The following is a 50,782-nucleotide window of genomic DNA, read 5'->3' as shown; positions in this document are numbered from 1 at the left end:
AAGCTCACCCCTATCGAGTTTGAGACAATCAACCGGACCGCACACGCGGCCTGAATCGCTCAACCCCACTAGTCAACTGAAGTCGGGGCAGTCCCACCCTCCTACGGCTAAGCATCCGAGGCGAACGATAGACGAAAGTCCATCGGCCCAACCGAAAAGGGCTGACATCGAACTGATGACAACGCTGGTCCTCACCTGCTGGTATGTCTCGCTCAGCCGGTTCGTCTTCGGCGCTACGTGGGATCGACCGGCGAATCATCGTCGAGACCAAGTTCGCCGACGCCCTTAAGCCGGGGTTTCACGGCACCCGCCGTCTCGACCGCAGCCACGTCTTTCAGCTCTACGCTTACGTCCAGTCCCAGAGCGTCTACGACGAACTGGGCCGGACAGCGGAAGGTGTCCTGCTCTACCCGACCGTTGGTCACCACTTCGACGAATCGGCCGTCATCCAGGGACACCGCTTCCGCTTCGTCACCGTCGATCTGGCTGCGCCGGCGGCCGAGATCAGAGCCCGGCTCCTGAACGCTGTCGATTCCTGGGCACCGACGGACGCGACACATGCAACCGAGTGATGGCGCGCCGAGGACCTATAGCGCGTCGACGATTCCCTTGACCTTCTGCCCGTCGCTCGGTGACAGCCCCTCATTGATCTGAACGAAGATCAAGGCTGGCTCCGATCCGTAGCGGTGAGGGCCGGCCAGGAAAGCGGCATCCTCGTAGCCCTGCACGGTCTTTTGGTACAGGTCGACATCATCGAAGGCCATGACCGCACCGCCTTCACCGGGAACAGATGGAAGATCGAAGTCGTAGACCTCCGTCGCCGCCAGAGCCAGTCCATTTCCTTCACCACGAACACAATTCACGCCGATCCCGGCTTCTTCGATCTGCGCACACACGCTTTCGGCTGTGCTGGCTGCTACTGCCGGAACCGGCTGCGCGGCCTCGGACGAGGTAGTAGTTGCTGTCACCGTAGACGCGACGTCGTCTTCGGAGGAGTCGGATGAACAACCCGTCACGGCGAGAAGTACACCGACTGCGGCAACAGTTGCTGCGGCTTTCAAACGGTTCACATCTATCCATTCTGTTCGATCAGGCGTTATTTCGTGCAGAGATGAATCTTGCAGCTCGGTAGGGCGAGTAAGAAGCCCAAACCAGTCTCCAGCGCGTCATGCGGGGCTGCGTACCCCAAACCACCGGCAGTCGGTCAGTTGAACGGCGCTGCTGAGATCTCACGACGAAGACTGTCACATTACGGTTCTGAGGCGGTGAAGTGGGCACCGTGACGTACATCTGTAGTGCTGCCCCGATCGCTACTGCTGCAACGTGACCAACCCAGCAAAGTGCAAGTTTCGCTGGAAGTTAATTCATTCGAATGACGCGGCGGTATGCGCTCCAAGTCTCGATCCACTGACTGCCCCATAGGCCCGGTGCCGCGTTGTGGTGCGTCGCAGTCCTGTGGCTCTTGCCGTCGATCAACACCGGCGACGGTCAACTGATCAGCAGGGCACTAGGCGGGCCCCAATGGCGACATCATCGAACGGTGTCAAGACTTCTCGACGGACTCCTCGAGAAGTCGATCCGGAGCTGTCGGCCCAAGCCGGTACCGTCGCACAGATGGCAAGACAGGCCACCGCGGTGAGCGGGTATCGCTACGAGTGGGGGCTGTTCGCCGACTGGTGCTCCGCCGCGAACGTCGAGCCACTACCCGCGACGCCGATCACGTTGGCGGAGTTTCTTAATGAGAACCCCGCCGGCGATGCAGGGCAGTTACGCCGGGTCTCTGCTATCAACCACGTCCACCTCGATGCCGGCCTCCCCGCGCCAGGGCGCGCGACTTCGCTCCGGCTGGCACTGGACTCTGCTCGCAGCGCGAGAACGATCCGACGTGCCGTGCAATATCAGGCGATCGCGGCCGGACTGCCGACCGTTGGATCGACTGCCGCGTTGTTTGGCCGCCGTGACGCCGTACTTCTCCTCTTGGCCGGAGTGGGTTTGTCGCACAGGGCAATTGCATCACTTGACCGCAGCGAGATCACCATCGATGGTGAGAGTGTCTGGATCGGTGGACACCACCGTGTTCGCATCGATTCCTACGACGTCACCGACTTCAGGCCGGTCGAAGTGTGGGAGCGGTGGCGCACGGTCCTGCAGTTCTCCGACCGCTACCCATCGACAACCCTGCTCATAGAGCATCTGCAGGACAACACGTTTCCCGAGATGTCTGAGTGGCCGACCCGATCGGGCGCGATCGCGGTCCCGATCGATCGATGGGGACACATGCCCCTGCCCGTCGCCGCGATGACTGCCGCCGAGGTCGGATCGGTCATTGCCATGCACCGCACCGGGAACGCACCGCTACACACCTCGCGCCGCCATCGCGTCGTCAGCTCGCAGCATCGCGGGGACACCGAACAGCTCCAGGTCGTCGGTCCTACCGATTTGGAGCGCTCCGTGAAACTCGATTCCGGGTACTACCGCGCAGGCGTCGATGCACGACGCCGCGCACATACCGCTTTGGCCGGCGTTCCCGACTTGGTCGACGACGTCGAGGACCGTATCGAAGTGCTCCTGCAGCGCACACTCGACCTACTCGGTAACGAAACACTCTGACACACCTGGGTGTCCGCGCAGGGATGAAGGCAAGCAACAACGCTACGTATCGTCAAGAAAAGTTGTCGACCACCTGATCCCGAGAAACGAACGAGAACGACATTCGCGTCTGGCCGAGATACGTGACCGGCATAGTGTCTTAGAACGGGTCAGGTGGACCGGTGTTCATCACCGCCATGATGTAGTCGCGGTCGGGTGGATCGGCAGGGTGTTCGTCGGCGACGGCAAACAACGACCGGTCAGGTTCGGGCGGAGTGCGTGCCTCGTCGCGGGCTGCAAGCCATTCCCGCCAGACGATGCGTTCGGCGCGGTGGCGCACGATGCGCGCACGGACGGCCGACGTGAGACCGTGACGATGACCGATGTCGTCGAGTTCGACCGGCCCGACACCGATGTGGGCGCTCTCGACCGTGAGCAGACCGGCAACGCGCAGATCTAACAGAGCCTCATACCCACTGGTACGTCCGACGCCTATAGCTGTGAACAACTCGTCCGGGGTCATAGGTTCTGCTGCGGTGACTACTGCGTCGTAGAGGACACGGTGACGCCAGCCGATGACACTCCACGCCGGGTGTACCGACTCCACCTCTGCTGGCGCTATGGAGGTGTCGATTAACGCCGCTCGTCCCGCGTGTGTGGGCACCAACGCGTACCGATCAGGGTTCTGGCCCACCCCTCGCTCGATGAGCAACAGCGGTGAGCCCTCCATGTCCCGCAATCGCTCCAGAACTGACCACACCGTTGATTCAGGAAGCATGCCGGCGGCGATGGATAGTGACCTACCACCGACACCCACAGTGGGAACACCTTCCACTATCTGGCCCGACACTGCTGCAGCCCACGACAGTGCTTGAACGACTGCATGGGTAGTCCAGCGATCTCGCCGATGAAGGAACTCAGAAGCGACCCAGGTTTGAGCGTGGGTAAGCCACGAGTGGAGGACCGGATCGTAGGTACCCCCTGTGTGCTTTTGCTTGTGCCCGATATCCCGGACTGGATCGGGGAGTGTCGATGCGGCCCAGTCGAGGGCGCGGGCAGTGTCGCGGCGGATGGCGCGTTCGGGTTCGGCATAGCGGGCATACGCGGCCCGCACACCCGCCCAAGCAGGTTCGGTGACTCGGGTGAGGATGTCGGCAGGGCTGGCACCGGAGAGGACGGCGTGGGTGATGACGGACTGGCGTGCTTCCGAGCGTGAGGGCCAGCGGCGGGTATTGATGCGGCCGCTGCTGGCGAAGTCGAGGACGCAGCGCGGCGGCGGAGTGGAGCGGCAGAAACGCGGATGCAACCGGGCGTCATCGCCGCTGCCGAGGACCCGTTCAGCCGACGTCTCGGCTCGGATGTGGGCGTCAATCGGGCTTATAGCCGCTCGTCCCGTTCCTCCGAGCAAGGCTTCGAGCCGCTGGAGTGTGCCGGCATCGGACCCGACGGTCAGGATGTCGGACGCTGTAGCCGGGTCGAGGTCGACGAGGGTGCGGTAGCCACCTTCTTTGCACTGCGAGCCCGGCACGGTGATGCAGCCGGTGGAGTCGTTGGTCATCGGTGTGATGTCCAGCGTGGGAAGCCGTGCTGCTAGAAGGCGCAACAACGGACGCACCTCGTGGGCGGTGACTGTTTTTCCCGGTGCCAGCGGTACGAGTACGTGTCGGCCGCCGCTGGTCGATTCGTCGACTACTGCGCGGCCACCGCATTCGGTCAACCACGCCTGCAGACGCGCTACGTCGGCGACAACGGCGGCGTGGCCGTGATGTTTGGTGTCGAAGTCCAGGGCAACGATGCCGGCGCGCCCGCGTGAGAACAGCGGCACAGCCGATGGCAATGCCGGCCTTTTGACCGTCAACGGGCCCGCGGACACGTATTTACGCGTCCGCGGGTCGTAGAGCCTCATCGATCGGCGGGCAGCAATGGCCGGTGCGAATCGATGCCACAGCCGGTCCGCCGTCGCATCCGGACGGACGACACGAGCATTCAATCTTGTACCTACTTCAGGGCACGATGTACCCTGAGACCTGTCCAGCAAGACAGTCCCTTTCGTGGGGATGCGCAACACCGAGAATCGAGTTAGTAGCTCGCTTCTCTTACTTCGAAGACCCTCGGCCTGCACGCCGGGGGTTTTTCGTTTGTAAGGCGCTGCGCAGATGCAGTTTTACGAACCCACCGGTAGCCGGCGGGCTGAAGTTTTCTACGCAGTCAGAGGTAGCACCCCCTGGTCACGATGGCGATTGAGCTCGAGGGCAAGATCTTCCCGGTCACTCGCTATTGCCAGCAGATCCGAGACGTACTGGCTGAGGGAGGTCGCACCAGCCGAACTGCGCTGCGCCTCTAAGGACTTGATCAGCTCCGACGGGAGTCTGACGGTCAACGGTTTCCGGTCACCCTTACTGGGCATCGGCATGACGCGCCTCCTTCTGACTGGCTAAGTACGTTCCCAACCTGCGCCCCATCCTGATGCAGAATCACCTTGAGGTGTGGGTGACACGCCGAGGAAATCACCAGGAATTACACCTCTGTCATTCAAACGGTCTTCACGCGTTGACCGGTCCGCACTCGCAGCAGGCGTCACACAATGGCCGTCGACCAGTGTCTGCGGACGTGGGGGACACTATCTGGCATGGAGATCGCCCAAACCATCTCGAAGGCCCTGCCTCACCCGCGTTACCGACTGCCGTTTGCCGGAGACATCGTTGGCCTCGATACGGCCAAGCCTGTTCAAAAAGAGATGGCGATGGCCTCTGAGCTCGGGGGGATCTACGAACGCAAGATTTTCGGCCACAGGCTCGTGGTGGTCTCGGACCCGGAGCTTGTCGCGGAAGTGAACGACGAGAAGTACTGGGCAAAATTTCTTGCCCTGCCACATCGCAAGCTACGCGCCATCGGCGAAGACGGTCTGTTCACCGCGTTCAACTCGGAGCCGAACTGGCATCGCGCGCATGCTGTTTTAGGGCCGGCGTTCAGCAAAGGGGCCATGCGCGGTTACCACGACGCCATACAGGAATCAGTCAACGAACTTCTGACCTCGTGGGATAGCGGATCGGGTCCGGTAGACGCCTACGACGAGTGCTCCAAACTGACCTTCGACGTGATCGGGCGCTGCGCCCTGTCGCATGATTTCGGCTCGTTTCGCCAGCCCGTACCCTTTGCGGACGCGATCGCTCGCGTCCTTCAATTTGTCAACAAGTCATCGAACGACGTGCCGATCATCCGCTCTGTCTTAGGACGAAGGGCGACGAGGCAGCACGATGAGGACCTCCAGTTCATACGTCACACTGTCGACTCCCTGATCGAACAGCGAATGGCCCAGCCTGACTCCAGCAAAACGTCTCCGGATCTGCTCGAACATATGCTCAGCACGCCAGACCCCGATACGGGCGACAGACTGGCCCTGGAGAACATCCGCAATCAGATCATCACTTTTTTGATCGCGGGGAACGAGACAACAGCATCGACCATCGCCTTTGCGTTGCATTTCCTGAGCACGCGGCCCGATGAGATGCAGCGGATACGGGCCGAAGTCGACGCCGTCGTTCCTGATGGCACCGACATCGAGTTCGAGAATGTGGCCAAGCTGCGACGGACACGACATGTGGTCGACGAAACTCTCCGCCTGTGGCCCGCTGCACCCGGTTACTTCCGCAAGGCTCGTGAGCGCGGAGCAACTTCGCTGGGCGGGTACGAGGTGCCCGAGGGTTGGGTTTTTGTTCTCCTTCCACAGCTGCACCGCTCACCGGAGTGGGGGCCAGAGGCAGACAAGTTCGACCCCGACCGGTTCGCCACAGGCCAGGCCAGCGACACCAACCGCCGTATATACAAGCCTTGGGGCACTGGCCTGCGAGCGTGTATCGGCCGCCAATTCGCCTTACACGAGGCGGTGCTTGCGTTGGCGTCCATAGCTCGTCGGTACGAGATTCGGGCAGACCCCGGTTACCAGCTCGATGTGCGCGAAGCAGTGACAATGAGGCCACACGGCGTCAGACTTTCTGTTTCGCGGCGGCTGTGACTGTACCGTCGTCGGTCTAGGTCGATCAGGAAGGGGAACCTGTGGACATCGTGAACAGCTGGCACCTGGTGGAAACCCTGGTGCCAGGACAGATGACAGTCATCAGTACTGGGGGGAAGGTCCGAGATTGGACCAAAATCGATCGCTTGTCACCTGGGCCTGAGTTTGATCTGCATGGTTTTCTGGAACTCACACGCAGTTCTTGCGCCGAGCAAGATGTGATCTTCAAAGGCCGTCGGCGTGAAGCTCGCATTCGCGCAGTACCCGTTCTGGGGCCGTCAGGGGAAACCCACGGCATACAGGTCTGGGTGGGGGACCCGGAGGTCGAACCCGATCCTGTGCGCATCGTTTCCGGAATAGCCTGGCTACTCGAACGCACCGTCATCGAGCAGACAGTCGAGGCTTCCGCGATGTCCGGTGTCTCTGCCGCTGATCACGTACCAGAACGAACCCCGGCGGAGTACAACGCCAAGGCCGTCAAATTCGATGGGTCCGAAGAGTTGTTCGGCCAGGCACTGGTCCCTACACACGGTCAGAAGTGGGAGGGCCCAATGTCCGTTCTCCACGCAGATGGCCGAATCATGCGTTGGCACTGCTGGGGCAGGGGGAGAACTGACCCTCCCAACGTCGGCCTCAGGCTGCTCTGGCACGACGTGACAGACACAACGGAACCCGACAAACCGACATTGGCTGAGCTGGGAATGCCGAGCGGCCTCGAGAGCGGTGGCACACGCATCGCTGTATTCGACGGCCGAACCGGGATTTTGACGATGTGGCTGCCGGAAGCTCCAACCTGGGTGAAATGGCGTGACCTCACAAGCGGCTGCGGCGTGTTGCACGACGACGACAGAGCGACACTGTCAGATGCCCTAGAAAAGTGGACTCACGATACGTCACCTGTGTCAGCTGATGTGCGCGTCCGTGCAATCGACGGCGGCGACGCGACCGGCTGGAAGTGGCAGCAAACCCGACTCGAACTACGGCCCTACCCTGGACAGCTTGGTGACCGGCTGGTCCTTGCGGTGCTCCCCGCGCTACAACCTTCCGAGCAGGTGCTCGAGGTTCCCACTCCCTAACCGATCATGATAGCTTCGCCCTCGGCACCTTCCGCTCTCCCGAAGAGTTGAAGATTTCCTGTCGGCCGCATGGCCCTCAGACGCAGCCTTTGAGCACCACGTGGAACACATTTCACGTGGCTAACAAGCACGCGTCTTGGAGCCAGAATGTCGATCCAGAGTCAGGTCCCCAGTCAGGCCGGTTCGCCCCGTGGCCGCTTCCGCACACGCTCGTATGCCTCGCTGACCCGTTGCTCCGGGTACCCCAACGCTTCCGCTATCTGGCGGGCGGCCGGCGCGCTCAACTTGCTCTGCCCGCGCTCGAGCGCCCCGATGTACTGGCTACTGACGCCGATTTCGCTCGCGAGCATCCCCTGGGTCAGCCCCCTGGATATTCGCAGATCACCGAGGTATTCCTCGTCCTCCGGCACTGAGACGAAATCGCTGATCTCGCTCCCGAATTCCTTAGCGCATCGAGCAAGAGTGTCTATGCGGGGATGGGACTGGCCTCGCTCCCACTGTGAGTACGTCGTCAAAGCCACTCCGAGAACACGCGCAACCTCGGCACCACTCAGCTTGAGTTCAATTCGTCGTGCCCGCAGCTTGTCAGGTGCGAAACCACGCAACCGACGCCTCACCGATGGAACCTCACGAGAGGACACGATGCCACTTGTCCCAATTCGGTAGCACATAAAGCATGTTTTGATGTTAGTGTATAGAAACAGTTGTTTAGACAATGCGATTGAGGTTCGCCCCTGGGCGTCGGCAGAGCAAGATTCGGCTTACAGACGCACACCTCATCAGCCGCAGCGTCTACGCATCACTGATACGCCAAAGAAAGCGAGGAGCCCACTGGCACAGATTAACTCGAATTAGCAGACTCCAGATGCGCCGTGATTGGTCGTCCCGAAACGCATCCGGAGTCCCCTCCACCTACAGAACAAAGCCCCAATATCGGGCCCAACTTGTATCCGCAGGGGCTCTCCCAGCCTATGCGGATCTAGCAGAACCGCAATCGGATCGGAGACACCTATGACATCTGTCGCGCAACCGCGAACGTTACATCCGGGCTCCACCTGCAATCCCGGCACCGCCCTCTGCCCCTCGGTCAACGACCGTGTTGCGGGCCTGGCCGTGTGTTCGCGCCCAGCCATGCCCCACCACAGCCACCACAGGCTGATCTGCGAAGAGACGGGCGCGGTGATTGGTGAATGGACTGACGCCAATGCGACGCTCCTGGAACCACTTCCACGGTCTCCGCTCTTCAGCCACGTGGCCTAGTACCCCCCCAATCTCGACTGACGCCTGAAGAGACGATCAGTCGCGAGGGTCTACGCGGCGAACTCACTGCACTGAGGCTCCCGTGTAGCCCCTCAGTTGGTGGACCGGCGCGAGGGTCGCGTGGTGACGCTTCGACCTCATCGTGTGCCGAACTGCGCGACCCCGCCGGGACATCGAACACATTCCACAACTCCACTGACAGAAAGGAATACGACCGATGCCTTGGATCTTCTCGCAGCTTTGGTTCTGGCTCGGCCTGCTGGGCTGAGCGCTCGTGGATGCCAGCGTGCAACGGACGCACGCTGGCATCCACTCCCAAGGCATCACCCATCGTCCGCGCTGAGGGATCACCCGAAGGCTGACCCTCGTTTTCGGTCGTTCTCCCAGCGCGGACGGTGGTGGTTCCACCATCAACTCCTGCCACACCCGCCCAACACCGCTGCATCGCAGCGACTTACGAAAGGCACCACCACACATGTCTCCCCAGCAAGGAATTGGCGGACGTCACCGCCGTCGCAGAGAACGGGCACTCGTTCTCACTGCCGTTCCCGTCGCCGTCGCACTGGCGTGGGGCACCGCAACTGCACACGCGGCACCGCAGGACTTCGTGACCGCACCCGACACCGCCCAGTCCGGCACCACCGACACCACCCCCGTCGCGCCGCCGCCGGCCCCGACCCAGGAACGCCAGTTCCTGCCCGGCTACCAGGCCTCACCCCAGGTGCAGCAGTCCCAGTGGCGTAGCTACGACGACTACCGGTCCGGCAACCAGCAGTCCTCGTACCAGAACACCTACTACGAGCCCGCTCCCGCGCCGCAGGCCGCGCCGACCGACGCACCCCCTGCCCTGCAAGCGGCCCCGCCGCCCCCGCCGCCGGTTCCGACTGTGCAGCGCAAGGTCATTGCACCGATCGACGCACCCGAGGGCTATGTCCTCGTCGGCGGCGAACTCGTGCCGTACGACCCGAACCTGCTCGATCCGAACCTGGTCAAGCAATTCAACAACACTGGTGCCGCAATCCAGGCCGACGGTGGAAACTGGCTGGTGGACAACGGATTCGCCGATGCCTCTCGTGCCGACCGTATCGCTGCGGGCACCATCACCGGCGTCGTCGCAGGCGGCGCTGTCGGCCTTGCCGCTTCCGTGGCCCCTGCCGCAGTGATCACCGGCACCGCAGCCGCCATCGGCGGCGGACTCGGCGTCGCAGCCACTACCGGCACAGGTGCGATTGTCTGGGGCGGACCGGTCGGATGGGTCTTCATCCCCGGCGCAGCGGCACTCGCCGGAGCAGGAGTCGGCGCTGCCCTCTCGGCTCCGATTGTGCTGGGCCTGACCGGCACAGGTGCGGTCATCGGCGGCATCCTCGGTGCCACCGTGCTCGGCGGCGAGCAGCAGATCATCGAAGAGCCCGCACCGCTTCCGGCACCCGAAAGCGTCCCGGCTGCCCCTGCGGCGCCGCTGACCGTCGATTCCCCCAGCGTGCAGAACGCCATCGACACCACCGTCGACCAGATCCAGGGCAGCCTCGACCTCGCCCCGGCCGATGTCGACCAGGCCGCCACGGCGGTCCAGGGGTGGACCGAACCTGCCTACGAGCAGGTCCAACAGTTCACCTCGACGGTGCTCGAGCAGCCCGCCGTGGCGGACACCGTGGCGGCCGTGAACACCGCCGCCGCGCCCGTTCTCGACCAGGCGAAAGCAGCACTAGCAGGTCTGAACCTCGCGATCTGACCTCCGGGTGCAGCCCGACCGCCCCCGATGGGTCGGGCTGTATCCGAACGTTCGACCCCGTTCCTCACCTCGACCCTCGGAAAGGCCTGTTGTGGCACCTCGAGACCGCACCACCGACGCCGACACCCACGACGGCACCGACGACTGGTTCGCTGACCCGGCCGTCTCCGAGACCGACACCGCCGCAGCGGCTTCCGAGTATCCAACCGAGCGCAGGCTGACAGTCCTGACCGAGCATCAAACCGCTGACGTCGATCCGGACGACGACTGGCTTGTCGAGCACCCTGCCGACGACATCGACGTGGACCACCCTGACCGTGGCCCCGCAGCCCATCCGACGGACGGATACGGCTCCTTCGACGAACGGACCTCTCTACTTCGCGCTGGAGGCCCCTACACCGCGCAAACGCCGCCCCCACGGTCGTGGTGGCGATGCCACCGCTCCACTGTCGCCGTCACGACCGCACTCGCGGTCCTCATCGGGGGAGTAGTGGGAGCCGGGCTGGTGCTCACCGGATTCGGTGACGAACCGCAACCACCGCCTGTACTGCTTCCCGACGAGATCGTCACCACCACAGCAGCTCCGACCTCGACCGCTCCCGCTGCCGCCGGAGCCGCCGCAGCCGATGTCACCTGGTGCCGGGGGCAAGCCGACGGCGAACCGGTCACCGAAGACAGCGACGACCCCGGCGCGGTGGCGATCTGGCGGTTCGAGAAGGCCTTCTACTTCGACCGCGACGGTGCCGCAGCCCGCGCAGCAGGTGCACCGGATGCGGTGATGGCGTCCGCGCAGAGACTCCAGCAGGGGATCGACCAGCTCGAACCCGACATCGAGTTCTGTGTCCTGGCCGACCCGATCGACGCCGGGATCTACGACGTCACCGTCGTCGAACGCGGACCCGGGATCGACGGCCGGATGAGCCGCCAACGGATCACCACCACCAAGGCGCAGGACGGCGCAACGCTCATCTCCGCCATCGTCCCGCGCTGACCCCCTATGACCAGGCACATCCGCTGGATCCCACCGAAGAAGAGAGAAGCCGTGCACACATCCATCGACCAGGTTCGCCGCCTGACCCCGCGCCTGCTCGCCGCCACCGCAGCGATGACGGTCGCGGTCTCCGCCAGCGGCGTCGCGGCCGCGCAGCCCTCCGCCACACCCACACCGTCCGGATCGGCGACCACCAGCCAATCCAGCACCGACGGCAACTGCCCGGTACTGCATCTCGTCGTCGTCCCCGGTACCACCGAGATCGACGAGAACTCCTCACCCGACACCGATTCCGGCTTCTTCTCCCGACTGACCGTTCCCGCGATGCGTGATGCGAACTCCGGCGACGGACCCGCTCTCGAACGCAGCTACGTCCCGTACCCGGCATCGTTCGGCGGCAAGCCAGGAGACCGCTCCGCCGTTCCGTACGCCCAGTCCGTCGACATCGGCGTCGAGAACACCACCAAGATGATCTCCGACATCGCCGCGCGCTGCCCCGGCACCAAGGTCTTCCTCTCCGGCTACTCCCAGGGCGGCGAGGTCGCCTCCCAGGTCACCCGCGAAATTGGGGCAGGAACCGGACCTGTCGATGCCGACCACTTCGCCGGCGCAGCACTGTTCTCCGACCCCACCCGCGCCGAAGGCGAAGACGTCATCGCCAGCGGCGGCTCCACCCCCGCCCCGGCACCGGGCACCAGAGGTGCAGCAGTGGACACCGTCCAACTCGCCCCGGCTGTGGCCGCAGCCGCACCCGCCGGTGGCGGTATCTCACCCACACCGAAGATCGCCGGATTCGGAGCAGTCTCCGACCGGGTCGCCTCGTACTGCACCGCAGGCGATCTCGCGTGCGACACCCCCATCGACGCACCCGCGGCCAAGCTCGTGGCCTCCATCGCCGGCCAGTCGTCGATGGACACCCGGGACCCCGTCCGGATCCTCACCGACGTCTCCACCGCCGTCGGGCGCACCGCACTGATGACCGGTGCGTCGGTGATCAACGACAACATCGACTTCGACTCCACAGCAGGACGATTCGAGGTCAACTCGTCATCGGAGACGGTGCTTTCGAAGATGGCGAAGTACTCCGACCCGTCCGCCACCTCGACCGACGAGATGATCGACGAAGCGGTCGGTGCGGTCACCAAGATCGCCGGCATGGCCATCGGGGCGGCGATCACCGTCGCCGAGGACGTCATCACCCCCGAGACCATCGGTCAGCTCGCCACCGTCGGCCTGACCAACCCACCCGCAGCCCTCGGCATACTCGCCACGAAGGTGCTGTCCTCGGCGGTCAAGCTCGTGCCCCCGGCCACGATCGACTCGGCCGTCGACGTCGCGTTCGAGGAAGTATCGAACACCATCGACGAGAACGCCGGCCTCGCGCAGCTCGTCACCGACACCTCGTACTGGAACACCGCCACCAAACATGGTTCCTACGACAGTGTTCCGGTCGGATCCCAAGGTGAGACCCCCGTCGAGCTGACCGTGCGGTGGATCGTCGCACTCGCCGCTGACCTGACCGGCGATCAGTCTCTCGCCGACAAGGTCGGGGCAGTAATCAAACAGGGCGCGTCGCTGTTCGCCACCACCGACACCGTCCGCAGTGCCGGGAGCATCCTCGCCGCCCACGCCACCGTCGGGTCCACCGGCACCGCCACGACGACCACCACGGCCACCATGACAACCCCCTCTGATTCTGCCGCTGTGCCGACCACCGTCTCACCAACCACCACTCGGTGACCGAGAACGCCGGAGAAGGAGGTGCGCCCGAGATGGCCGCACAACCAGCTGAGCACCATGACTACTACCGAGACGACGACGTGTCGGTCACCCCGGCAGGGCTGCGGATACCGCCACCCGAACGCCGAGCGCCGATTCACGACGCCCCGGTCGCAGTCCACGGTCGCCCGCCCGTGATGTGGCTCCTCGCCGCTCACGGGCGCTCCGGCGCAGGCACACTCGCTCAGATCTGGGCCCCGGCGGGCGACGCTCGCCGGGGCTGGCCCGCCGCCGACCGGCACCGCAACGTCGTGGTCGTCTCGCGCACCGACCGCGACGGTCTCGACGCTGCCCACGATCTGCTCCTGCAATCGGCCGCCGGTCTGACCGGCGGCTGCACCCTCCTCGGATTGGCGCTGGTTCCCGATGCACCCGGTCCGCTCCCGAAGACTCTGCGCAGGCGCGCCGACGTTGTCGCCTCGGCCGCTCCGACGGTATGGCGGATCCCGTACGTCGAAGATCTGCGCACCCACAGCCAGAGCGAGCTCGCGATCTGGACACCCACCGAACCCGACCCACCTCCACCCGGCCGGATGCGGGCACCTGCCCCCTCTACGACGACCCCGCACCCCGACCTCGCCGTGATCGGGAGGGAGATCTTCACCGCCGCCCGCAATGCGTCAGGCCACTGAACCGCACCCTCTCAACCAACACCCAAGGAGAACACCATGATTGCCAGCCTCACCGCATCGACGACCACGTTCCTCGCGCAGAACATCGGCGACGTCAGCCCCCAAGCACCGGACGGCCCCACCGGGGACAAGATCTTGACCCTGCTGTCCTGGCTGATGTGGGGCTGCATCATCGCTGCCGTCGCCGGAATCATGATCTGCGGCGCGATGCTCGCCTACGAGAAGATCTCCGGCGGAGGCCAAGGCGGCAACGCGACCGGCAAACTCGTCGGCGGACTGTTCGGGTCCATCGTCATCGGTGGTGCCGCAGGCCTGGTCAACATGCTCGTCCTATGACCATCGTGAACTGGACTCTGTGGGGTCTGATCATCGCCTCGATTGTCGGAGTCATGGTTGGCGGCGGTGAGCTTGCGTACGCCCAATTCAGGGGCCGCTGGTGTCAGGCCAACCAGCGGGCCATCGGACTGCTGTATGTGTCGATTCTACTCGGATTCGTTGCTGGAGTGGCGAATACAGTGGTCACGGCGGCGATGACATGAACACCGTCGTGCTCGCGCAACCACCGACCTCACCGGTCGAGTGGCCCGACGAGGTGTGGCAGCCGATCATGACGGGCCTGTCGTGGCTGCTCTGGTTCGCCATCGTCACCTGCATCGCAGCACTGTTCGTGTGCGGGGCGGTGTTCGTCAACCAACGTAAATCCACCGGCACGCAGATGGTCGAGGACGCCACTCTGGCCCGGATCCTGATCTGTGCCGCCATCATCGGATCCGCATCCGGAATCGCCCAAGCCGTACTCGCCTGAGAACCCCGACATTCCCTGCGCCCGAACTGCATCGACCCGAAAGGCCCTCCTCTGATGACCGTCTCCCGCACACTCCGGATCGCCGCGACAGCGGCGACCGTCCTCGCACTCGCTGCGTGCGGATCCGGCAACGACGACACACCCGCCGCTGCCCCGGATCCGGCACCGGATCTGCGTTCCGCTCCGGCCGAGCTGACCTGGCGCGAGGTCGCAGGGGTATCGGTGCCGACCTCACGGGTCGACGGGCCCCTCGCTGGAACATCGGTGAACCGCAGCGGATATGCACAGACCCCACAAGGTGCTGTCCTGGCCGCGATCAACGGGCAGACCGCACTTGCCGTCGCCGACGACCGCGCGTGGCCGGAAGTGGTCAACACCGTGACCGCACCCGGGCCCGGTCGCGACGAGTTCGCGGCCGCACGGGCCGCCGTCACCGTCTCCGGATCGGTCCCGGCCGACGCTGCACCGAAGTTCGTCGGGTTCGAGGTCACCGACTACTCCAGTGATCCGCTGTCGGCGGGGGTGTCGGTGGCACAAACCATCGGGACCGGAACCGAGTTGTTTTCCTATCCTGTCGCGCTGCAATGGATCAGCGGCGATTGGCGGATCGTGCTACCCACTTCCGAGGAAAACATCGACGCCGTCGAGATCGACAACCTCGACGGCTACACCACATTGGAGCGCACCCCATGAACCGTCGGCTACGTACCGTCCTGATCACCGTTGCTGCGATCGTCGTCATCGCCATCGTCGGCGCGATCGTGTTCATCATCCCGAACATGAACGACGACGACACCCCGACGACCACCGCTGGCCCACCGCCGACGACAGCAGCACCTACCACCGGTGACTCCGAACTCGACACCGGCGCGGAAGGCTTCGGTGTTCCCGACGCGGACCTGTCCGGGCGCACGGTGATGGTCCCGAACAACCCTGCTGGCCAACCATTGCCGCAGCGTGAGCCGACGGGGCCGCGAGTCGAATGCACGAACGACGGCCGACCGGTGACGTCCCCGGAGTCGATGATGATCCAACGCAACTTCGGTGTCTCGACCCTCTACTCCGAGACGGATGGGCCGTCGTACATCGACGGGCTGGTCCTCGCCGGCTACACCCGCACCCCGCAGGGAGCGGCTTTGGCCGCCGCCAACATCCTGCCTCGCACACTCGCGGGAGGACAGGTTGCTATCGAGGCAGGCGACAAGTTGATCTTGAACGGCAGCGACGTCGTCGGCCAGGACGCACGAGCAGTCGAAGAGAACCGGCCGATCAATACCGGCACTGTGGCACTGCGGGCACCGGTTGCATTCAAAATCCTCTCGTGCACGGATACTTTCACCGTCGTCGAACTCGCCATGATTCGTGACGTCGACGACAACGGCCAGCGCATGCAATCACCGGTCTACGGAGGCCTGCGATTGAACATGGTGTGGGACCAGGGCACATGGAAAGCCCGGGAAGCCACCGGACCCGCCTCATTCGGCCCGTACAACTCGCTCGACGGTTTCACCCGGTGGGCACTGTGACGCGCGCAGCGGCCATCGCCGCCCGCGCGATCCTCATCGCGCTACTGTCGCTGATCGCCGTCGTCGGGGCCAGCGGACTCGCACACGCCCAAGACCCCACCCCAGCACCGAATCTGACCGAGCAGATCAACCCCGACGCCGACGGCAACGATTTCCAGCAACAACGCCGAGAATGCTTGGCCGACGGATCGGATGTGATCGTCGAAGGCGGGCTTGCTGACAAATTCCTGGACACGGTCGGCGGACGCGATGCCGCCGACCAGTTCTTCTGCTTGGACTCAGCGTTCAGTGATCATCCCGGTGACGCGTTCTCTACCGCTGTGGACTCCGCAGTCTCGACATTCTGGGGTGACCCGGTCGGGGACTTCGCCAAATCGGTGATGGAAGGCAACACCCAAGCATTCCGATCGGTGATGACCTTCTGGATGTCCTCCGGCATCCCGGGCCTTGCGGCGGAGAACGCGATGTCGGGTCTGCGGAACCTCATCTCCGGGTTCACCGTCGTCGCCCTGTTCGCCTCCATCATCATCGCGATGATCAAGCTCGCGATCGCCCGCAAACAAGCCGTGATGGAGGGGGCAACCGAGACCGCGACCATGTTGGTCCGCACCGTCGTCACCGTGTCACTGCTGCCGATTCTGGTGTTGATGTTCCACCAAGGCGGAGACATCGCCTCGGCATATGCGCTGGAGAAGTTCGTCGGCGGAGATCTGAACGAGAAGATCACTGCCATCACCGCGTTCGACGACAAGACCGGTCTCGGCCCGATCCTGGCGCTCGCGTGCGCTGGGTTCGCGTTCCTCGGCTCTGTCGCCCAATTGATCGCACTGTTGATCCGTGAAGCGGTGCTGTGCGTCGTCGTCGCCGTCATCCCGCTCGCTGCTGCCGCGTCGGCCACCGGCACCGGACGCAGCTCCTACAAGTCGATGATCGCCTTCACTCTCGGCGCGTTGCTGTTCAAGCCGGTCGCGACGCTGCTGTACCTGTTCGCGTTCTGGGCGTCGTCGGCGTCGAGCTCGGACCAAATCGCGACGGTCATCATCGGGTCCGTCCTCCTGGCGATCATCGGGTTCTCTCTTCCGACCCTGATCAAGATCGTCGCTCCCGCAGCGGACACCATCTCCGCCGGTGGCCGCGAAGTCGGTCAGCTCGGCGCAGCAGGTGGGGCGGTGATGGGTGCCGGCGGCACGGCTGCATCACGTGCCCTCGGCTCGGTCGCGAACTCCGTCGGCGGATCTTCGGGTGGCGGCAAGGGCGGGTCTTCGGGTGCGGCCGGTACCGGCGCACGTTCGTCCCCCGGTTTCCAGGGCCGCTACAACGGTGGATCGAGTCCCTCGCACGCGGGCGCATCGTCTGGGCCGATGGGCGCAGCCCGCAGAGTCGGAACGGCCGCTGCATCGGCCGGCCGCACCGGTACCTCGGCAACCCTGCGCGGAGCGGCAGGGGCACTCAAAGCCGCGGGCACAGTCGGCCGCACCGCGGGCTCGGTCTCGACCACTCTCGGCTCGGCCGCTGAAGGCGCAGTCGGCAACTACCACGGACGGATTCAACGATGAGCGCGCAGCTCGAGGCCCCGTACGAGCCGCCGATCTATTCGGCAGGCAACCGGCCGCAGAGCACGTTCGCGTTCGGGCTGCCGACGAAGGTCATTGCCTACGGTGCAGGGTTTTTCGCGGTCTCGTTCGCGGTTCTGATCTTCGTCCACGTCGTCGTCGGACTGGCTCTGATGGGTGTCGGTGCGCTCGTCCTCACCCCTCTGGTCATCGCCCCGAACGGCCGAACCCTCTACGAGACAGGACAACTGAGAATGCAATGGCTGCGGCGTAAGCACATCGACAAGTCCACGGAGTACCACGCCGGACCGCACTCGAGGATCCCCGGTGGCCGCTACAAACTCCCCGGCCTGCTCGCCCGCACCAAGGTCTACATGGGAATCGATCGACACGGCAACGAGTTCGGGATGATCCACAACCCCGACGATCACCGCTACACCGTCGTATTCGATGCCCTCCCGGGCGGTGACGAAGCGATCGTCCAGCGCGACAAAGACCTCTACACCGCAGACTGGGGCGTCTACCTCGCCGACCTCGGCCTGCCCGGCGACATCGTCGGTGCCGTGGTGGTGGTGGAGAACATCCCGGCTACCGGGCTGCGGCTGGCGCGGCGCGCCGAACACGAACTCGTCCCCACCGCACCGCCGCTGGCTGCGTCGTTCGTCGAGCAGTCCGCCGTCCGGATGCCGTCGGGTCGCCACCGCACCCTGGCACGGCTGTCGATCACCTTCCGCGCCACCACCCGCGAACGCCAGAAGGACCCCGAAGAGATGGCCACCGAACTGGCCCGCCGCCTACCGGATCTGTACGAGTCGCTCTCCGGTGCCGGGATCGATGCACAGCCGATGACCGCCGCCGAGATCACTGCGGCCGTGCACCGCTCCTACAACCCCTCGACCGAGAACGACTTCGAGGAACTCGAGATCTCCGGCGAAGAGCACGGCGTCGACTGGGACGACGCCGGACCCGGTCGGGCGAAGACAGAGTGGGGTCACTATCGCCACGACGGGGGTGTCTCGGTCGTGTGGGAGATGGCCGCGCCTCCCGAGTCGGTGTTCACCGACACCGTCCTCAAACCGCTGCTGCAGCCGCACGACGACCTCCCGCGTAAGCGCCTCACTCTCGTCTACCGCCCCTATACCGCCGGGGATGCCGCGAAGAAGGTCGACAAGCAACACCGAGATGCCCTGCACGCGATCAACTCTCGCGGCAACAAGATCACCTCCGCCGGGTCGGAGAAGCGGCACGAGATCGCCGAGCAGGCCCGCCACGAGATGGTCTCCGGAGCTGGATACGAACGCTATTCGGCACTACTGACGATCACCGTCGGCTCGGTCGACGAGATCGCCAACGCGGCCGCGGTGACCGAATCCCTCGCCGCCCGCTCCCGGCTGCGACTGCGGCGTGCGTTCGCCTTCCAGGACGCCGCGTTCGCCGCCGGCCTCGGCGTCGGTGTGCTGCTACCCGATCAAATCTCCACCTCGATCCTCGTGCGCCGCAGTTAGAGCGCCGCCGACCGCATCCGGCCCACCCCTGCCCGAGAAAAGAGACACCCGATGACGACGACCGACCACCGCTCGCGCAGGGACTACGACCCTCGATACGACGAGTACAGGTCCGATGAGTCCGACCTGTACGAGACGTCAACGCCGCAGCAGTCGGCGTTCGTGCGGTGGATCATCGGCGACACCGACTACGCCGAGCTCGCCGCCCTCATCGCCACCGGCGACGCCGAAGAGCCCCCCACGCTGTCCCGGCGCGGCCTCGGCCTGACCCGGTGGCGCAACGACCACCCGCGGGCCGAACAAGCCGTCCACGAGGCAGCGGGAGACCCCTGGTGGCGCGCAGCACTGTCGTCGAGCACACGCGGCCTCAAAGGTGCCGGTGGTGGCCGGATGTCGACCGTCCCGGCCCCGATCGAGTACGAAGCGACCTCGGTGCAGATGTGCGGGCTCAACCCGTGGGCGATCGGCGCAGCCGCACCCTCGGCGGGCACCATCGTCGGTCAGCACGCCATCACTGGCAACGCCGTCTCCTGCGATCCGTTCGCCTACTTCCGCGACAAGCTCATCGGCAACCCCTCGATGTTCGTCCTCTCCCTGCCCGGCTTGGGGAAGTCGACACTGATCCGCAAGATCCTCCTCGGCGCGTGCGGATGGGGACAGACCCCGATCGTGGCCGGCGACATCAAAGGCGAATACGTCAAACTCACCCGCCTGGTCGGCGGGCAGGTCATCACCCTCGGCCACGGCGGCGGACACCTCAACCCCCTCGCCGCCGGAGCCCTCGGCCAGGCCGTCGTCCGCGCGATCGCCGCCCGCGACGAGGCCACCGACCCCGCCCGGATCGCCGAGCTCGACGAGCTGATCGACGTCGCCACCATCACCATCTCCACCCGCCAGATCAACGCCGTCTGCGCCCTGGTCGAGCTGATCCGCTACGACACCCACTCGGTGAAAGCCTTCGAGAACTCCCTGATCGGGATCGCCCTGCGCGAGCTGTACGCCGACGGCGGATTCTCCTACACCCACCCGCCGCTGCTCAAAGACCTCTACACCCGCATCGACGCCGGATCGGCGGACATGCTCCAAGCGGCCTACAAGACCGACCGCGAGGGCTACCGCGAGGCCATCACCGAGCTGATGCAGGCCCTCGGCGCGCTGACCTCCGGCCCGCTCGGGGACATCTTCGCCGACCACACCACCGAACCGATCGACCTCGACGCACCGATGATCTGCATCGACGTCTCTTCCCTCGACCGCGGTGACACCACCCTCAAAGCGGCCGTGATGCTCTCCTGCTGGGCCGACGCCTACGGCACCGTGGAAGCGGCGCACCTGCTCGCCGACGCAGGCCTGGACCGCCAACGCCTGTTCCTGATGGCCCTGGACGAGCTGTGGCAGGTCATCGGAGCCGGACCGGGCATGGTCGCCCGCGTCAACGAAATCACCCGCCTCAACCGCACCGACGCCACGGGCTTGCTGATGATCACCCACACCGGCCGCGACCTCGAAACCCTGCCCACCGAAGCCGATATCAAGACCGCCAAGGGCTTCATCGACCGCGCCGGCATGGTCGTGTGCGGGGGACTGCCGATCGGTGAGGTCGAACGCCTCTCCGGGGAGCTGAAGTTCACCGCCGCCGAAGCGGGCATGGTCACCTCCTGGTCCCGCGGGGCAGCGCTACGCGGGTCCGAACGGCGCACCGTCCGCAACCCGATCGGGCGCGGGAAGTTCCTGATCAAGGTCGCCAAGGACAACACCCCCGGCATCCCCATCCAGACGGTGCTCACCGACGTCGAATACGACACCGGGGTCCACGACACCAACGCCCGCTTCGCCGAGTACTTCGCCGGCCAGCACCACGCCGCCGATACCGACGACGCCCACTACGCGCACGACACGACACTGGTCGGAGCGCAGTGATGACCGCCGAGTACCCCCGCGCCGAATACCCGGCGCAGACCCGCGCGTGGGCGCTCGATCAATACGAAAAATCTCGACACAACTACGCCTCCCGCGCCGAATGCGTTGCCGCCTTAGCGCTCTCGATCGGGGCGCATGAGAACACCGTGGCCCGGTGGATCAAGGACAAGTACGGGCCCTCGCGTCGCCCCGCAGCGGACGAAGTGGCCGCGCGACTTCGTGCCGCCGAGGAGGAGATCACCCGACTGCGTTCGGAGAACCGTTCCCTCACGGAGCGTTTGGCCGCCCACGCCCCGCGATCGATCGGCGCGGAGTCGATTTCGGCGGCCGCGTTGTGAAGAAAGGCGGCGCGATCGCCCTGGCCGTGGTGCTCGCGCTGGCCCTGTTCGTGGTCCTGTTCGTCACCACCGGTGTCCGTGAAGAAGTCACCGACTGTGTCCCCGGTCGTGGCATCTCCTCCGCCGCGGGCGGTGTTCCGGCCGGGTCGTTCGCCAAACCGGTCAAGACCACCGAATCGACCGTGTCGAGCCCGTTCGGGACGAGGTGGGGCACCAACCATAACGGCATCGACCTGGCCGGTCCCGTCGGGACACCGATCTACGCCTACGCCGACGGCATCGTCTCGAAAGCCGGACCCGCCGACGGGTTCGGCATGTGGATCGTCCTCGACCACAACATCGACGGCGCGGTCGTCTCCACCGTCTACGGCCACATGTACCCCGACGGTGTCCTGGTCACGCCAGGCGAACGTGTCACCGCCGGTCAGCACATCGCCGACATCGGCAACAACGGACAGTCGACCGGCGCGCACCTGCACTTCGAGTACCACCCCGGCGGCTGGGCACCCGGCAACGCGATCGACCCCCAACCCTTCTACGACGCCGCCGCCGACCCCGGCACCGGACAGACAGGCCAGACTCCACAATCTCCGTCGACGACCGCACCCGCGCCCTCGACAGGAGGCGGCACCGCCGAGATGGCGGCGCTGCCCGCCGGCATCGGGTCCGAAGATCACTTCCAGGTCGACACCGTCCGCGTCGCCCGCGCCGTCCACGCGAAGTTCCCGCAGATCACCACGATCGGTGGGTGGCGTGCCGACGGTGGGGGATTCGACGACCACCCCTCCGGACGCGCGGCCGACATCATGATCGACAACTGGTCCTCCGAGGAAGGCAAAGCACTCGGCGACCAGGTCAAGGACTACCTGTGGGCAAACCGCGACTACCTCCAGATCGAATACATGATCTGGCGACAGGAATACATCCCCTCCCAAGGTGAACCGAACACCATGGAGGACAGAGGATCTCCGACCCAGAACCACTTCGACCATGTCCACGTCACCACCGTCGGCCACGGCGCACCGGCACCCGGCCAGCTCTACGGGCCCGTCCCCGGAGGCGGCGGATCCGCACCGAAAGCAACCGGCACCTGCATCACCGCACCCGGTGCCGGACTCGGCGACCACGGAGATCTCGCCGCCGGCCAGATCCCTCCCGAGTTCGAGCCGTGGCTCGCTCTCTCATCCACCCAGTGCCGCGAGCTCTCACCCGCAATCCTCGCCGCTCAGCTCAAACAGGAATCCGGCTTCACACCCGGCCTGACCAGCCCCGCCGGGGCCGAAGGGTATGCGCAGTTCCTCCCCGGAACGTGGGCGTCGTTCGGTTTCCCCGTCGACGATCAGGGAGTGGTCACCGGAGCTGCGGGGGAGGGCGATCCCAACGACATCGGCGACGCCGTCATGGCGCAGGGACGCTACAACTGCTCGGTCGCCGACACCCTACGGCCAGGGATCGAATCCGGGGCCATCACGGGCGATCCCGTGGAATTGATGCTCGCCGGATACAACGCCGGCCCCGGAGCGGTCCAACAGTTCGGCGGCGTCCCGCCCTACTCGGAGACCCAGAACTACGTCACCACCATCACCGCCACCGCATCCGACTACGACCTGGCCCGATAGCCGCCACCGACCAATGCTCGAAGGAAGGCCCACTCATGAGCACTGCACCGACTTGCACCAGCCACCACCTGACGTCCCACGACCGGCATCGAGCACTGACAGCCCTTGCTCTGACCTCGGTCATCGTATGGACGGTGTGGGCTGTTCCCGTCGCCCGACTGATCCTGGAGTCGATGATCACCACGATCGAGGACAGCGGCCGCGCCGCGGCGACCAGCGACGTTCTCGCGCATGGTTGGTGGGCCGTCATCGTCGTCACCGCGGCGATGACCATAGGCAGCCTCATCGCTGTCGCCGACGCCTCTGCGCGAGCGCAGAACTGGACTGTCACTGCGCTCCGCAAAGCCATCCACTTGGCGGCGACCACGGTTGTCATGTGGGCGATCTGGACGGTGAGCGTTGTCGCCGCAGCAGGAGTGCCCACCGTCGGCTAACGCGGCACACAACCACATTTGTTGTCGGTGGCCACCAGGACAATGGCACCATCACAGACCAAGGAGCACAGACATGGCACAGATCCTCCACAACCGCCAGACGGATGCACCGATCATCGATTGGCTCGAAGTCATCGCCAAAGCCGCTGCGCTGGGCCAGATCTGCGACACCGACGCTGAATCAGCGAACGACTCCGACTCGCAGGAGACCACGAGATGAGCCGAAGAGCAGGCATCGTGTTCGCGTGTCTCGGCATCGTCGGGGTGGTGACCATCGCGGCCGTGATCGTGTTCCCGTCCCGTGGTTCGGACACACCGCCACCACCGGGTACCGACGCCGGAATCGCCATCGACCCGTCCGCCACCGACCCCGTGGGTGTCGCGATGTCGGTGATGTCCGGTGTGTACACCTGGCAACCCGCAGTGCAGGATTCACCGTGGGATGCCCTGCACGCGCAACGCGACAACGTGACCGGATCGATGGCCACCGCCGCGACCACGCCACCCGATCCAGCGCCGCAACCGATCCCGGAATGGCCGGCGTGGGCGCGCAGCGGAGACGTCGTCACCGCCGTCGCTCGACCGGACACCAGCGTCTACGCCGACGGCACAGCCGCCGAGATGGACGGTGACAACCAGGCCACCGTGGCTGTCGTCATCGACCGCGTCGTCCAACACCGCAGCGGTGAGATCACCCCGTTCACCGGCTACACCGGAGCCGTCGACCTCGAACGCACCGACGACGGCTGGAAAGTCGCGAACTATCGCCTCATCAGCGCAGGTCTCTAGCCGACTGGCCACGGGCAACACCCTCGCTGTCCACACTCCGCACGAACCGCAGAGAAGGATCTATTGTCATGGGAAAAGTCGGAATCCTCACCGAAAAGCCCTCCGCAGCACGTAACTTCGCGACCGCTTTGGGCGGAATGAGTGGCACGTTCGCAGGCACGGAGTACGTCATCGTCCACGCTCGCGGCCACCTGCTGGAATTGAAAGACCCTTCCGCAATGGTGCCCGCGCCTCTCACCGACAAGTACAAGAGCTGGGAGCTCGAACATCTCCCGTGGAACGCCGACGACTTCCGCTGGGAGCGAGAGATCCGACGCCGGGTGTCCGGCGGCAAGCTGATCACCGATCCGGACGCGAAAAGCCTGCTCCTTGAGCTGAAGACGACCCTCTCGGGCTGCGAGAGCATCTGCAATGCAGCCGATCTCGATCCGACCGGTGAAGGCTCACTGCTGGGCTGGGAGATCGTGGAGTACCTGGGCCTCGAGAACAAGAAGCTCGAACGCATGGAGTTCCTGGACGAGACACCGGCATCACTGCGTAAGGCATTCACAGCCCGTCGGTCGGTCACGGCGATCGCTGCCGAGGGCGACTACCGCAAGGCCGACTTCCGGTCGAAGTGGGACATGCTCTCGATGCAGTTCACCTGAGTTGCGACCAAGACAACCGGGGCGAGCACGGTACTGCGTAACGGGCGGCTCAAGTCCGCGATGGTCGTGATCGTCGGTGACGGGCTCGACGCGCACCACGGATACGTCAAGAAGGCGTTCTACGAGAACCGGTTTCGGGACGAGAACGGCGTGACGTACACCGACCCCGAGCTCGATCGATTCGAGAACGAGAACGATGTTCCCGGCGGCCTGCAGTCGTCACCGGTCGCCCACGACGGGACCACACGCAAGAAAACGGGACCGCCGAAACTGATGGACCTGGCCGGACTGTCGTCACTGCTCGCGAAGAAGGGCTTCGGAGCCAAGAACGTTCTCGACACCTATCAGAAGATGTACGAGGCGCAGGTGGTGTCCTACCCGCGCACCGAGGACAAGTTCATCTCGATCGAGCAGTTCAACGAGCTGCTTCCATCGGTCGACGCGATCGCCGGTGTGGTGGGCGTGGATCCGGCGGCGCTGAGCCATCGCGGCCCCCGCACGAGCCACGTCAAGTCCGGCGGCGCGCACGGTGCCAACCGCCCGGGCCCCAACGTCCCGCCGAGCCTTGCGGCAGTGGAGAAGGCCTACGGCGAGCTGGGTCGGGAGATCTACGAGCTCCTCGCGAAGAACTACCTGACGATGCTCGCCCCCGATTACGAGTACGACCAGCATCGCGGCCACGTCGAGAAGTACCCGAGCTTCGTCGGCTCGCTGAATGTGCCCGCAGTGCTCGGATGGAAAGGTGTGTTCGTCGTCGAGGAGGAGGACGGCGGCGAGCGCGACGAGCAACCCACTGGTGCGACGGCGTTGGGTACTGTCGCGGACCCGTTCGTCCACGAGGGCTTCCCGCCGCGGCCGCCGCATCCGACGATGGGATGGTTGATGAAACAGCTCGAGAAGCGGAGCGTAGGTACCGGCGCGACTCGGACGAGCACCTATGCCGAGGTCACGAACAACTCGGGCGGCAAGGCCTTGATGATCGAGAAGCGCGGCAAGATCACCCTCAGCGCGATCGGTGAACTCAACCATCGGATCCTGCCGGGCACGCACATCGGGGATCTGACGATCACCGAGCAGGTCTTCGAGCAGATGGCGCAGATCGAGGCCGGAACCGGCGAGGCAGCCGACTATCTTTCCCTCGTGGCGGATCTGGTGCGCCGCGACCTCGCGACGATGACGGCGAATGCGAGGACGTTGTCCGGCGAGCTCACGGCACGGATGGGCAAGGCCGGGGTGACTCGGGCAGCGATGGAGATGATCGAGCTGCCACCGGAGCTGCATTTCACCCACGCAGGCACGGTCGTGACCCGCGCGAAGCGGGTCTTCGGTGGCCACCGGTTCACCGACACCGAAGTAGCGGCACTGCTCGCCGGCCGGGTCATCGAGATCGTCTCGACGAGCGCGAAGTCGGGAAAGACGTTCACCTGCACGGGGAAGCTCGAACCAGGCGTGAGGGAGAAAGACGGCAAGCAGTACCCACACGTGAGCTTCAACCCTCGATTCGAGGAGCGTGCACCTCGGACCGATCTGGTCAGTGGAGTGTGGAAAGGCAAATCGGTGACGTTCAAAGGTCGCGGATGGGGTGCCAACGAACACTGGCGGGGTAAGGACTTCACCGATCAGGAACTGGAGAAGCTGCTGGCCGGGGAGACTATCGAATTCGACGCCACGAGCAAGACAGGTAAGACGTACCGGGCCAGGGGCGCACTGGCCGCAGGTACGTACCAGGGCAGCAAGACATTTGGATTCAAGCTGAAGTTCGAGGACCGCAAATCCACCGCAGGCACCAAGAAACGCACCGTGCGTCGGTAAACGGGTGCCGCAGGACAGCAGCGGGGTCGTACGCCTGCACCCATCGGGGAAAAGAGTTCGAGCGGCAGGTTCAGAAGAAGGTCAGCTGCGCCTCGTCGACGCGGACACGTCCGGGCTTCGTCCGGAGGGGTCGTACCGGGGGAGCGTGCCGAGCCGGTACTGTCGGTGCGGAACCTTCGGCGATGCCGAGTTCGGCGCACGCGCGGCGCGCCAATTCCTCTCGTACACGCGATCTTTCGGCCACGCGCGCACGTCCGATCACAGTGTCTCGGGCACTCCACTCCAACTCCCACGCCGCCGATCCCGGAGGCGGCGCGCCCACAGCGCGATCGGTCACCCGATCGAGGAGTTGATCGATCCTGTCGATTACCACCTGCGCAAGCTCGTCGAGCACACGCTCAGGCACCGTGGCCACGCACTGGTTGTCGCTCACACCCGACACTGTAGAGGCGGGCACTGACGAATATGCTGCAGGGCAACCTGCCTCATGAAACTAGTTGCGGCACAGTGCCTGAATGCCATGGTGACGCTTCCTCATACTGATCCAGCACCATCGGACCGTGAGCGCTCGCGCCGATCTTGGCGGCGCGTTACGATTCGGTCAACGTCGACCGTATGAGACGGTCAATCCGCTACCCGTGCGGCTCCCGCCGGCTATGTCGTTGCTCGGGCGTTGCTTGCGCAGACGATGAGCGAGCTCGGTCAAGACGAGGTGCGCCAACTCGACAAACAGCAGTCTTTGCCTGTGATTCGAGACAATCGCACACACGCTGTCGAGACCGGCGAAGCCACACCTGTTCCTGTCGCAGCAAGAGCTGACCTTCTGCTCAGCGTCTGCAACGCGGTACCGTCCATGGCCATCATCGGTGACTCCGACCGAGCTGTCGATATTTCCTATCCTGTCTGCGACGGCGTCACCCCTGGCATATCTGACCGTTACGGTCGTTCTACCAGTCCAAGGTGGGCGCAATTAGTTCGCCGACGATCGCTGCGCTGACCGGTTCCGGCCGCGTCTGCGTCCACGCGGCGGTGCACACGTCGAGGTGGTTGTAGCCGGTAACCGCGATGGTGCGACCGTCGGTGGGTGCGTTTGCTTGCTGCAGCCCGTCTGCGAAACCGGAGTCCGCGCCGTCCAGGTAGAGGATGGGGCGGTCGGGCATGGTCAGGACGGGAGCGAAGGTCTGCAGGTCCGCTGTGCGGTCTCCGGAGTTGAGAGCGAGCAGTTCGAGCAGTAGTCGCAGGGGGAAGTTCCACTCGATGCCGTCGACTACCGGGTTCGCCATCAAGCTCGCCAGTTGTCGTATGTCGGTGACTTCGCTGTCGGGAGTGGTGTACGTGATGCCGTCGCGGGTCTGAAGTCCGCTGGTGGGGATGCGGTCGTAGGGCAGCCAGGTGATTGGGCCGTCGATGGCAACGGGGGCGACCATCGTGTTCCCGCCGACGAGACCGGTGTAGATCTGCGGCAGCTGGGCGGGGAGAACGAGGTTCTTGAGGTCGGCGGGCGTGCCGAATCCGCCGATGCTGCTGCGTAAGTAGCCCAGTGGTTGGGTGTTGTCGTCGAGCACGAGTCCCAGCAGCGCCGCGTTGGTGATTCGAGTGCGGGAGATGTCGGGTTCGGCGCGGAGAAAGTCGACGACGGTGGGGGATATCAGCGCTTGTGCAAGTAGCTCGTTGAGGAGGTCGTCGGGGATGGTGCCCACGATCGTGGACTCGGCATCGGGGGCAAGGTCTGCAGCGGAAGCGATGCTCGCCGCCAAGCCCAGGGCGCGGTTGAGCATCGGGATCGTCGGTAGAACGCCCGTCGCGGGGGTGAGGGCATTGAGTCCGATGCCCAGTGAGTCGATGGCGTCGAACAATGCAGAGCCGGTGGTGGCGAAACGAGAGTCGAGGGAGAAGTATCCGGCGCAGGGTGCGGCGAGGGCTCCGTTGACGTCGAGCCGATTGGCTTGTGCCCCGGCGATGAGGGCTCCGAGGGAGTGTCCTCCGCAGAAGAGTTTGCTCGACCTGAACTGCTCTGGGAGCTGGTCGGTGATGACTTGTTGGTCGCGAAGAGTTTGCTCGATGCCGAGCAGACTCGTCACGGCGATGTCAGGATCGAGGGGGGCTTCGATGCGCGCGTTGTCCTGTAGGTAGTACTGCGCTGCAGCATCTGGATCGTTGTTCTGTTTTGCGCGCTCGAGCCCGGTGGGGTCTTCGAGACAGTTCGCTCGGCGGTCTATGACCCACACTTCGATGTTGCGGCCCTGAAGGGCCGCTGCGCGCACGGTGTTCGAGGCGAACGGTGCCAACATTCCTGCGCCTTCGTACACCCCCGGTTGGGTGATGAGTACTGCATCCGACTTCTCCGGATCATCTGGGCCCGAACCGGATTTGACGCGGAGGTAGCCCAGGTTCTGGCAGGCATCGGGGATTGCTATGCCGCTGGGCCCGAGGGGTGCCGAAACAGTGACGTACGTGGTCTCGACGTTCGGCGCTGCGGTGGGCCCCATGTCGTAAGGCTCGATGAAAGCAAGGCTGGTCGGCGCGGCGGCGGCAGTCGGTGCCGATGTCACCGCGATGGCCACGGCCACAGCGATCGCGCAGACCGGTCGCAGGACGGAGAGGGGGCGTGCAGTCATGTCGGTCCTTGTTCGTTGCCGGACCGGACCGGTCCGGTCTGTGGCGGCAGGCCCCCGCGCTGCCGATTGTTGTGTGGAACTGACTATCTCGATGCTGTCGTGTCGGAGGTGTTGCTCCGCTGCTGCGTGCGACTCGTGCAGTGCCGAGGCGCTGCACGAGTCGGTCGGCGGTGGCGGGTGTATCGCAGCGACGCCGGCCGTCAGGGGTGTTGGCTTGGCCCTGACGACGTTGCGCTGTGTTGAAGCTTGTCGCGCAGTTTGTGTTTCATGATCTTGCCGGACGGGTTGCGGGGGATCTCGGCGATGACCAGCTCGCGCGGCAGTTTGTAGTCGGAGACCAGCTTTCCGGCGTGCTCACGGAGTTCGTCGAGCGTGATGTCGCAACCGGGAAGTGGGGTGACGACGGCGACGATGGTTTCGCCGTACACGGCGTCGCTGCGGCCGACGACGGCGCAGTCGGCAACCCCGGGGGTGCCGGCCAGAGCATTCTCGACTTCGACGGAGTAGACGTTGCGGCCACCGGTGATGATCATGTCCTTCATTCGGTCGACCAGCGTGATGTATCCGTCGTCGTCGATTCGCGCGAGGTCGCCGGTGTGCAGCCATCCCTCGCGTAGGACGTCTGCGGTCTCTCGCGGCTTGTTCCAGTAGCCCTTCATGACGGTCTCGCCCTGCAGGATCAGCTCCCCGGTCTCCCCGCGTGGCACATCCCGGTTCTCCGGGTCGACCACTCGGACGACGGTGTTGAGCAGGCTGAATCGGCCGCTTGCGGAGGGCTTGGCCCGTACCTCGTGCGGGCGGCTGTAGATTCCGCCCGGTCCACCTTCGGTCTGACCGCACGCTTGGTAGAGGTTCACTGCCGGCAGTGCGTCGAGGAGGCGGCCGACGGCGTCAGCGGGCATCGGTGCGGCACCGAAGATTCCGGTCCTCCATGCGCTGAGGTCGCGGTCGGCGAGGTCGGGTTGGCGGAGCAGCATCTGGTACATCGTCGGCACGCCGAAGAAGCCGGTGATCCGCTCGCTCTCGAGCGCGTCCAGTACTGCTGTGGGCTCGAAGCCGGGGAGTACGACATGTGTCGCGCCGACCATCGTGCCGGGAATGAGCATCATCGTCAGCTCGGCTGCATGGTAGAGCGGAGCGACGTGCAGCAGCCGGTCCGCCTCGGTGAGCCCGAACAGGCTGGTGAGTGAAATACCCACCCAGATGGTCCGATGATGGTCGAACAGAGCGCCTTTGGGGCGACCTGTAGTTCCGGAGGTGTAGAGAATCAGCGCATCGTCGGATTCGTCGACCAGGACCTCGGGTGTGGAGTCGGGCTCGTCGGCGGCGAGGTCCGCGAGACTGCGGTGCCCCTCCACGTGTCCGAGCGCGAGGAGCAGCGGGGAGCTCGCGTCACCGACGGTCTCGGTGACCACCTGCGAGACGGTTGCATCGAATGCCAGGACCGATGCACCTGAATCGTCGAGGAGATAGCGCAGTTCCGGTCCAGCGGATCGTGGGTTGATGGGTACGACGATGGCTCCGAGCTTTGCCGCGGCATAGAACGCGATCACGAACCAATCGGAGTTCCCGGCCATCAGGGCGAATCGATCTCCCTTGCTCAACCCGAGTCGGTGCAGTGCGTGGGCTGCACGATTGACCTCGGCGTCGAGTTCTCGGTAGGTACGCCTACTCGATGCGAGCACCAGCGCCGTCCTGTCCGGACACCGCTGCGCACTGACGGTCAACATGCTTCCGATCGTTGGCATAGCCGCTTTCCCCTTCGATACCTGCTCGGTAAATTTCTACTGGCAATAGTAGAGGTTGCAAATCGTTCTGTAGTGGCTTTCAATGCAATAAGTAATTTTTCATTAGCTTCTACAGCCTTGTCGGCTTCGCGAGCTCAGCGCCCTGATCCCAGGGGGCGACGCGACGGGACGCCGTGCCCCGGTGCGGCGTCGAGAGTTACGAGAAGTGCGGTGTGCGCGTGGTACATCACTAGGATCGGCACCATCGGATGTTCGGAACGGATCGGCGGGCAATGAGTACAGCGCAGGTGAAGTCCACCGGAGTCGGTACGCGCCGCCCCCGCGACCGTCGGGCCCAGATATTGACGGCCGCTGCGGCTCAGTTCGGCACTGTCGGATACAGCAACGCCAACATCTCCGAGATCGCCGATGCGGTGGGCATCACAGCAGGAGCGCTGTACAAGCACTTCCGCAACAAGGAATCGATGCTCACCGAACTGACACTCGAAGGCTCCGATCGGTTCGTTGCCGCGCTCGCCGACGACACTGCCGACTTCGCCTCGACGATGTCGACGTTGGTAACGCTGGCAGTCTCGCGCCGCGACATCGGAGTGCTCTGGCAACGCGAGGCCCGCAATCTCCCCGAGCATCAACGGACCGAACTTCGCGATCGCCGCCGATACTGCCAGCAGCGTGTCGGTGAGTTGATCGCCGCTCACAGGCCGGCCTCCAGTGCAGACGAGTGCCGACTCCTCGCCGATGCCGTGATTGCAATCCTGCTCAGTCCCTCCTACCACCGCGCACAGGTGCCCAGCGAGCGGTACCGGTCACTGCTCGAGACGATCATCGGCAGGGTCGTCGACGTCCGTTTCGATCAGCCGGAACCGAGCGTCGACCCTGTCAGGACACTCGCACCGCCACGGCACACGCGCCGCTCTCGGCGAGAAGTCCTTCTGGGTGAAGCGACAACACTGTTCGCCGAACGCGGCTTCCACGCTGTGACGATGGACGAGATCGGGCAATCCGCCGGAATGGCCGGACCGAGCGTGTACAACCACTTCGCGAAGAAGGACGACATTCTCATCGCCGCACTCAATCGGGGTGCCGACATGCTTGACATCGGGTTGAACAAAGCGCTCGCACACGCGGAATCTGCGGCGCACGGCGTGCATCTGTCGTTGGTGTCGTACATCGAGTCGATGACCGATCATCCTGCTTTGGTGACCATCGTGGTCAACGAAACGGCGAGTCTGACCGACCCGTTGCGGCACCAGCTGCGGTCCAGGCAGCGCGAATACGTCGACGAGTGGGTTCATCTTCTGGCCTCTGTTCATCCCGGTACCGATACCGATACCGAGGAACTGCGGGCAACCGTCCTCGCCGCGATCACGGTGGTCAACATCGTGGTCGTCAACATCGCGGTCGATCGGTTCACCACGACACCGGCAGGCGAACTCGTTCACGAGCTCGCCTGCATCGGCGACGCGGTACTCGGGCTCGATCGCTGATCGCACGTATCGGTCAGCGGACTGCGCCCGAGGAGGTCATCGCGGTCACGGTGTCCGCCCCGAGACCCCAGCGGGTGAGCGTCTCGGTCACGTCGCGACCGCCGTCGTCCATCGGGACCGGAACCGCGTTGACCGTTCGGTCGAACCGGGGGGCCGGTGCCGGTTGCACGACCCCACCGACCTCGATGAACGCTTCGCGAGCCTTGTTGTGCGGGTGCTCGTGCGCTTCCCATGGCGACAGCACGGGGGAGACGCAGGCGTCGGAGTCTGCGAACACCTCCGTCCAATGCGCGCGAGTGTTCTGCACGAATTTGCTTGCGATCAGCTTCTTCAGCTCCGGCCATGCGGCGGCATCCAACTGGGAGGGGATCTCGGCCGCAATCACGCCCAGGGCGTCGAGGAGTTGCGCGTAGAACTGCGGCTCCACCGATCCGACGGCCATATACAGACCGTCGGATGTTTCGTAGGTGTCGTAGAACGGCGCTCCACCGTCGAGGGCGTTGGTTCCCCGCGGGCCGTCCCACATGCCGCTGGCGTGCATGCCGTGCATGAACGTGGTCAACAACGCTGCCCCGTCCACCATTGCAGCGTCGACGACCTGTCCCTGCCCGGACCGCTCCCGCTCGAACAGTGCCGAGACGATCCCGAGCGCGAGCATCAACCCACCGCCGCCGAAGTCGCCGACCAGATTCATCGGCGCGTGGGGCCTCTCACCGGCGCGCCCGATCGGTTCCAACGCCCCGGCCACGGCGATGTAGTTGATGTCATGGCCGGCCCGCGGGGCCAGCGGGCCGTCCTGGCCCCAACCGGTCATGCGCCCGTACACCAGCCGCGGGTTGATCTCGAGCAGCTCGGTAGGTCCGATGCCGAGACGTTCGGCCACCCCCGGCCGGAATCCTTCGACGAACACGTCCGCAGTGGCCACCAGTGTGCGTACCGCCTCGATCCCGGCAGGATCCTTCAAATCCACCGCGATGCTGCGCCGCCCGCGATCGAGAGGCCCGGCAGGCGGGGTGAGACCTGCCGATGCACGTCCGCCCGCGCGGTCGACCCGGATGATCTCGGCCCCCATATCGGCCAGGATCATGCACCCGAACGGGGCCGGAGCCAGGCTCGCAATCTCGACCACTCGTACGCCATCCAGAGGTCCCACAGTGTTCGTCGCTTTCTCTTCGATTCGAGTCGGGCGGTGGAGCAGCTACAGCGATCGCGCGATGAGGTCCTTCATCACTTCGTTCGATCCGCCGTAGATGCGTTGCACGCGGGCATCGGCGTACATCCGGGCGATCTGATATTCGGCCATGTATCCGTAGCCACCGAACAGCTGAAGGCACTTGTCGACGACCTGCCCCTGCACCTCCGTGGTGTACGCCTTCGCCATCGACGCGGTCGCACTGTCGAGCTCGCCGCGCAGATGACGCTCGATGCAGCTGTCGACGAACACTCGTGACACGTGAGCAAGGGTGGCGCATTCGGCGAGCTGGAAGCGGGTGTTCTGCATGTCGAAGAGCGGACCGCCGAATGCCGCACGGTCCTTGGTGTACTGCACTGTCAGAGCCACAGCGGTTTGCGTTGCTGCGGCTGCGCACACCCCGATCACCAACCGCTCGTGTGGTAACTGTTTCATCAGGTACGCGAAGCCGGCGCCGGCGTCGCCGAGCAGATTCTCGGCCGGGACACGGACGTCTTCGAAGAACAACTCGGCGGTGTCCTGACCCTTCATGCCGATCTTGTCCAGCACGCGCCCCACTCGGTATCCCGGGGCATCGGCGGTCTCGACGACGATCAGCGATACGCCCTTGGCACCGGCCGACGGATCGGTCTTGACGGCGACGATGACCAGGTCGGCGTGTTTGCCGTTGGAGATGAACGTCTTCGCCCCGTTGAGCACGAAGTCATCGCCGTCGCGGCGGGCGCTGCTGCGCATGGTCTTGAGGTCGGATCCGGCACCCGGCTCACTCATGGCGATCGCCCCGACGATCTCACCGGTGGCCATCTTGGGCAACCATCGCTGCTTCTGGTCCTCGGTTCCGTACGCAAGGATGTAGTGGGCGACGATGCCGCTGTGCACCATGTTGCCGAAGCTGGTGTCGCCGAGACCGTACTGGGCGTCGAAGATCGCGAAGTCGTGGGCGTAGGTCCCGCCGCCGCCGCCGTATTCCTCCGGGATCGAGGCGCACAGCAGACCGAGGTCTCCCGCGGCGTTCCAGAAGCTCCGGTCGACGCACTTCTGCTCGGCGAAGCGTTCCTGGTTCGGTAGGAGCTCGGCCTGGAAGAATTTCGTGGCCATGTCCTTGAGCGCGACGACGTCGTCGTCGATCCATGTCGGCCGATAGTCCGCTGTCTTCATCGTCGACTCCTAGAAGTTGAAGCCGCCGCCGCAGACCAAGGTCTGGGCGCTGACGTAGTCGGACTCGGGGGTGCACAGCAGGTACACCGATCCCGCGGCTTCGCTGGGTGCGCCGGCGCGCCCGAGCGGGATCATCTGCTCCATCGCGGTCATCAGATCGGGGTTGACGCCGACCTTGATCTCGCGGCCCTGCACATCGATGGTGGCTGCGCCGTCGGCCGAGGCTTCGGTGAGGCGGGTCTTGATGAATCCGAACGCCACGGTGTTGACGGTGACGTTGTAGCGGCCCCACTCCTTGGCGAGCGTCTTGGTCAGACCGGTGATGCCTGCCTTGGCCGAGGAGTAGTTGGCTTGGCCGGGGTTGCCGCCGGTGCCGGCGAGGGAGGAGATGTTGACGACCTTGCGGCACGGCACGGGCTGACCGTCCTGCTTGGCCTTCTTCACCGCGGCGGCGATCACGGGCTGCGCGGCACGCAGAATGCGGAAGGGGGCCTTGAGGTGCACGTCGAGGATGGCGTCCCACTGCTCGTCGGTCATCTTCTGAATCACCGAATCCCAGGTGTAGCCGGCGTTGTTGACGATGATGTCCAGGCCGCCGAACGAATCGACTGCGGTCTGCACGAACCGCTCGGCGAAGCCGTCGTCGGTGACGCTGCCCGCGCATGCCACGGCCTGCCCGCCCGCTGCTGTGATCGCGGCAACGGTTTCCTCGGCCGGTGCGGTATCGAGATCGTTGACGACGACCTTCGCGCCTTCGCGGGCGAGCTTGAGCGCAATTTCACGGCCGATGCCGCGTCCGGAACCGGAGACGATGGCGACCTTGTTGTCGAGATTTCCCATGATGTGAACGGTCTCTTTCAGTCGAGTGCGACGACGGCGTCGCCGGTGAGTGTGACGGTGCCGTCGGCAAGAGTGACGGTGAGTTCCACAGTGGCGGTTCGGGTTCCGGCCGAGTCGTCGATGGAGACGACTTTGCCGGTGGCGGTCGGCTTGGCCGATACCGGTGTGATGGAGGCGAACCGAACCCGGTAGGACCGAATCGATTCCTGCGGAACCCAATTGGTCAGCAACCGACCCAGGTGGGCCATGGAGAGCATGCCGTGGGCGAAGACGTCCTCGAGGCCGGCAGACTTCGCGACGTCGATATCGATGTGCATCGGATTGTGATCGCCCGATGCACCGGCGAACAGCGCCAGCGTGGTTCGAGAGATTCTGCCGACGTCCAGGGCCGGAAGTTCGGTCCCGACCGTGATGTGTTCGGTGGATGTCATTGTCCGCCTCCCGGGTTGCGTACGACGAGCACTGCGCGAAGATCGGCGACGGCGGATCCGTCGGCTCGGGTCACGGCGGTGTCCTTGACGACGAAGTCCAACGCACCGCCCTTCTTCGAGTAGATATCGGTGATGGTCGACCTCGCGGTCAAGGTGTCGCCTGCATGTGCCGTCGAGTGGTAGGTGAAGATCTGCTCACCGTGCAAGACGAAGCGCAGATCGACACCGAGGTCCGACATCCACGCGAACGGATCGGGGCTGTCGAGCTCGATGGAGAACAGGAACGTCGGCGGCACCGGCAGATCCGGATGCCCGGCGGCCTGGGCCGCATCGGTATCGATATAGACGGGGTTCGTTTCCCCGATTGCCTTGGCGAAGAAGCGCAACCGCGCTGCATCGACGGTGATCGCGACCGGCTCGAGCTCGGTCCCGATCGCTGCGGGATCGATGGACATTCTCAGCTCACCTTCTCGTACAGGGTGACCACGGCGGCACCGCCGAGTCCGATGTTGTGTTGCAGAGCGACCTTGAGATCTCCCTCGACCTGACGGTTCTCGGCCTGTCCACGCAACTGCCACACCAGTTCTGCGCACTGTGCCAGGCCGGTCGCGCCGAGCGGATGCCCCTTGGACAACAGCCCGCCGGAGGGGTTGGTGACGACTCGGCCGCCGTAGGTGTTGTCGCCGTCGTTGATGAACTTCTCGGCCGTTCCCTCGGGCGTGAGACCGATCGCTTCGTAGGTGAGCAGCTCGTTGGCGGTGAAGCAGTCGTGCAGCTCGACGACGCGGATGTCCTCGGGGCCGACACCGGACATCTCGTAGACCTGCTGCGCCGCTGCCTTCGACATGTCGTAGCCGACGATCTTGGTCATGTCCTTCTCGTCGAACGTCGAGGCGAAATCGGTGGTCATGGCCTGCGCTTTGATCACGATCGAGGCGTCGAGCCCGTTCTTCTTCGCGTACTCCTCGCTGACGATGACCGCCGCAGCGGCCCCACAGGTCGGCGGGCAGCACTGCAACCGGGTCAGTGAGCCGTAAATGTGCGGCGATGCGAGCACTTCTTCGACGCTCGTCGGGGTCTTGAACACCGCGTAGGGATTGTTCGCCGCATGCAACCGGGACTTGACGGAGATCTTTGCGAACGTCTCGGGCGAGGTGCCGTACCTGTCTGCGTACTGCTTGCCTGCACCTCCGAACATCTGTGCGGCAAAGGGGGATTCGTCTCGGACCTGGATCTGATCCATCACCTCGTCGAAGCGCTCGAACGGACTCGGTCGATCGGAGTAGCCCATCGACAGTGCGCCGCGTTGCATCTGCTCGAACCCGACCGCCAGTGCGACATCGACTGCGCCGGATTCGACGGCCTGCCGCGCGAGATACAGGGCGGAGGAGCCGGTGGAGCAGTTGTTGTTGACGTTGATGACGGGGATACCGGTCAACCCAAGTCCGTACACGACGGCCTGGCCGCACGTGGAATCGCCGTATACGTACCCGGCGTACGCCTGCTGGATGACGTTGTACTCGATTCCGGCGTCGGCCAATGCCGCGCGCGCGGCAGTAGTGCCCATCACGTCGTAGGTATCGGACTTGCTCGGTGTGGCGAAGGGGATCATTCCCACACCCGCCACCACTGCTCTGCGCGTCATCGAAAGCTCCAATCGATTACTAATGCTGATTTACTTAGTGAACCAGAACTCCTGTTCGCAGGCAATACCGCATAGCGATCCGAAGCAAATGACCAATCCTCGACCCGCGGGGTCCGACGACGGGGCCCCCGATTCACTTCCTCGACGCATCGGCCCGAAGTCGGCCGTCGACCATCTCTACGATGCTGTCCATCGACGTCAGGTGCGCGGTCGTGGGCGCTCCGTTCCCGGACGACTTCCGGGCCTACCATGGCCGCCGTGCCTGTAGACCTGTCGTCGTTGACCATTGCCGAGCTGCTGCGCCTGTGGGCCGGAACCATGAACGAACTCCGTGTCCGGGGAGTAGTTCGAACGAACAACAACCCGGTTGGTGACATCGCTGAGGCGATAGTGCACGAGCACTACGGTGGCCAGCGAGGTTCGTTCTCCCAGAAAGGCTGGGATGTCCAGGATCCGAGCGGGCGTCGCTTGCAGGTCAAGGGAATGCGGCAGACCGAGCTTCGAGGCAGACGAAACCTCAGCGCAATCCGCGATAGCGATTACGACGTGGTCGTGGTCGTAGTTTTCGACATCGACTTCGCACTGACCAGAACCATCGAGATACCGCGCCCGGTCGTCGAGGAGCTCTTCAAGATCCGCCCGTACGTCAACGGGCGAATCATCACTGTGTCCGATGCACTGACCAGCGTCGCTTCGGTCTCGTCCATCGACATGACGGCTGCGTACGAGCGCGTCGGCTCCCCAGCAGCCCGCTCGACCATCGGTGTCGACGTGCCGTCCGTACCGGATCCGTAGACGGCGGTCACGTCACGTGGAGGACCGTCGATTCGGCTGTCCGTACCGGCATCGCATAGCGCTGCTGCGAGATCCTCACGGTGGTCTCATCAAGCTTCTACCGAGGACGGCTCGAAATGCGCGGAACGGTCACTGCCATGTACAGGTCGATCTGCCTGGCTCGATCCTCCCTCGCTAGCTCCTCGTATATTCGAAAAGCGAAGTGCTGGAACAATATGCAGCACTTTACCTGACATAATATCTGTTATCGGTAACGAATGTCGTTGTAGAAATAACTGGTCAGCCGCGCGTTAGCAGCGCAACTCGTTCGCTCGTGAAACGTGTGCAGTCGATCGAAAAACTGGCAAGCTCGACGCGGTGTGGTTTGATCCCGGCTCATCAACGAAGACGGCGTCTGCGAGGCGTTCAACAGAGCAATTGAAGAGGCGAGTTCGTGGTAACTGAGCTCCGACGAATCCGTGGCAAGGATGGCAGCTGCCCCGCGCGCTCTCTCCAGCGAACGCACCAAGGATCGTAACTTGGCCAGTCGCGTCGGATCGAAGCGCGTCAGGCCGACGCCGTCCGGTAAAGATGACACAAATTAGCGGACACGAATCGCACCCGATTCCCGATTCGGTCACGCTCGATGGCTTCCTTGTGCCTCCCTATCTGACGCCAGGTCGACTGCCGGTCCCCTGCGCGTCAAGGCGGTATCAACTAGGCGGAAGCACCAGGCGTCGCGCTGATCGGCACGTCAATGCGGTCCCGTGCGACCACTACTCCATCCTGTACCACATAGCATTCGACCACATGCTCGCCGCGGAAGGAGGTGCGTTCGTGCCTGCCGGTCACGCGGTTCGGCTCGACGATCTGCCCGCGAATTTGGTTCCGACGCTCGGCTTCATCACCTTGGTTGAGCACTTTCCAACGGACATCGTATGAACCAGGAACGTCGCACTCGGCGATGGTGAAGTCCAATTCCTTGTTAGGCAGAAGCAGAGATTTGGCGTGGAGCATCTCGCGCAGGGATGCCGGACGCCAACCGTTTTGGGCAACGGTGCAGTCAATTGCGAGCATGTACTGGACGTCGATCGGGTACTTCTGCTCGACAAACTCTTCGGTGTTGTCGAAAGAGCGAGCCGATTCGACGACGGCCTTGAGTGGCACTGATGTTCCAAAGACCTCGCGCCACTTCTTGTTCGCCGAAGCCTTGCCCTCTTCAGCGATCGCTTCGAGGCAACGGTTGTATGCCTTCTTGGCTTTCGGCTGGAACCGCGCCTTGACCTTTACTCGCTGGCTACTGCCCAGTGCCAGGTAAAAGTCCTTGTCCGGCTCCTGGTGGAGGAAGCCGAAGAAGTCGCGGACCATCAAATCGAACGATCCACTCCCAGCCGAGTCGTAGTCAGTGGTCTGGGCGAAGAACCGATGCACCAGTGTGTCAATGAGCAGGCCGCCGATACCTACACCGTTGGCGTTCTTCCACGCTCGGGCCATCCTCGCAAGATGCCGCATATTCGTCGACGTGCGGTCGTTGCACGCCTTTGTGGCCTCGATCTCGGCGCGAGGCCTGGTGACCTTCCAACTTCCAGCGGCTGTGTCCGGGTAATCGAAACTGCCATCAGAGTTCTCGAACGCTGGCTGGACCTCAAACTTGAAAGCGTTGCTCGTGAATTGCACGCGCACAACGCACTGATCGACGCGGATGTCGGTGTTCGAGTAGCGAGCCTTCAGGTCGTCCCGGACGCGCTCGAGCATCCTCCGCGGACCGGACTCACTGCTGTAATCGGTCCGGATATCGGAAGGGAGGATGTAAATAATATCGAGATCGGAAACACCTTTGACGGCGGTGTGCCGGCCGTAGGAGCCGACCATCAACTTGTGGGCGGTGTCGCCGTCCTTGGACCGGAAGTCCTTGTTCAGCGACTTCGTAATTTCGTCTCTGCGCGCCCCGACCGACGCCGCCGTGCCGCCGACTTTGAGGTTCGCGAGTAACGCGTCGAAGATTTCCGATGTCTTCACGATCGTGCCTCGCCCCGACTGAGACGAAGCGCTTCGGGGAGGAACAGGTCGATCTCGTTGCCAGAGAGGGTCATCTCCTCGTTGTGCTTGAGTCCTTCTTGCGCCCGTGTGTATGCCTTCGAGGTCGTCCTAGGAGAGTCTGCGTAAGCGCCGCGGGTGGCCTCCTGGAGCTCGTCGCGCCGAGTCCTGGCCTGCTCATCGGAGATGCCGCCGGACATCAGGTCGGAGATCAAGGAGATGTAAGACTCACGGATGTCCCAGAGCTGGGAGGCGACGCCGCGATGGGCGTCGGATTCGTCCGCGAACCTGAAATTCTTGGCCCCAAGGCTGATCCAGGTCACCAGGAGCGCGATGAACGATGTGACCAGACTGGTAAGTGCCGAGTCTCCGAATAGGCCGACCACCGCGACCAGGAAGGTGCCGGAGCTGACAGCCGTGAGCGCAATAAGGACGCCCTGCTGCCACCGGTGCTTCGTGAAGCAAATGTCGGCCTGCTTTTCGCGAGTTTTGTGGCTGTAGACCACGCGACCGAAGGACTCTCGTACCTGCGCTAGCAGGTACGAGTCCTCTCCAGCCTGACCTGTATAGCCAGGCTCCGTCTCTTCTGCCACATCTCTCCGATCGTCGTCACCGGCTGGTGCATCCCCGTGAGGATCTCCGAGTAGGTGTCGCCCAGATGCGACGCCTGATGACGGTCGCTGCACTTGGTGCCAAGTATGCCCACGCCCACCGACACGAAAAGAACCACTCTTCGATTACACCCTCGCTTCGCCGACCTCATGCCAGAGCAACTGCTTATGTCTCTCTACCCGCCACGGACCGCTCGATCTGGACCCGGCCTCGTACGGGAAGAACGCGAATCCAGGTAGCGAGTCCACGTGACCGTCCCTCACTCGCCCAATTTCCACCGTTCTCTCTGGGCCACTTCTGCGGGCGTTGGGATGCTGCACATCACGAGATGTCAGCTGTGATGAGCACCAGTATGGCCTGTCAGCCACGCTGCATATGGGCCGATCACTCTTCGTTCGACCTCCGCAAACTAGGGTCGACAACGTTGATCTCGTGATTGAAGTAACCCCCACGGAGGCTTAGTGAGCGACTTCGAGCAGTTCCTCGGTGACGCGGATGTCCGTGAAATCCCGTGGACGAAGCCAACCGGTGCCCCGGTGTCGCTCGTTACTGACAGAGTTCTCATCGCGGACGGCACCGACGCATTGGAAATCGCGGTGGCCTCTGCGGCGATTAGACCCAAAGTGGACGAGGTTCGTCGGTTGTGGTCCATCAGATGGGGACGTCGGGCAGCGCCGGTCGTTCTCGTTGTTGCTTACGTTGTCGACGGAACTTACAAGGCTGCTGTGTGTGGCACTAAGGACGACCCTGTCGTCTTGACTGACTTAGACCTATCGCAGGTCGAGAGGATTTGCGCGGCCGCGCTCTCTGCGCCAGACCAGGCCAACGCTGAACGCGCCTTCCATCGGCTGCTGATCGGACAAAAAGATCAACTGGTTGCCGGCCTTACCAACGCTGGATTATTCGCCTCTCACGAACTGAGGGCAGGTGTTCCTACACGACCGGATTGGCAGAGTGAACGCGACAAGGGAAGCGCACTACTGCGGCAGCGCGGAACCGATCTGATTCGCGGCCTGGGATACAAGGCGACGCCCCACGGATCTGTTGCGCTGATCCTGATGTCGAACGATACCCACCGCGCAGTGGCCGTTCTGCTCGATGACCACGAGGTATTTGATCGTCCAACAGCTCGCTTTGGCGCAGTATCGCCGGTCGCGCAAGGTCTGGCTATTGCCCAACAACAAGGCTTGCCTTGGCTGGTCATCACCAGAGGGACACAGATTCGGCTCTATCCCGCCAAACCCGACGTCGGCGTCGGGCGGAAGGGTCAGGCAGAGACATTCACGGAACTGGACTTGGCGTTGCTCGCCGACAGCGATGCGGCGTACCTTCCTTTGCTCTTTTCGTCCAATGCACTGAGCTCCAACGGCAGCGTCTCCGCGATACTCGACGCCTCGTCCAATCACGCCGCCGCACTCGGAAAGCGGCTCCGCGACCGGGTCTACGTCGACGTGGTCCCTCAACTGGCAGTGGCTGTCGCGAACCGGATGGGTGCCACATCGGAGGCCGATCTCGGGGAGGCCTACCACCAAACCCTGATCATCTTGTTCCGACTTCTCTTCGTCTCCTACGCAGAAGACCGTGGCCTGCTCCCCTACCAACGCAACCCTCGATACACCAAGAAAGCCCTTAAGACCACCGCACGCGAACTGGCCGAGAACCCAGACATAACGTTCGACCCGGCGGCCACCGACCGGTGGGACGACCTCCTGGCGATCTGGCGCGCGGTCGACGACGGAAACAAAGAGTGGGGTGTGCCGGCATACAACGGTGGTCTCTTCGCAAGTGACGAGATGCACCCATCGGGCAAGGCAATAGCCGCGATGCGACTGACCAACGACGAGATCGGCCCAGCTCTCAAAGCGCTCGTCGTAGACACCGGAGAAGACGGAACGTTCGGTCCCGTCGACTTTCGATCATTGTCTGTACGCGAGTTCGGCACGATCTATGAAGGCCTTCTCGAATCATCATTGAGTGTCGCGCCGCATGATCTGACAGTCGACCCCAAGACGGGTGCCTATCTACCTGCGAAATCCTCGGACATGGTCGAGATCCCATCGGGCCAGGTGTACTTTCACAATGCCTCCGGCTCACGAAAAGCGTCCGGCTCCTACTTCACCAAAGCGTTCGCCGTCGAGCACCTGCTCGACGCATCTCTCGAACCAGCCCTCACCGCGCATCTTGAGGCCATTGTGCTCCTGCTTGAGCAAGGTGACGACGCTCGGGCCGCCGACAAGTTCTTCGATTTCCGCGTAGCCGACCTCGCGATGGGATCCGGACACTTCCTGGTAGCAGCAATAGACCGCATCGAAAACCGGTTCGCGACGTTTCTCGCGAATCACCCGATACCAGAGGTGACGGAGGAACTACGCCGGCTGACCGTTACCGCCCAAGAGGCGCTGGGGCCGGAATCACTCGACATCGAGCTAGAAACCCGCGCGGTCCTGCGCCGGCAAATCGCGCGGCGATGCATCTACGGCTTGGACTTGAATCTCATTGCCGTTGAGCTGGCGCGCCTCGCTATTTGGATCCACACATTCGTGCCAGGACTCCCAATGAGCTCACTGTCGCACGGATTGGTCGTGGGCAATAGCTTGACCGGAATCGCCACCGTCGAGGAAGTGTTGGACATCCTCGACCCCGACGCAAGCGACGGCACAATCAGCATCTTCGAAGACCAGATCCTCGAAGAACTGAACACCGCGCGCGAACGACTACTAAGGGTCGCCAGGACATCCGAAGCAACCAAGAAGGAAGTCCGAGAAGCTACCAAAGCACATGCTCAGGCACGGAAGGACGCACACGGCGTCTCGGCGATCTTCGACGCCGCTATTGCCACCAGGCTGGGATTGATCAGTCGGGTCGCGACCCCGGACTCTGCGATCCGCGCCGCAAAGAAAAGTGACGTGCAGCAACAGATCAGGCATCTTCAAGCAGCGCATTTTCCCGTCCTCTTCCCTGAGGTATTTCTCCGCGAACGACCCGGCTTCGACGTTCTCCTTGGCAACCCCCCGTGGGAAGAAACCACCGTAGAAAAACTGGGATGGTGGGCACTTCGCTTCCCTGGTTTGAAGAGTTTGAAAGATAAAGCGCAGAAGGAGCGGATTGCAGAACTCGAAGAAACGCGCACGGACCTCGTCACCGAGTACGAGGCAGCAATCATTGAGGCCGGTCTGCTGCGCGGCGCTCTTCTCAAGGGCCCGTTTCCGGGGATGGGCACGGGCGATCCAGACCTGTACAAGGCGTTTACCTGGAGATTCTGGCAGGCACTTCGCCAAGACGGCGCGATCGGGGTTGTCCTACCGCGAAGCGCTCTCAGCGCCGCGGGCAGTGCCGAGTGGCGTGAAGATATTTTAACGAACGGCACTTTCTCCGACGTGACCCTTCTGGTCAACACTAAAGGATGGGTATTCGATGACATGGAGCACCGCTACACGGTTGGCCTGGTGACGATCAGAAAGGGCCAGCAATACTCCGGTGCGCTTAAGCTTCGCGGGCCGTTCGCCTCACTTTCCGAGTATCGACAGAAAGTTGGATTGGGGAGTGCGGGAGTATCGACGGAAGACTTTCGGGGATGGTCCGACGGCGCAGCTTTCCCTGCAATTCCAGACGCTGCGGCGCTGTCGATCTTCATCAAGATGCGGTCACACCCGCGGCTCGACGTCCGTTCAGGATCGTGGAGGGCACGTCCTCAACGTGAATTCGACGCGACAAACGACAAGAAGCATTTTTCGACAGATCTATCCAAGGCAGTCGGATGGCCGGTTTTCAAAGGTGCTTCTTTCGACATATGGCAACCCGACACCGGAACTTACTACGGATGGGCGGACCCCAAACATGCACAGGCCGAGCTCCAATCTCGCCGGCACCGACAGGCACGACTGAAAAGGTCCGCGTTCTCCGAATTCTCTCAATCCCAAATTGAAGATGAGACCACTCTGCCGTGCCTGAATACTCGAATCATGTTCAGGGATATATCGCGATCGACTGATACCCGGACGATGCGCGCTGTATTGGTTCCCGCCGGGCGGGTTGCCACTAATAAAGCGCCGTACTTTTTGTTTCCGTCAGGAGATAGCCGAGACGAAGCGTATCTCCTCGGTGTCCTGTGCAGCATTCCGCTGGACTGGATCGCGCGTACGGTCGTTGAGCTCAGCATGAATTTCCACATTCTCAATGGTCTTCCTGTCCCACGGCCAGACCCTGACAGTGTTTTGCGAAAGCAGGTAGTCGAAATTGCCGGACGGCTGGCAGCTACTGATGAGCGCTACCGTAAGTGGGCTGATGAAGTCGGGGTCACAACCGGTTCCGTCGCAGACGAGACGATGAAGTCTGACCTGATTGCCGAACTCGATGCGCTGGTCAGCCTGTTGTACGACCTCGACCGCGACGAGGTCGTGCATGTCTTCGAAACCTTCCACCGAGGATGGAACTACCAACCGCGCTTGACCGCGGTTTTGAGTCATTTCGATTCATGGAAGGCCAAGGTGACAAAGTGATCAACGACGGACCGAATGCGACGTATCGTTCGGAGTTCAGCACCAACAGGGAAGGGATCGAACGGGTCGCGGACGCGATCAACAGCCTCTTGGGAGGCCTTCGTACTCGTCTTGTCGTTCCCCCTGCCTTGGCCATCGCTACGGCTTATTTCAACCCCGGCGGATTCAACCTGCTCGCCGAGGAACTCGCGCAAACCGGTGGGGTGAGGCTCCTGCTCGGTGCCGAACCCACAGAGGCCGAAGACCGCCCACGTATACGTGCCCTTGCCGAGCGCCGTCGTCGCCGCGGCCCATCGCCTGAAATACAGCGTGCGCTTGAGGGCCACCGTCGCTCGTTGGAAGAGGACCGCGATCTCCTGGGGTTCACACGAGAATCCGACCAGCAAGCCCGCCGACTCGTTAGATGGTTGAAAGACAATCCGTCCGTTCAGGTTCGCCGCTACGAGCAGGGTTTTCTGCACGGCAAAGCCTTCATCGTCGAAACAGATGCGACAGCCGTCATCGTCGGATCGTCGAACTTCACTTACGCCGGTCTCGCCAAGAACAAGGAACTCAACCTCGGCAAGTACGACCCCCACACCGTCAACCAGGTACTGGACTGGTTCAACGAACAATGGGAGGCATCGGCACCCTACGATCTGGCTGCCTTGTTCGAGGCTCGCTGGTCACAGCACCAACCGTGGGATGTGTTTCTCCGAATGCTGTTCGAGCTCTACGGAGCTGACCTCGACGAGGAGACCGCCCTCTCCTCCCGACTGGGTTTGACGGCCTTCCAGGCAGACGGTGTCTGGCGGGCCCGCCGCATCCTCGCACGGCGTAAAGGCGTCCTCATCGCCGACGAAGTCGGACTCGGCAAGACCTTTCTTGCCGGCGAGCTGATTCATGAAGCCGTCTTCGATCGCCGCCAGAAGGTACTGATCATCTGCCCGGCCACCTTGCGTGATTCGACATGGACCCCGTTCCTGCGGGACAACAATCTGCGTGCCGACGTCTTGTCGTTCGAGCAGCTCGTCGCGGACATCGAAGACGCAGGTGCGAGAACAGCGAGGCTGCAAGCGCTCGACGAATACGCCATGGTGGTCGTCGACGAGGCCCACGCGCTCCGCAACGACAAGACGCTGCGCGCAGATGCGATGCGGCAGTTGCTGTCCGGTCCCAATCCGAAGGATCTCGTCGAACTGACTGCGACGCCGGTCAACAACAGTCTCGGAGATCTGTACAACTTGATCACGTATTTCGCGCCGAACGATGCTGCGTTCGGCGATGTCGGTATCCCCTCGCTTCGCGCGTACTTTCAGCGTGCAATCGCGATGAATCCCGATGATCTCTCCCCCGAGCATCTGTTCGACGTCCTCGACGAAGTGGCCGTTCGCCGCACCCGTCGGTTCGTCAAGAACCACTACGTCGGGGACAAGATCGTCATCAACGGTGTCGAGAAGGAGATTACGTTCCCGACCTGCCGGGTGGTCAAGGTCGACTACAACCTCAACGAGGTACTGCCCGGAGTGTTCGACGACCTCGCGATCGCGCTCGGCGCGAACGTGCAGGATGACACCGATTCCGATGCCCTCGCCGCCGGTGTGATCCTCGACGACCCCGGTGCGGTGCTGACCATGGCGCGGTACGTGCCTTCCCGCTTTCGCAAGGACGGCGACACCGAGCAGTACGAGGCTCAGAATGCGGGTCTGCTCCGGTCAGGTCTGCTCAAGCGATTCGAGTCGTCGTCATTTGCGTTCGAGCGCACCGTCGGCAAGATGATCGGCTCCCACGATCAGTTTCTCGCCGCACTGGAGGCCGGCCTGGTCCTGACCGGCGACACCCTGCGGGAGTGGGCAACGACCAACGTCGAGGACGTCGACGAGTGGATGGACTCCCTGGACGATCTGGACGGTGTTGCTCCTGCCGCTGATTACGATGTCGCGGCGCTCACCGACACCGTGCGCGCGGACCGCGCCCTGCTCGAAGCGTTCGAGCTCCGGGTACGCACGGTCCATTCGGGCACCGACCCGAAGATCAAGGCGCTCGTCGAGGAGCTCGCCACCATCGCCCACGACGCCACGGCCGAGGGCATCGGCGAGCAGGACACCCGCAACAAGCGCAAGGTTCTGGTGTTCACCTACTTCGCGGACACCGCGCGATACCTCGAGACTGCCTTGCTGGGTGCCATACAAACCGATCCGCGGCTTGCCGCGTATCAAGGACGCGCGGTCACCGTGAGCGGTCCGGACAAGATCAACCGGTCCGACGTCATCATCGGTTTCGCGCCGCTCACCGCCGGAACCGGCGTGGAAGAAGACAAGTACGACCTCATCGTGACCACCGACGTTCTCGCCGAAGGCGTCAATCTGCAGCAGGCTCGGCACATCATCAACTACGACCTGCCCTGGAACCCGATGCGTCTGGTGCAGCGCCATGGCCGCATCGACCGCATCGGATCACCCCACACGGAAGTGTTCATGCGGTGTTTCTTCCCTGACGTCGACCTCGACAGGCTGCTGCGCTTGGAAGAACGGTTGCAACGCAAGCTCAAACAAGCGGCGGCGTCGATCGGTGTCGGTGAAGTCCTCCCCGGCGTCGCCCCGGTCGATCGCAGCATCACCGACACACGAGAGCGCATCGAGCAGATCCGACGGGAAGAAGCGGCGCTGTTCAACGATGACGGCAACGCCACGCTCTCCGGAGAGGAATACCGCAGGCGACTGGCCAAGGCGTTCCGCGACACGAACACCAAGCATCGCGTCCTCGCCCTGCCGTGGGGCTCGGGCACCGGCTTCGCGCGAGCAGGAGCGGATCCTGGCTTCGTGTTCTGCGCGCGTATCGGTGACCACGCGAAGCCCTGGTATCGATATGTCCCCCTGAATGCAGACTTGACCGTGCAGACTCTCGGCGACGACCCCGTCGTTGTCGAGGACACTCTGTCGTGTCTGGCGCACGCCGACCCTCAGGTCGAGACGACGCCGGTGGTCCTGGGCGAAACCATGTACGAGGCCGCGTTCTCCGCGTGGGTAGTAGCGCAACAGCACATCCACACGCAGTGGATGTATCAGACCGACCCTGCTAATCTCGCAGCTCAGGTACCGCGGGTGATGCGCGATGCGGCCGCTCTGGTTCGCGATCACGGCAGCTTTCTCGGCGATCTGCAGGATTCGCTGGCGACCAGGCTCAATGCACCGTATGCGCTTCGTATTCAACGCGAGATTCGCCGCGAGCTGACCATGGCGGGCGTATCGGACCGCGACAGAGTTCTTGCGTTGCGGGACTTGGCCGATCTTCGCGGGCTGACTCCGCCTCCCGCGCCGCCGGTGCTGCCGGTGATCGACTCCAACGACATCTACCTGGTCTGCTGGACAGCAATAACACCGGTGAATCCTGTTGTTGCCTAACGATTTGGCCGATGCCGAGCCTGCGAATTGGCCCCTGGGGTGGCCTGACATAAGGGCTGCTTATCGGTCGCGGCCACGCTGTCAGCGGGCACGGGGACTGCCCTGGCGGCTGCCGTCTCGACGTGCCCCGCGATTCAGGCGCGTTCGGCCTGAACGGCGCGGGTGGCGCGCAGCCACCGACCTAGATAGGCCGAGGAGGCGGCGAGGTCGGGGCGGCCGGTGAGGTAGTCGGTGAACCAGCCCGCCAGGCCGTCCCAGTGCTGTGCATCGCCGGGCGGGTGCAGGGTCCATCCCAGCTCGTCCAGTCTCCAGTGCGCTTTGGCGGAGTTGCGCAGCATCGAGGTGGTGACCCAGTTCGATGCCTCGTCTGCTCCCCCGCGAGCGACCGGGTCGAGGTGATCGATGGTCGGGAACAGCTCCCAGAACGCGAAATGGGTCTCGGTCATCTTCCAATTCGGTTGTGCGGGAAACTCGTTCGGCAGCACGACCGACAGCAACCGCAATGCTCCCGGGTGGATCAGTCGGTCGCCGGAGTAGCGGTCGAGGAAGCCGTCGCGGTAGAACGTGCGCAGCATCTCGAGCAGCGTGTATCGGCGTTGCGCTGCGGTGCCGACAACGTGTGGGTAGTCGGTGCCGATGATGGCCTTGGCGGCGTCCGCGTCTCCGGCGGTCAGGGCCGCGCAGGCCCGGGCGAGGACGTCCGCTTTCTGCGGCGGCCGGGCCGATTCGGAGGCCACGACGGTGTCGCCGGTCATGCGGGACGCGCGTTGATGCGGGCGACCGGGTCGATGGCCGAACACGGTGCCGCTACAGCGGCCATTCCCACCCTCCCTGGCCAGGCTCCATGACAACTGGCTGGAACACGATCGTGGTCGAATCAGTGGGAACGTCGAGCACCATGAAACCTTCGTACGTGGATGCAGGCGACAGCTGCGACGGGATCGAATTGTTGGACTCGGCGCACACCCATGCCGCCGGCGACGTAATTTCGGGAATTGTCACGCCCGATTCGAGAACGGCCGAAAACGAATCAGTGGTGAACATGGCCGTGTACTGCGCTACGTTCACACCAGGCAAGATCTCGACTCGAATGGGGAATGCCAGGATCGATCCGAACTCCGGCTGGTACTGCGTCGTCGAGCATTCCGACGCAGGTACTGGCGCTCCGACCACGAATTCGACCTCACAAGGAAACCCGCCGCCGCTCTCGCAGCCAAGGCCCGCCCGTTCGTCGAACGCCTTGACCTTGTTCCCTCTCGGACTCTCGCCGGTGTTTGCAGTCGCCGTCGGAGAAGTCGACGGTTCGGAAGTCGCTGCCGGCTGCGTAGGCCGATCC

45 protein-coding genes are annotated in these 50,782 nt (G+C 63.7%); 27 read left to right on the top strand and 18 right to left on the bottom strand.

What is annotated here, in order from left to right:
• Positions 1-203 precede the first annotated feature (203 nt).
• Positions 204-572 carry a hypothetical protein gene (locus tag AB0P23_RS17575; protein ID WP_363798580.1) on the top strand — a complete coding sequence of 123 codons (369 nt, stop codon included), beginning with the start codon at positions 204-206 and terminating at the stop codon, positions 570-572.
• Positions 573-587: 15 nt separating this feature from the next.
• Here the strand turns inward: AB0P23_RS17575 and AB0P23_RS17570 are convergent, their stop codons facing one another.
• Complete coding sequence (locus AB0P23_RS17570) at positions 588-1,070, bottom strand: hypothetical protein (protein ID WP_363798577.1); 483 nt, start codon at positions 1,068-1,070, stop codon at positions 588-590.
• Positions 1,071-1,614: 544 nt separating this feature from the next.
• On the opposite strand from AB0P23_RS17570, the gene AB0P23_RS17565 reads away from it, so the two are divergent.
• Positions 1,615-2,610 (top strand): hypothetical protein, encoded by a 996-nt coding sequence (locus AB0P23_RS17565; RefSeq protein WP_363798575.1) that lies wholly within the window; start codon positions 1,615-1,617, stop codon positions 2,608-2,610.
• A 139-nt stretch (positions 2,611-2,749) separates the two neighbouring features.
• Here the strand turns inward: AB0P23_RS17565 and AB0P23_RS17560 are convergent, their stop codons facing one another.
• A complete protein-coding gene (locus tag AB0P23_RS17560; protein ID WP_363798573.1) occupies positions 2,750-4,579 on the bottom strand; it encodes a hypothetical protein in 1,830 nt (609 codons plus the stop codon).
• Between the two features lie 210 nt (positions 4,580-4,789).
• A complete protein-coding gene (locus AB0P23_RS17555) occupies positions 4,790-5,002 on the bottom strand; it encodes a hypothetical protein (protein WP_032392039.1) in 213 nt (70 codons plus the stop codon).
• A 216-nt stretch (positions 5,003-5,218) separates the two neighbouring features.
• On the opposite strand from AB0P23_RS17555, the gene AB0P23_RS17550 reads away from it, so the two are divergent.
• Positions 5,219-6,604: a cytochrome P450 gene (locus AB0P23_RS17550; protein WP_363798570.1), complete on the top strand. Its 1,386-nt coding sequence runs from the start codon at positions 5,219-5,221 to the stop codon at positions 6,602-6,604.
• A 41-nt stretch (positions 6,605-6,645) separates the two neighbouring features.
• Positions 6,646-7,680 (top strand): GAF domain-containing protein, encoded by a 1,035-nt coding sequence (locus AB0P23_RS17545; RefSeq protein ID WP_363798567.1) that lies wholly within the window; start codon positions 6,646-6,648, stop codon positions 7,678-7,680.
• Between the two features lie 173 nt (positions 7,681-7,853).
• Here AB0P23_RS17545 and AB0P23_RS17540 read toward each other — a convergent pair whose 3' ends face one another.
• Complete coding sequence (locus tag AB0P23_RS17540; RefSeq protein WP_363798565.1) at positions 7,854-8,351, bottom strand: helix-turn-helix transcriptional regulator; 498 nt, start codon at positions 8,349-8,351, stop codon at positions 7,854-7,856.
• Between the two features lie 1,064 nt (positions 8,352-9,415).
• Here AB0P23_RS17540 and AB0P23_RS17535 point away from each other — a divergent pair.
• From AB0P23_RS17535 to AB0P23_RS17445, 19 genes are all read left to right on the top strand, one after another.
• Entirely contained in the window at positions 9,416-10,672 is a 1,257-nt protein-coding gene (locus tag AB0P23_RS17535; protein WP_363798562.1) for a hypothetical protein, read from the top strand.
• A gap of 91 nt (positions 10,673-10,763) precedes the next feature.
• On the top strand, positions 10,764-11,663 hold the full coding sequence (locus tag AB0P23_RS17530) for a hypothetical protein (RefSeq protein ID WP_363798559.1): 900 nt from the start codon (positions 10,764-10,766) through the stop codon (positions 11,661-11,663).
• 6 nt (positions 11,664-11,669) lie between these two features.
• Positions 11,670-13,403 (top strand): cutinase family protein, encoded by a 1,734-nt coding sequence (locus AB0P23_RS17525; protein ID WP_363798557.1) that lies wholly within the window; start codon positions 11,670-11,672, stop codon positions 13,401-13,403.
• Between the two features lie 32 nt (positions 13,404-13,435).
• Positions 13,436-14,074 (top strand): DUF6668 family protein, encoded by a 639-nt coding sequence (locus tag AB0P23_RS17520; RefSeq protein ID WP_363798554.1) that lies wholly within the window; start codon positions 13,436-13,438, stop codon positions 14,072-14,074.
• A 36-nt stretch (positions 14,075-14,110) separates the two neighbouring features.
• Entirely contained in the window at positions 14,111-14,410 is a 300-nt protein-coding gene (locus tag AB0P23_RS17515) for a hypothetical protein (protein ID WP_051364808.1), read from the top strand.
• Complete coding sequence (locus AB0P23_RS17510; RefSeq protein ID WP_363798552.1) at positions 14,407-14,613, top strand: hypothetical protein; 207 nt, start codon at positions 14,407-14,409, stop codon at positions 14,611-14,613. The genes AB0P23_RS17515 and AB0P23_RS17510 overlap by 4 nt, the downstream gene beginning before the upstream one ends.
• A complete protein-coding gene (locus tag AB0P23_RS17505; protein ID WP_032386869.1) occupies positions 14,610-14,879 on the top strand; it encodes a hypothetical protein in 270 nt (89 codons plus the stop codon). The genes AB0P23_RS17510 and AB0P23_RS17505 overlap by 4 nt, the downstream gene beginning before the upstream one ends.
• 54 nt (positions 14,880-14,933) lie before the next feature.
• Complete coding sequence (locus AB0P23_RS17500) at positions 14,934-15,572, top strand: hypothetical protein (RefSeq protein ID WP_363798549.1); 639 nt, start codon at positions 14,934-14,936, stop codon at positions 15,570-15,572.
• Positions 15,569-16,405 (top strand): hypothetical protein, encoded by an 837-nt coding sequence (locus AB0P23_RS17495; protein WP_363798546.1) that lies wholly within the window; start codon positions 15,569-15,571, stop codon positions 16,403-16,405. Before AB0P23_RS17500 ends, AB0P23_RS17495 begins: the two co-directional genes overlap by 4 nt.
• Entirely contained in the window at positions 16,393-17,961 is a 1,569-nt protein-coding gene (locus tag AB0P23_RS17490; RefSeq protein WP_363798543.1) for a hypothetical protein, read from the top strand. The genes AB0P23_RS17495 and AB0P23_RS17490 overlap by 13 nt, the downstream gene beginning before the upstream one ends.
• Entirely contained in the window at positions 17,958-19,463 is a 1,506-nt protein-coding gene (locus tag AB0P23_RS17485) for an SCO6880 family protein (protein ID WP_363798540.1), read from the top strand. Before AB0P23_RS17490 ends, AB0P23_RS17485 begins: the two co-directional genes overlap by 4 nt.
• A gap of 51 nt (positions 19,464-19,514) precedes the next feature.
• Positions 19,515-21,383 (top strand): ATP/GTP-binding protein, encoded by a 1,869-nt coding sequence (locus AB0P23_RS17480; protein WP_363798537.1) that lies wholly within the window; start codon positions 19,515-19,517, stop codon positions 21,381-21,383.
• Complete coding sequence (locus AB0P23_RS17475) at positions 21,383-21,721, top strand: transposase (RefSeq protein WP_363798534.1); 339 nt, start codon at positions 21,383-21,385, stop codon at positions 21,719-21,721. Before AB0P23_RS17480 ends, AB0P23_RS17475 begins: the two co-directional genes overlap by 1 nt.
• The gene (locus AB0P23_RS17470) at positions 21,718-23,340 is read left to right on the top strand and encodes a peptidoglycan DD-metalloendopeptidase family protein (protein WP_363798531.1); all 1,623 of its coding nucleotides are present in this window, start codon (positions 21,718-21,720) and stop codon (positions 23,338-23,340) included. The genes AB0P23_RS17475 and AB0P23_RS17470 overlap by 4 nt, the downstream gene beginning before the upstream one ends.
• A 35-nt stretch (positions 23,341-23,375) precedes the next feature.
• Positions 23,376-23,774 carry a hypothetical protein gene (locus AB0P23_RS17465; RefSeq protein WP_363798529.1) on the top strand — a complete coding sequence of 133 codons (399 nt, stop codon included), beginning with the start codon at positions 23,376-23,378 and terminating at the stop codon, positions 23,772-23,774.
• 73 nt (positions 23,775-23,847) lie between these two features.
• The gene (locus AB0P23_RS17460) at positions 23,848-23,994 is read left to right on the top strand and encodes a hypothetical protein (RefSeq protein ID WP_363798526.1); all 147 of its coding nucleotides are present in this window, start codon (positions 23,848-23,850) and stop codon (positions 23,992-23,994) included.
• Positions 23,991-24,563: a hypothetical protein gene (locus AB0P23_RS17455; protein ID WP_363798523.1), complete on the top strand. Its 573-nt coding sequence runs from the start codon at positions 23,991-23,993 to the stop codon at positions 24,561-24,563. Before AB0P23_RS17460 ends, AB0P23_RS17455 begins: the two co-directional genes overlap by 4 nt.
• A gap of 68 nt (positions 24,564-24,631) precedes the next feature.
• Positions 24,632-25,210: a toprim domain-containing protein gene (locus AB0P23_RS17450; protein WP_363798522.1), complete on the top strand. Its 579-nt coding sequence runs from the start codon at positions 24,632-24,634 to the stop codon at positions 25,208-25,210.
• Positions 25,211-25,243: 33 nt separating this feature from the next.
• Positions 25,244-27,022 (top strand): DNA topoisomerase, encoded by a 1,779-nt coding sequence (locus AB0P23_RS17445; protein WP_363798589.1) that lies wholly within the window; start codon positions 25,244-25,246, stop codon positions 27,020-27,022.
• Positions 27,023-27,092: 70 nt separating this feature from the next.
• On the opposite strand, the gene AB0P23_RS17440 is transcribed toward AB0P23_RS17445, so the two are convergent.
• The 3 genes from AB0P23_RS17440 to AB0P23_RS17430 all read right to left on the bottom strand — a co-directional run bounded on the left by AB0P23_RS17440 (position 27,093) and on the right by AB0P23_RS17430 (position 31,388).
• Positions 27,093-27,455, bottom strand: a complete 363-nt coding sequence (locus AB0P23_RS17440) for a hypothetical protein (RefSeq protein ID WP_363798521.1) — start codon at positions 27,453-27,455, stop codon at positions 27,093-27,095.
• 514 nt (positions 27,456-27,969) lie between these two features.
• A complete protein-coding gene (locus AB0P23_RS17435) occupies positions 27,970-29,640 on the bottom strand; it encodes a hypothetical protein (RefSeq protein WP_363798519.1) in 1,671 nt (556 codons plus the stop codon).
• A 200-nt stretch (positions 29,641-29,840) separates the two neighbouring features.
• Complete coding sequence (locus AB0P23_RS17430; protein ID WP_363798517.1) at positions 29,841-31,388, bottom strand: AMP-binding protein; 1,548 nt, start codon at positions 31,386-31,388, stop codon at positions 29,841-29,843.
• A 272-nt stretch (positions 31,389-31,660) separates the two neighbouring features.
• Here AB0P23_RS17430 and AB0P23_RS17425 point away from each other — a divergent pair, with 272 nt between their 5' ends.
• Positions 31,661-32,875, top strand: coding sequence for a TetR/AcrR family transcriptional regulator (locus AB0P23_RS17425; protein WP_243597285.1), 1,215 nt, complete (start codon positions 31,661-31,663; stop codon positions 32,873-32,875).
• A gap of 13 nt (positions 32,876-32,888) precedes the next feature.
• Here the strand turns inward: AB0P23_RS17425 and AB0P23_RS17420 are convergent, their stop codons facing one another.
• The 6 genes from AB0P23_RS17420 to AB0P23_RS17395 are packed head-to-tail and all read right to left on the bottom strand — an operon-like array spanning position 32,889 to position 38,141.
• Positions 32,889-34,028, bottom strand: a complete 1,140-nt coding sequence (locus AB0P23_RS17420) for a CaiB/BaiF CoA-transferase family protein (protein WP_243597284.1) — start codon at positions 34,026-34,028, stop codon at positions 32,889-32,891.
• A 45-nt stretch (positions 34,029-34,073) separates the two neighbouring features.
• The gene (locus AB0P23_RS17415; protein WP_243597283.1) at positions 34,074-35,225 is read right to left on the bottom strand and encodes an acyl-CoA dehydrogenase family protein; all 1,152 of its coding nucleotides are present in this window, start codon (positions 35,223-35,225) and stop codon (positions 34,074-34,076) included.
• Between the two features lie 9 nt (positions 35,226-35,234).
• The gene (locus AB0P23_RS17410) at positions 35,235-36,065 is read right to left on the bottom strand and encodes an SDR family oxidoreductase (RefSeq protein WP_243597282.1); all 831 of its coding nucleotides are present in this window, start codon (positions 36,063-36,065) and stop codon (positions 35,235-35,237) included.
• 17 nt (positions 36,066-36,082) lie between these two features.
• Complete coding sequence (locus tag AB0P23_RS17405) at positions 36,083-36,496, bottom strand: MaoC/PaaZ C-terminal domain-containing protein (protein ID WP_243597281.1); 414 nt, start codon at positions 36,494-36,496, stop codon at positions 36,083-36,085.
• The gene (locus AB0P23_RS17400; RefSeq protein WP_243597280.1) at positions 36,493-36,951 is read right to left on the bottom strand and encodes a MaoC family dehydratase N-terminal domain-containing protein; all 459 of its coding nucleotides are present in this window, start codon (positions 36,949-36,951) and stop codon (positions 36,493-36,495) included. Before AB0P23_RS17400 ends, AB0P23_RS17405 begins: the two co-directional genes overlap by 4 nt.
• 2 nt (positions 36,952-36,953) lie before the next feature.
• The gene (locus tag AB0P23_RS17395) at positions 36,954-38,141 is read right to left on the bottom strand and encodes a lipid-transfer protein (protein ID WP_243597279.1); all 1,188 of its coding nucleotides are present in this window, start codon (positions 38,139-38,141) and stop codon (positions 36,954-36,956) included.
• A gap of 258 nt (positions 38,142-38,399) precedes the next feature.
• On the opposite strand from AB0P23_RS17395, the gene AB0P23_RS17390 reads away from it, so the two are divergent.
• The gene (locus AB0P23_RS17390; RefSeq protein WP_243597278.1) at positions 38,400-38,936 is read left to right on the top strand and encodes a hypothetical protein; all 537 of its coding nucleotides are present in this window, start codon (positions 38,400-38,402) and stop codon (positions 38,934-38,936) included.
• A gap of 696 nt (positions 38,937-39,632) precedes the next feature.
• Here the strand turns inward: AB0P23_RS17390 and AB0P23_RS17385 are convergent.
• Both AB0P23_RS17385 and AB0P23_RS17380 read right to left on the bottom strand, forming a co-directional pair.
• Positions 39,633-40,934: a nucleotidyltransferase gene (locus AB0P23_RS17385; RefSeq protein WP_363798513.1), complete on the bottom strand. Its 1,302-nt coding sequence runs from the start codon at positions 40,932-40,934 to the stop codon at positions 39,633-39,635.
• A complete protein-coding gene (locus tag AB0P23_RS17380; protein WP_363798511.1) occupies positions 40,931-41,545 on the bottom strand; it encodes an SLATT domain-containing protein in 615 nt (204 codons plus the stop codon). Before AB0P23_RS17380 ends, AB0P23_RS17385 begins: the two co-directional genes overlap by 4 nt.
• 480 nt (positions 41,546-42,025) lie before the next feature.
• Between AB0P23_RS17380 and AB0P23_RS17375 the strand changes: the two genes are divergently transcribed.
• A complete protein-coding gene (locus tag AB0P23_RS17375; protein ID WP_363798509.1) occupies positions 42,026-46,063 on the top strand; it encodes a hypothetical protein in 4,038 nt (1,345 codons plus the stop codon).
• Here the strand turns inward: AB0P23_RS17375 and AB0P23_RS17370 are convergent.
• The gene (locus AB0P23_RS17370; protein WP_363798591.1) at positions 46,027-46,389 is read right to left on the bottom strand and encodes a hypothetical protein; all 363 of its coding nucleotides are present in this window, start codon (positions 46,387-46,389) and stop codon (positions 46,027-46,029) included. The genes AB0P23_RS17375 and AB0P23_RS17370 overlap by 37 nt on opposite strands.
• Here AB0P23_RS17370 and AB0P23_RS17365 point away from each other — a divergent pair.
• Positions 46,276-49,446 (top strand): helicase-related protein, encoded by a 3,171-nt coding sequence (locus AB0P23_RS17365; protein ID WP_363798586.1) that lies wholly within the window; start codon positions 46,276-46,278, stop codon positions 49,444-49,446. The two genes, AB0P23_RS17370 and AB0P23_RS17365, sit on opposite strands and share 114 nt — an antisense overlap.
• 134 nt (positions 49,447-49,580) lie before the next feature.
• Here the strand turns inward: AB0P23_RS17365 and AB0P23_RS17360 are convergent, their stop codons facing one another.
• Together AB0P23_RS17360 and AB0P23_RS17355 are read right to left on the bottom strand one after the other, a co-directional pair.
• Positions 49,581-50,201, bottom strand: coding sequence for an HNH endonuclease (locus AB0P23_RS17360; protein ID WP_363798507.1), 621 nt, complete (start codon positions 50,199-50,201; stop codon positions 49,581-49,583).
• 52 nt (positions 50,202-50,253) lie between these two features.
• The gene (locus AB0P23_RS17355; RefSeq protein WP_363798504.1) at positions 50,254-50,619 is read right to left on the bottom strand and encodes a hypothetical protein; all 366 of its coding nucleotides are present in this window, start codon (positions 50,617-50,619) and stop codon (positions 50,254-50,256) included.
• Between the last annotated feature and the right edge of the window lie 163 nt (positions 50,620-50,782).

The sequence above is a fragment of the Rhodococcus sp. NPDC077669 genome (assembly GCF_040686915.1).
Lineage (GTDB): Bacteria > Actinomycetota > Actinomycetes > Mycobacteriales > Mycobacteriaceae > Rhodococcoides > Rhodococcoides fascians.
This window is presented reverse-complemented; position numbering and strand designations above follow the sequence as displayed.

Excerpts from the sequence above, each read along its gene's own strand:
- AB0P23_RS17575 (WP_363798580.1), top strand. The coding sequence starts at position 204 with ATGTCTCGCTCAGCCGGTTCGTCTTCGGCGCTACGTGGGATCGACCGG.
- AB0P23_RS17565 (WP_363798575.1), top strand. The coding sequence starts at position 1,615 with ATGGCAAGACAGGCCACCGCGGTGAGCGGGTATCGCTACGAGTGGGGG.
- AB0P23_RS17555 (WP_032392039.1), bottom strand. The coding sequence starts at position 5,002 with ATGCCGATGCCCAGTAAGGGTGACCGGAAACCGTTGACCGTCAGACTC.
- AB0P23_RS17550 (WP_363798570.1), top strand. The coding sequence starts at position 5,219 with ATGGAGATCGCCCAAACCATCTCGAAGGCCCTGCCTCACCCGCGTTAC.
- AB0P23_RS17540 (WP_363798565.1), bottom strand. The coding sequence starts at position 8,351 with ATGTGCTACCGAATTGGGACAAGTGGCATCGTGTCCTCTCGTGAGGTT.
- AB0P23_RS17535 (WP_363798562.1), top strand. The coding sequence starts at position 9,416 with ATGTCTCCCCAGCAAGGAATTGGCGGACGTCACCGCCGTCGCAGAGAA.
- AB0P23_RS17525 (WP_363798557.1), top strand. The coding sequence starts at position 11,670 with ATGACCAGGCACATCCGCTGGATCCCACCGAAGAAGAGAGAAGCCGTG.
- AB0P23_RS17520 (WP_363798554.1), top strand. The coding sequence starts at position 13,436 with ATGGCCGCACAACCAGCTGAGCACCATGACTACTACCGAGACGACGAC.
- AB0P23_RS17515 (WP_051364808.1), top strand. The coding sequence starts at position 14,111 with ATGATTGCCAGCCTCACCGCATCGACGACCACGTTCCTCGCGCAGAAC.
- AB0P23_RS17510 (WP_363798552.1), top strand. The coding sequence starts at position 14,407 with ATGACCATCGTGAACTGGACTCTGTGGGGTCTGATCATCGCCTCGATT.
- AB0P23_RS17505 (WP_032386869.1), top strand. The coding sequence starts at position 14,610 with ATGAACACCGTCGTGCTCGCGCAACCACCGACCTCACCGGTCGAGTGG.
- AB0P23_RS17500 (WP_363798549.1), top strand. The coding sequence starts at position 14,934 with ATGACCGTCTCCCGCACACTCCGGATCGCCGCGACAGCGGCGACCGTC.
- AB0P23_RS17495 (WP_363798546.1), top strand. The coding sequence starts at position 15,569 with ATGAACCGTCGGCTACGTACCGTCCTGATCACCGTTGCTGCGATCGTC.
- AB0P23_RS17485 (WP_363798540.1), top strand. The coding sequence starts at position 17,958 with ATGAGCGCGCAGCTCGAGGCCCCGTACGAGCCGCCGATCTATTCGGCA.
- AB0P23_RS17480 (WP_363798537.1), top strand. The coding sequence starts at position 19,515 with ATGACGACGACCGACCACCGCTCGCGCAGGGACTACGACCCTCGATAC.
- AB0P23_RS17475 (WP_363798534.1), top strand. The coding sequence starts at position 21,383 with ATGACCGCCGAGTACCCCCGCGCCGAATACCCGGCGCAGACCCGCGCG.
- AB0P23_RS17465 (WP_363798529.1), top strand. The coding sequence starts at position 23,376 with ATGAGCACTGCACCGACTTGCACCAGCCACCACCTGACGTCCCACGAC.
- AB0P23_RS17460 (WP_363798526.1), top strand. The coding sequence starts at position 23,848 with ATGGCACAGATCCTCCACAACCGCCAGACGGATGCACCGATCATCGAT.
- AB0P23_RS17455 (WP_363798523.1), top strand. The coding sequence starts at position 23,991 with ATGAGCCGAAGAGCAGGCATCGTGTTCGCGTGTCTCGGCATCGTCGGG.
- AB0P23_RS17450 (WP_363798522.1), top strand. The coding sequence starts at position 24,632 with ATGGGAAAAGTCGGAATCCTCACCGAAAAGCCCTCCGCAGCACGTAAC.
- AB0P23_RS17435 (WP_363798519.1), bottom strand. The coding sequence starts at position 29,640 with ATGACTGCACGCCCCCTCTCCGTCCTGCGACCGGTCTGCGCGATCGCT.
- AB0P23_RS17430 (WP_363798517.1), bottom strand. The coding sequence starts at position 31,388 with ATGCCAACGATCGGAAGCATGTTGACCGTCAGTGCGCAGCGGTGTCCG.
- AB0P23_RS17425 (WP_243597285.1), top strand. The coding sequence starts at position 31,661 with ATGAGTACAGCGCAGGTGAAGTCCACCGGAGTCGGTACGCGCCGCCCC.
- AB0P23_RS17415 (WP_243597283.1), bottom strand. The coding sequence starts at position 35,225 with ATGAAGACAGCGGACTATCGGCCGACATGGATCGACGACGACGTCGTC.
- AB0P23_RS17410 (WP_243597282.1), bottom strand. The coding sequence starts at position 36,065 with ATGGGAAATCTCGACAACAAGGTCGCCATCGTCTCCGGTTCCGGACGC.
- AB0P23_RS17405 (WP_243597281.1), bottom strand. The coding sequence starts at position 36,496 with ATGACATCCACCGAACACATCACGGTCGGGACCGAACTTCCGGCCCTG.
- AB0P23_RS17400 (WP_243597280.1), bottom strand. The coding sequence starts at position 36,951 with ATGTCCATCGATCCCGCAGCGATCGGGACCGAGCTCGAGCCGGTCGCG.
- AB0P23_RS17395 (WP_243597279.1), bottom strand. The coding sequence starts at position 38,141 with ATGACGCGCAGAGCAGTGGTGGCGGGTGTGGGAATGATCCCCTTCGCC.
- AB0P23_RS17360 (WP_363798507.1), bottom strand. The coding sequence starts at position 50,201 with ATGACCGGCGACACCGTCGTGGCCTCCGAATCGGCCCGGCCGCCGCAG.